General features: G+C 37.7%; 53 protein-coding genes (2 of these 53 only partly in view). 18 read left to right on the top strand and 35 right to left on the bottom strand.

Going from position 1 to position 57,671, the window contains the following annotated elements:
* The 10 genes from RI196_RS09125 to RI196_RS09080 form a co-directional block, all read right to left on the bottom strand.
* Positions 1-1,315, bottom strand: the 5' portion of a protein-coding gene (locus RI196_RS09125; protein ID WP_311067294.1) for a Vga family ABC-F type ribosomal protection protein. 260 nt of this gene lie to the left of the window's left edge; the window shows 1,315 of its 1,575 coding nt (coding positions 1-1,315); it begins with the start codon at positions 1,313-1,315; its stop codon lies off the left edge, out of view.
* Between the two features lie 676 nt (positions 1,316-1,991).
* Positions 1,992-2,951, bottom strand: a complete 960-nt coding sequence (locus tag RI196_RS09120) for a bile acid:sodium symporter family protein (RefSeq protein WP_144598436.1) — start codon at positions 2,949-2,951, stop codon at positions 1,992-1,994.
* Between the two features lie 693 nt (positions 2,952-3,644).
* Entirely contained in the window at positions 3,645-4,298 is a 654-nt protein-coding gene (locus RI196_RS09115) for a TetR/AcrR family transcriptional regulator (protein ID WP_311067293.1), read from the bottom strand.
* Positions 4,299-4,318: 20 nt separating this feature from the next.
* The gene (locus RI196_RS09110) at positions 4,319-5,116 is read right to left on the bottom strand and encodes a DUF2705 family protein (protein ID WP_066250675.1); all 798 of its coding nucleotides are present in this window, start codon (positions 5,114-5,116) and stop codon (positions 4,319-4,321) included.
* 13 nt (positions 5,117-5,129) lie between these two features.
* Positions 5,130-6,005: an ABC transporter ATP-binding protein gene (locus RI196_RS09105; RefSeq protein WP_311067292.1), complete on the bottom strand. Its 876-nt coding sequence runs from the start codon at positions 6,003-6,005 to the stop codon at positions 5,130-5,132.
* A gap of 321 nt (positions 6,006-6,326) precedes the next feature.
* Positions 6,327-7,070, bottom strand: coding sequence for an amidohydrolase family protein (locus tag RI196_RS09100; protein ID WP_144598021.1), 744 nt, complete (start codon positions 7,068-7,070; stop codon positions 6,327-6,329).
* 468 nt (positions 7,071-7,538) lie between these two features.
* Complete coding sequence (locus tag RI196_RS09095; protein ID WP_375338810.1) at positions 7,539-8,186, bottom strand: SdpI family protein; 648 nt, start codon at positions 8,184-8,186, stop codon at positions 7,539-7,541.
* A complete protein-coding gene (locus RI196_RS09090; RefSeq protein ID WP_144598020.1) occupies positions 8,186-8,461 on the bottom strand; it encodes an autorepressor SdpR family transcription factor in 276 nt (91 codons plus the stop codon). Before RI196_RS09090 ends, RI196_RS09095 begins: the two co-directional genes overlap by 1 nt.
* 324 nt (positions 8,462-8,785) lie before the next feature.
* Positions 8,786-10,831 (bottom strand): methyl-accepting chemotaxis protein, encoded by a 2,046-nt coding sequence (locus RI196_RS09085; protein ID WP_063389492.1) that lies wholly within the window; start codon positions 10,829-10,831, stop codon positions 8,786-8,788.
* 182 nt (positions 10,832-11,013) lie between these two features.
* Positions 11,014-12,234, bottom strand: coding sequence for an IS110 family RNA-guided transposase (locus tag RI196_RS09080; protein ID WP_063388609.1), 1,221 nt, complete (start codon positions 12,232-12,234; stop codon positions 11,014-11,016).
* A 616-nt stretch (positions 12,235-12,850) separates the two neighbouring features.
* On the opposite strand from RI196_RS09080, the gene RI196_RS09075 reads away from it, so the two are divergent.
* The 6 genes from RI196_RS09075 (at position 12,851) to RI196_RS09050 (ending at position 18,945) form a co-directional block, all read left to right on the top strand.
* Positions 12,851-14,224: an IS1380 family transposase gene (locus RI196_RS09075; RefSeq protein WP_311067340.1), complete on the top strand. Its 1,374-nt coding sequence runs from the start codon at positions 12,851-12,853 to the stop codon at positions 14,222-14,224.
* Positions 14,225-14,976: 752 nt separating this feature from the next.
* Positions 14,977-16,158 (top strand): IS701 family transposase, encoded by a 1,182-nt coding sequence (locus RI196_RS09070; protein ID WP_063388773.1) that lies wholly within the window; start codon positions 14,977-14,979, stop codon positions 16,156-16,158.
* A 178-nt stretch (positions 16,159-16,336) separates the two neighbouring features.
* Positions 16,337-16,492, top strand: a complete 156-nt coding sequence (locus tag RI196_RS09065; protein WP_261308713.1) for a helix-turn-helix transcriptional regulator — start codon at positions 16,337-16,339, stop codon at positions 16,490-16,492.
* Positions 16,493-16,537: 45 nt separating this feature from the next.
* Positions 16,538-16,783, top strand: coding sequence for a hypothetical protein (locus tag RI196_RS09060; protein WP_237282932.1), 246 nt, complete (start codon positions 16,538-16,540; stop codon positions 16,781-16,783).
* Between the two features lie 409 nt (positions 16,784-17,192).
* Entirely contained in the window at positions 17,193-17,393 is a 201-nt protein-coding gene (locus tag RI196_RS09055) for a hypothetical protein (RefSeq protein ID WP_066247196.1), read from the top strand.
* 405 nt (positions 17,394-17,798) lie between these two features.
* Positions 17,799-18,945 (top strand): IS3 family transposase gene (locus tag RI196_RS09050; RefSeq protein WP_445206650.1). Its coding sequence is split into 2 segments (ribosomal slippage): positions 17,799-18,070 and positions 18,069-18,945, totalling 1,149 coding nucleotides; the frame shifts between segments, so codons are not numbered across the junction.
* A gap of 172 nt (positions 18,946-19,117) precedes the next feature.
* Here RI196_RS09050 and RI196_RS09045 read toward each other — a convergent pair.
* Complete coding sequence (locus RI196_RS09045; RefSeq protein WP_311067289.1) at positions 19,118-20,014, bottom strand: protein rep; 897 nt, start codon at positions 20,012-20,014, stop codon at positions 19,118-19,120.
* 952 nt (positions 20,015-20,966) lie between these two features.
* Positions 20,967-23,300 carry a transporter substrate-binding protein gene (locus RI196_RS09040; RefSeq protein ID WP_311067288.1) on the bottom strand — a complete coding sequence of 778 codons (2,334 nt, stop codon included), beginning with the start codon at positions 23,298-23,300 and terminating at the stop codon, positions 20,967-20,969.
* A 272-nt stretch (positions 23,301-23,572) separates the two neighbouring features.
* Between RI196_RS09040 and RI196_RS09035 the strand changes: the two genes are divergently transcribed.
* From RI196_RS09035 to RI196_RS09010, 6 genes are all read left to right on the top strand, one after another.
* Positions 23,573-24,619, top strand: coding sequence for an aliphatic amidase (locus RI196_RS09035; RefSeq protein ID WP_063389505.1), 1,047 nt, complete (start codon positions 23,573-23,575; stop codon positions 24,617-24,619).
* Between the two features lie 67 nt (positions 24,620-24,686).
* Positions 24,687-25,805 carry an AAA family ATPase gene (locus RI196_RS09030; RefSeq protein WP_311067287.1) on the top strand — a complete coding sequence of 373 codons (1,119 nt, stop codon included), beginning with the start codon at positions 24,687-24,689 and terminating at the stop codon, positions 25,803-25,805.
* Between the two features lie 28 nt (positions 25,806-25,833).
* Positions 25,834-26,109 carry an AmiS/UreI family transporter gene (locus tag RI196_RS09025; protein ID WP_311067286.1) on the top strand — a complete coding sequence of 92 codons (276 nt, stop codon included), beginning with the start codon at positions 25,834-25,836 and terminating at the stop codon, positions 26,107-26,109.
* A gap of 76 nt (positions 26,110-26,185) precedes the next feature.
* Positions 26,186-26,329 (top strand): AmiS/UreI family transporter, encoded by a 144-nt coding sequence (locus tag RI196_RS09020; protein WP_268753493.1) that lies wholly within the window; start codon positions 26,186-26,188, stop codon positions 26,327-26,329.
* A 610-nt stretch (positions 26,330-26,939) separates the two neighbouring features.
* Positions 26,940-27,293, top strand: coding sequence for a hypothetical protein (locus RI196_RS09015; protein WP_311067285.1), 354 nt, complete (start codon positions 26,940-26,942; stop codon positions 27,291-27,293).
* Positions 27,294-27,759: 466 nt separating this feature from the next.
* On the top strand, positions 27,760-28,569 hold the full coding sequence (locus RI196_RS09010) for a hypothetical protein (protein ID WP_311067284.1): 810 nt from the start codon (positions 27,760-27,762) through the stop codon (positions 28,567-28,569).
* Between the two features lie 313 nt (positions 28,570-28,882).
* Here RI196_RS09010 and RI196_RS09005 read toward each other — a convergent pair whose 3' ends face one another.
* The 10 genes from RI196_RS09005 to RI196_RS08960 form a co-directional block, all read right to left on the bottom strand.
* Positions 28,883-30,280, bottom strand: a complete 1,398-nt coding sequence (locus tag RI196_RS09005) for an acetaldehyde dehydrogenase (acetylating) (protein WP_311067283.1) — start codon at positions 30,278-30,280, stop codon at positions 28,883-28,885.
* A gap of 480 nt (positions 30,281-30,760) precedes the next feature.
* Positions 30,761-31,063 (bottom strand): ArsR/SmtB family transcription factor, encoded by a 303-nt coding sequence (locus RI196_RS09000; RefSeq protein WP_063389511.1) that lies wholly within the window; start codon positions 31,061-31,063, stop codon positions 30,761-30,763.
* A gap of 794 nt (positions 31,064-31,857) precedes the next feature.
* A complete protein-coding gene (locus tag RI196_RS08995; RefSeq protein ID WP_311067282.1) occupies positions 31,858-32,640 on the bottom strand; it encodes a sulfite exporter TauE/SafE family protein in 783 nt (260 codons plus the stop codon).
* A gap of 343 nt (positions 32,641-32,983) precedes the next feature.
* Positions 32,984-33,544, bottom strand: a complete 561-nt coding sequence (locus tag RI196_RS08990) for a sulfurtransferase TusA family protein (RefSeq protein WP_130156591.1) — start codon at positions 33,542-33,544, stop codon at positions 32,984-32,986.
* A 305-nt stretch (positions 33,545-33,849) separates the two neighbouring features.
* Positions 33,850-34,215: a rhodanese-like domain-containing protein gene (locus tag RI196_RS08985; protein WP_144598008.1), complete on the bottom strand. Its 366-nt coding sequence runs from the start codon at positions 34,213-34,215 to the stop codon at positions 33,850-33,852.
* Positions 34,216-34,225: 10 nt separating this feature from the next.
* On the bottom strand, positions 34,226-34,708 hold the full coding sequence (locus tag RI196_RS08980; RefSeq protein ID WP_066246720.1) for a DsrE/DsrF/DrsH-like family protein: 483 nt from the start codon (positions 34,706-34,708) through the stop codon (positions 34,226-34,228).
* A gap of 53 nt (positions 34,709-34,761) precedes the next feature.
* The gene (locus tag RI196_RS08975; protein ID WP_066246718.1) at positions 34,762-34,989 is read right to left on the bottom strand and encodes a sulfurtransferase TusA family protein; all 228 of its coding nucleotides are present in this window, start codon (positions 34,987-34,989) and stop codon (positions 34,762-34,764) included.
* 96 nt (positions 34,990-35,085) lie between these two features.
* Positions 35,086-35,346, bottom strand: coding sequence for a metal-sensitive transcriptional regulator (locus RI196_RS08970; RefSeq protein WP_063389517.1), 261 nt, complete (start codon positions 35,344-35,346; stop codon positions 35,086-35,088).
* Positions 35,313-35,708, bottom strand: a complete 396-nt coding sequence (locus RI196_RS08965) for a rhodanese-like domain-containing protein (RefSeq protein ID WP_311067281.1) — start codon at positions 35,706-35,708, stop codon at positions 35,313-35,315. The genes RI196_RS08970 and RI196_RS08965 overlap by 34 nt, the downstream gene beginning before the upstream one ends.
* Positions 35,709-35,932: 224 nt before the next feature.
* Entirely contained in the window at positions 35,933-37,063 is a 1,131-nt protein-coding gene (locus tag RI196_RS08960; protein WP_311067280.1) for an MBL fold metallo-hydrolase, read from the bottom strand.
* Positions 37,064-37,402: 339 nt separating this feature from the next.
* Here RI196_RS08960 and RI196_RS08955 point away from each other — a divergent pair, with 339 nt between their 5' ends.
* Entirely contained in the window at positions 37,403-37,684 is a 282-nt protein-coding gene (locus tag RI196_RS08955) for a hypothetical protein (RefSeq protein WP_311067279.1), read from the top strand.
* Between the two features lie 86 nt (positions 37,685-37,770).
* A complete protein-coding gene (locus RI196_RS08950) occupies positions 37,771-38,037 on the top strand; it encodes an MFS transporter (RefSeq protein WP_117016953.1) in 267 nt (88 codons plus the stop codon).
* A 382-nt stretch (positions 38,038-38,419) separates the two neighbouring features.
* On the opposite strand, the gene RI196_RS08945 is transcribed toward RI196_RS08950, so the two are convergent.
* From RI196_RS08945 to RI196_RS08925, 5 genes are all read right to left on the bottom strand, one after another.
* Positions 38,420-39,019, bottom strand: a complete 600-nt coding sequence (locus RI196_RS08945; protein WP_311067278.1) for a response regulator — start codon at positions 39,017-39,019, stop codon at positions 38,420-38,422.
* A complete protein-coding gene (locus RI196_RS08940; protein WP_063389522.1) occupies positions 39,016-40,158 on the bottom strand; it encodes a sensor histidine kinase in 1,143 nt (380 codons plus the stop codon). Before RI196_RS08940 ends, RI196_RS08945 begins: the two co-directional genes overlap by 4 nt.
* A gap of 91 nt (positions 40,159-40,249) precedes the next feature.
* Positions 40,250-41,281, bottom strand: a complete 1,032-nt coding sequence (gene desA, locus RI196_RS08935; protein ID WP_063389523.1) for a Delta(5) desaturase DesA — start codon at positions 41,279-41,281, stop codon at positions 40,250-40,252.
* A gap of 666 nt (positions 41,282-41,947) precedes the next feature.
* Positions 41,948-43,114: a KamA family radical SAM protein gene (locus RI196_RS08930; protein ID WP_063389524.1), complete on the bottom strand. Its 1,167-nt coding sequence runs from the start codon at positions 43,112-43,114 to the stop codon at positions 41,948-41,950.
* 423 nt (positions 43,115-43,537) lie between these two features.
* Positions 43,538-44,344: a Cof-type HAD-IIB family hydrolase gene (locus RI196_RS08925; RefSeq protein WP_066246706.1), complete on the bottom strand. Its 807-nt coding sequence runs from the start codon at positions 44,342-44,344 to the stop codon at positions 43,538-43,540.
* A 436-nt stretch (positions 44,345-44,780) separates the two neighbouring features.
* Between RI196_RS08925 and RI196_RS08920 the strand changes: the two genes are divergently transcribed.
* A complete protein-coding gene (locus RI196_RS08920) occupies positions 44,781-45,074 on the top strand; it encodes a hypothetical protein (protein WP_066246704.1) in 294 nt (97 codons plus the stop codon).
* Positions 45,075-45,177: 103 nt separating this feature from the next.
* Positions 45,178-45,744 (top strand): spore coat protein, encoded by a 567-nt coding sequence (locus tag RI196_RS08915; RefSeq protein WP_311067277.1) that lies wholly within the window; start codon positions 45,178-45,180, stop codon positions 45,742-45,744.
* Positions 45,745-45,808: 64 nt separating this feature from the next.
* Here the strand turns inward: RI196_RS08915 and RI196_RS08910 are convergent, their stop codons facing one another.
* Both RI196_RS08910 and RI196_RS08905 read right to left on the bottom strand, forming a co-directional pair.
* Positions 45,809-47,254: a DHA2 family efflux MFS transporter permease subunit gene (locus tag RI196_RS08910; protein WP_311067276.1), complete on the bottom strand. Its 1,446-nt coding sequence runs from the start codon at positions 47,252-47,254 to the stop codon at positions 45,809-45,811.
* Between the two features lie 442 nt (positions 47,255-47,696).
* Entirely contained in the window at positions 47,697-48,296 is a 600-nt protein-coding gene (locus RI196_RS08905; RefSeq protein WP_094245736.1) for a nitroreductase family protein, read from the bottom strand.
* A gap of 167 nt (positions 48,297-48,463) precedes the next feature.
* Between RI196_RS08905 and RI196_RS08900 the strand changes: the two genes are divergently transcribed.
* Entirely contained in the window at positions 48,464-49,354 is an 891-nt protein-coding gene (locus RI196_RS08900) for a hypothetical protein (protein WP_311067275.1), read from the top strand.
* 109 nt (positions 49,355-49,463) lie between these two features.
* On the opposite strand, the gene RI196_RS08895 is transcribed toward RI196_RS08900, so the two are convergent.
* The 4 genes from RI196_RS08895 to RI196_RS08880 form a co-directional block, all read right to left on the bottom strand.
* On the bottom strand, positions 49,464-49,874 hold the full coding sequence (locus RI196_RS08895) for an acyl-CoA thioesterase (protein ID WP_311067274.1): 411 nt from the start codon (positions 49,872-49,874) through the stop codon (positions 49,464-49,466).
* Between the two features lie 109 nt (positions 49,875-49,983).
* Complete coding sequence (locus tag RI196_RS08890; RefSeq protein WP_311067273.1) at positions 49,984-50,892, bottom strand: ketopantoate reductase family protein; 909 nt, start codon at positions 50,890-50,892, stop codon at positions 49,984-49,986.
* A 677-nt stretch (positions 50,893-51,569) separates the two neighbouring features.
* Positions 51,570-52,610, bottom strand: coding sequence for a zinc-dependent alcohol dehydrogenase family protein (locus RI196_RS08885; RefSeq protein WP_311067272.1), 1,041 nt, complete (start codon positions 52,608-52,610; stop codon positions 51,570-51,572).
* Positions 52,611-53,150: 540 nt separating this feature from the next.
* A complete protein-coding gene (locus RI196_RS08880; protein ID WP_311067271.1) occupies positions 53,151-54,209 on the bottom strand; it encodes a beta-carotene 15,15'-monooxygenase in 1,059 nt (352 codons plus the stop codon).
* A 350-nt stretch (positions 54,210-54,559) separates the two neighbouring features.
* Between RI196_RS08880 and RI196_RS08875 the strand changes: the two genes are divergently transcribed.
* A complete protein-coding gene (locus RI196_RS08875) occupies positions 54,560-56,653 on the top strand; it encodes a DNA topoisomerase III (RefSeq protein ID WP_311067270.1) in 2,094 nt (697 codons plus the stop codon).
* A gap of 459 nt (positions 56,654-57,112) precedes the next feature.
* Here the strand turns inward: RI196_RS08875 and cspD are convergent, their stop codons facing one another.
* Positions 57,113-57,313, bottom strand: coding sequence for a cold-shock protein CspD (gene cspD / locus RI196_RS08870; RefSeq protein WP_063389535.1), 201 nt, complete (start codon positions 57,311-57,313; stop codon positions 57,113-57,115).
* A gap of 268 nt (positions 57,314-57,581) precedes the next feature.
* Positions 57,582-57,671, bottom strand: partial view of a DMT family transporter gene (locus RI196_RS08865; RefSeq protein WP_063389536.1) — the 3' end only. Its footprint extends 351 nt past the window's final position; the window shows 90 of its 441 coding nt (coding positions 352-441); its start codon lies beyond the right edge, outside the window — the gene reads right to left on this strand; the stop codon is at positions 57,582-57,584.

The following is a 57,671-nucleotide window of genomic DNA, read 5'->3' as shown; positions in this document are numbered from 1 at the left end:
CGTGGGAGACGAAGATCACGCTTCCTTCATACTCTTTTAGAAGAGACTCTAATGCTTCAACAGATTCCGTATCAAGAAAATTCGTCGGTTCATCTAAAATTAACGTATTGATATCACTTAAAAATAGTTTTGCCAGCGCAACTTTTACCCGCTCACCGCCGCTCAAAACCTCTACTGGCTTATATACATCATCTCTGAAGAAATGCATTCTCGCAAGAACCGTCCGAATAAGTGTTTCATTCTGTTTAGAAGAAGACTGGACATTCTCAATAATAGATTTTTCCACATCTAATATATTTAAATTTTGGCTAAAGTACCCCATTTTCACAGCCGGGGAAAGTGTAATGCCAGGCTCTTCGTTGATGATCTTTTTTACAAGCGTCGTTTTTCCACTTCCATTTGGACCGATAATCGCTAATTTATCACCACCGCGTACATAGAAGCTTGCATTGCTCCAAAGTACACGTTCGCTAATCCTGCCTGTTACATCCTCTACACGTAAGATAATTCGATTTTTAAACGCTTCTGCATTCGGCAAGTTCATCTTAAGCGGCGGGAGTTCTTTCACTTTTTCTACCTTTTCAAGTTTTTCTAATCTCGTTTCAATGGCTTTCGCTGTTTTTTGCAGCTTCTTTTGCTTTTTGGCAAAGTACGGCTTCGCTCCAGTAATTTTCGCCTCTGATTTACTTACCTTTTTAGGAGTCTTTGTTGCTCTTTCCGCTTTTTTCTCTTTTAATTTTAATGCTTCTTCTAACTGCTTTCTCTTTTTCTCGTATTTTTCATACGCTAACTGTTCTTGACGTCTCTCTACTTCTTTTTGTTCTACATAATCGCTGTAATTGCCTGTATATTCCTTAATCTTTCCTTCATTGATTTCCCATATGGTCGTACAAAGAGCATCCAAAAATTCGCGATCATGTGAAACAATGATAAATGCCCCCTGCCACTCTTTCAGTTTCTTTTCTAACCATTCAATATGGTCTGTATCGAGATTTGTCGTTGGTTCGTCTGCAAGTAAAAGCTCTGGATCTTTCACAAAAGCTTTTTGAATATATTCTTGCGTCACTTCACCACCGCTTTTTGTTGTATCTGTTCGTTTAAACTGCGGCAAAAGTTCACATTGAGTATGTTGAATAACGCTCCCTTCCTCTGAAGAAATTTTTTTAGCTAAAATATGAAGTAACGTCGTTTTCCCGCTTCCATTTCGACCAACTAATCCAATTCGATCTTTTTGATGGATTTCCAATCGATCCACATCTAGTAATAAACGATCCTGTACATAGTGCTTTATATGATGAGCTTCTAATAAGAGCATATGAACATCTCCTTTGTACTAACTTAGGAGACAAAAAAATGCCTCCTATATACATTCAGAATAGGAGGCATAAATATTTAGGGGCACACCAAAAAGAAACTATTCTTTTAGATCCACCTATAGAAGACCAATCCTATTCTGAAAAAACGACAATTGAAGTCATTGCAAACACAGCAGAGATTGTCTGCTAAACATAGCCTTCAATTGTAACCTTTCATAAATAGGATTAGTACTTCATTAGGTCAGTTCACCCTTCCGATCTTAAGTTTAAATTTACTATAAACGATTTACTAAGAATTGTCAAATGTTAATTGTAAATAAAAAACATTTTTGTTAATGGAACAAATTTTTTACATTCCACTCATACATAAATAGCATTTGAGGAGTTTCGTCACGTTTACACATCGACAGCCTGACAAAATTAAATATTTCGAAACAATAATAAAGCGTATCAAGGTATTTTTGGGATTAGAAAACGTCCCAACTGCATTTGATGAACAACAAAAGATTTATAGTTCTGGCTCTGTCACGGTCATCAGAGTAAGACTTGTTGGCGAGCTGCCTAACGGAACAACAGCAACAGATTTAGCCCTTAAAGTAACTCAAGTACCACTTTTTACTACAAAAATAACAGCACAGACCTTGGTCATTGGTCTGTGCTGCTAATCTTTATAGATCATGTTGTAATCGTTGATTGATTGCTTTCCTTCTTTTCACTTTTTTTACGGAAATAGGTCGCCACAATCGGTCCAGAGATGTTATGCCAAACGCTAAAAATTGCGCTTGGAACAGCGGCAATAGGCGAAAAATGAGCAGTCGCCAGCGCAGCTCCAAGTCCGGAATTTTGCATGCCGACCTCAATAGAAATCGCTTTTTGTTTCGGCTCTGACATTTTAAGCAGCTTCGCAAACCAGTAGCCGATCAGCAATCCAAGCCCATTATGAGCAACGACGATAAGGAAAATAAGAAGCCCGCTTTTTGCGATAGCCTGCTGGTTTTGAGCGACGACAGCAGCCACGATAGCCACAATAGCGATAACGGAAACGAGCGGAAGAATTTGAACGGTTGCTTTTACTTGTTTTTTAAACAACATTTGTACAATCAGTCCGAGAATAATAGGAATAAGTACAACTTTCACGATTGACCAAAACAGAGCACCGGCTGAAACGGACAGCCATTTCCCTGCAAGCAGCAAAATTAAGGACGGTGTTAAAATGGGAGCAAGCAGGGTTGACACGGACGTAACAGCGACTGAAAGCGCCGTATCACCTTTTGCCAAATACGTCATGACATTGGAAGCCGTTCCGCCAGGACAGCAGCCAACAAGAATGATGCCGATCGCTACTTCAGGTGAAACAGGCAATAAGGTAGCGAGCAAAAAGGCCAAAATCGGCATAATAAAAAATTGGGCGATTACCCCAATCAGTACATCTATCGGACGTGCGAAGACTTCCTTAAAATCATTGGCTGACAAGGTCAATCCCATTCCAAACATGACGATACCTAGCAGCGGCACAATATATGGGGCGACCCATGTAAATGCTTTTGGCTCAAAAAAAGCTAATGCTGCGAATAGTAATACCCAAATTGCAAAAGTATTGCTGACAAAATTGCTTAGTTTTACAAGAGTCCCCATTATTTCTTCTCCTTCCAATTTATGAATACAACAGCTATTATACATTTAATATTCAAAAAGTTTCAACTATAAAAATAATAGGTTACTATGGTCTCTCCCGTTTTTTTTCCACACGACGATCAGCGTGCAAAATGAAAATACTATATTTCATTAAAGGCGATCCAACCAATTTGCGAATACGATAAATGCATTGATGTTTTCACCATCGAAAACACTCAGGAACAACCGACTGCATAGCTTCATGTCGATTGACCGATACTGATAGCAATTCATATTGGATAGATCGTCGTATATGGGGTACACTGGTCAACGTTTGTTTGCATCGTTTTCCTCTCCCAATATAATGAAAAAGGATGATGACTCTTATTAGCAACGATGAATTTGAAAAAGTTTACTTGATAACGGCTGATTTTATGGACCGTATCTATCACTGATTAGCTATATATTCATGACATTTTACGAGCATAGCGCTTTATGCTTTACAATTGGAGTGGTTAGCCTACGTGATTCCATCCGCTGGCAGACAGATCTTTTCTGTATATAACTGCCCTTAAATTTTTCTTAGTTTGCTTTTTTAGATCAATTTTTGTTAAAAAGTTTAATTAAATCTTCTTTGTTTTGGAGTAACTATTTCAACTGCTGCTAATATGCAAAAATCCCGCAGCTACTCGCCGCGGGAAAATGGAGCAACATTTATTCCGGTTTATAAATCCCATATTTCACAATTTTAAGATAATCATTCAGTTCCTTTATCGAAGAATCCAAAATATGAGCAATATCAATTTGTTTATTTTTGTATAGAGTCAAGTACTTATTTGAGAGCTGTTCACCGATAAACATCGTCATATTGATCACGGTATCAACGGAAATATCATCTCTCAGTTTTTCCGTTTGGATTAAGTCTTTAATATAAACATGCTCCAGCATAAAATCTTCCTGATACGTTTCGTAGTGTTCCTTAATAATTTCTTCCATTTCTTTAACTGCTACAGGGGGATTGGCGAAAGCATCCGCAATAAAATGAGCTTCTAGCAGATACTTCGCTGTCACTTTATGTTTTATCAGGACAATTTCTTTAATTCTTTCAAAGAAATCATCAGCTTTAGCTTGTTTTATGGCTTCCATAACTTCTTTCGTTAGAAGATCTTTCACATAATTGACTAAATAAAGGTATAAGTTTTTCTTGCTCTTAAAATAATGAAAAAGGATTCCTTTAGAAATTCCCGCCCGCTTCGTAATGACATCTGTAGAAGCTTTTTCATAACCGTTTTTTACAAATTCCTCAATGGCCACCTTGATAATCAAATCTTTCTTTTCCTGCGGCTGCTTTTCAAATGCTGAATACAATTTTTACACCTCAATTTTCATTAAACTGCAATATCCTTCTTTCTATATACCATATATGAAGTGATAACACTAATGAAAATGACAGCAGCCATAATAAACATATAAAGAGGCTCTAATTTATTATCATTAATAATTTGGGCGGCGTCCACATATTTAAACGGGCTGAAATATTTTAGAACTTCTAAGTCTTCCGAAATCCCTGCCATCACATTCATAAAATAGGCAGCTAAGACAATCCCAAGTGAGACAGACATGATGCTTCTTGTTTTTTTCAACATTGATGACAACATAAACGCAATGGCACCGAATGTCAAATGAAGCAAAATGGTTGCGACGGTTAGTAAGCTAAATGTGTCTGTCGGTACATCCGGGTCATCTGCAAATTGAAATCCAATGATACTTGTTATCGTTGAAACTCCGTTCAAGATCAATATATTTACGAAAACGCTCAAAAGTTTTTCTGTTACGATTCTGCTTCTTCCGACCGGTTTTGACAGCAAAAATTCAATCGTCTTTTCATTTTCCTCCTTCGCCAGTATATTGGATGCAAGAATGGCCGAGTAGATGCTTCCTAAAAGTGTAGTCATCATATATATTTCTACTCCGTAAAAACCCATTAGCTCTCCAAGATTTAATTCATTCATTCCAAACACTTTTTTTATCGGTTCCGGATAGGATTCAAGCAGTTTGTTCATTTCATTTTGCTGCTCAGCAAACTGCGGATAAATACTTAACGTCAATAAAATGAGACCGCTGAGTACGACGCTCCAAATAATCAAAGATTTTAAGTTCCGTTTCAACTCTCTTTTAAAAATCATATAGATCCCTCCCTTACTTCTCATAGTAATGGATAAATACTTCTTCGAGAGACGGCTCTTCAATTAATAGATCTTGAACCGGCATAGTATTCAATTGATTTAGAAGCGTCTTTATATCCCCGCTGTAAAGCAGCGTCATTTCACTGCCGTTTATTTCTTTTTTCACTATTCCTTCCAGATCGAAGTCAATTGCATTCGCTTGTTCAAACGTAATGGTAATATTTTTCAAATTGTTTTTCGTGAGATTTTCAATCGTTTCTACTTTAACAAGCTCCCCTTCCTTAATAATGGCAACCCGATCGCACATCTTTTGCACTTCAGAAAGAATATGAGAGGAGAAAATAATCGTTGTTCCCTTCTCTCTTTCCTCTGTAAGAATTTCAAAAAAAGTGTTTTGCATAAGCGGGTCGAGTCCGCCTGTCGGTTCATCCAAGATTAGAAGTTTTGGCTCATGCAAAAGCGCTTGGACAATCCCAACCTTTTTCCGATTGCCAAATGAGAGATCCTCAATTTTTTTATGGAGATCAAGATCAAGTTTTTCTGCCAGTTCTTTCATTCTTTTTTGGTTAAATTTTTTGTAAAAGCCTGCCGAGTATTTTAATAAGTCAATCACTTTCATATCATCGTAAAAATGAACTTCAGACGGCAAATAGCCCACGTTTTGTCTAATTTCTTTTGACTGTTTGACGATATCTTTCCCGAAAATCGTAGCGCTCCCGCTGGTCGGATAGAGGAAATTTAAAAGCGTTCGAATGGTTGTGCTCTTGCCTGCTCCATTCGGACCGATAAATCCAAAAATTTCCCCTTCTTCAACTGAAAACGTTAAGTTCACAATTCCCCTGTTCTTCTTATACGTTTTGGTCAAATTTTTAACATCGATAATTTTCATCCTTACGCCTCCTTTGGGTGGCTTTGTACGGATTGACTGAGCAGTCAACTCCATTATATTAAAATTGACTGGATAGTCAATTTGTTTTTTTTTAAAACTGCAGGTTGAAAACAGTTCCATGCGAAGAACATGACATAATCCATTTTCTCCAAAACAAAAAAAGAGGATGCCATCTAAATAGACATCCCATTTTGTCGTATATGCATTGTTTGAATAAAAATATAAATATGCAATAAAAAGGCGTTAAATGTTTCCTTTGCTTAATTTTTTTGAAAACTTTCGCTTTATATTTCCCTTTTTCGTACTTAATTCCACTTTACTTTATTTACAGTACCATTCCATTGCATTTTGATAAAGGATTTTTTTAACTGCTTTATCATCAAAATGCTCTTGGATTAATTCGATATCTGAAAACCGGAATGGTCTTTTTGCCCTTGTAGAAGGCAGGTCCGTTCCAAACATGAGGGCATCTGGATTCACCTTATAGATATCTTTCATCGCTTCAACCGGGTCAAAATCAATTCGTCCAAATCCTGTTGCTTTTACACGTACACCCATTTCAACTAATGCAAGCAAATGTGGAAATCCTTCCTTCGACAAGCCTAAATGGTCAATGGATACTGCTGGAAGTTGGGCGATAATTGGCTTGATAGCCGGCAGCTCTTTTGAATTAATATACAATTCTGTATGCCAATTAGCTAGCTCATAAACTCTTTTAGCAAAATAATCTAATCGACGAATGTCCTCAGAACCCCCGCGATTTACATTAAAACGCAGTCCTCGGACACCGTGTTTATTTAGCTCAATAATTTCTTCGTCGGACGTATCGTATGGAAGCTGTGTTATACCGACAAAATTCTTCCCTAGTTTTTGTAATGCATCCAACAAATATGTTTGGTCAAACTTTTGAAAAGAGCCTGAAACAATTGCTCCACCTACTAAATCAATTGTATATACATGTTGTAAATAATCCTCTGTTGTAAATGGCTCGGGCAAGAAGCCTTGATTTTCGTATAATGGAAACTTTGGATCAATAATATGTAAATGCGCATCAAATATTTTCATCAGATTACCCCATTCAATTGAATGTATATATTTTAAGATTCATCTTGGTTGAACCAACCAACATTTAATCTTAATTACAAATTTCAATATTATAATCATGCCTATAATTATTACTGTATTTTTTTAATTAATATCGGAATATTCTTGCTTTTATTATATCGGTTAAAAAAAGATGGCATAAATATGGCTCTTTATCATCTTCTATAATAGAGTTTCTACCAAACTTTATATCAAATCTGCAAAAAACGTCAGTATAAACTGACTTTAAAACTTTCTCTTTATTATGATTTTTTAAAAGTACATAAAAAATCAGCCTATCTCGTTCCAATATCGTATCGTTATTCCTATTCATGATAAACAGAAAGAAAAAGACGGGATCTTTTTTGTAAATATTATACAAAATTCATGCTTAAAAAATAGAAGACTGTTGTTCTTGAATCGAACATACTATTCTTTCATTTTGCTCACTTACCGCAAACCATTCCGTTGTTCTTCCTGGAAATATAGGTAGGATTTAACAAACAAATATACAACCCCGATCAATGTAACGGCTAAAAACAAGATAAAACCCCATATTCCTTCAATAAATACCGTCAACATTAATGCTAATCCCATGAACACAAACACTTTTCCGCCTATACGATGCGTCTTGTTCCAAACTGTTTCATTCGCTATCGTCCAAGGTGTACGAATCCCAACGAAGTAGTTATGTTTGAGTTTAGGCATGTAGTTTCCTAATACAATGAATAAAACTCCGATTCCGATTGGCACAAATAAATCCACATCTACAGGAAACCCTAGGTTATAGGCTAATGTCACGATATGAAGAGCAATAAAAAAGATCACTAATACGTTGATTATTATGTTATAGCTCCCTTTAAATTTTTCATAGTTTGCTTTTTTCGGATCCATTTTTGGTAAAAGTGTCATTAACAATACGATTGAAGTCATAATGAAAGGGAGACTAAACGCCCCAAACCATTTGCTACTGTACCCATCCGCTTCACCAGCCGTATTCCAATGAGTGGCCACTTCATCAGGTAGATATGGGATCGCAATCAAACTTAACAAATAACTAAAAACCGTCAACATGACCACGAAGCGATTTGTTCTCATCATTTATCCCCTTCCTTTTGTAAAAAATCATAAAACCAACTCATTAAATCTTGAAAGACGGTTGTGTTTAACGAATAATAAATATGCTGTCCGACGCGTTGATCTTGAATCAAATCCGCTTGCTTTAAAATTTTTAAATGATGCGACACGCTCGGTTTCTGCATATCAAAATGGGAAGCAATTTCACCAGCGGTTAAATCCCCACTTTTCAGCAAGGAAAGAATCTTTCTTCTAGTGGGATCAGCAATGGCTTTAAACGCTTCGTTAAATAACAAAGAACGCACCACCTTTTAAAAAAAATAAGTAATATTCTATTTAGATATTTAGAAAATCATCTAATTACGAAACAAAAAAAATTAGATATTTAGATATTTTTCTAATTATAGAATATTCTATTTGCAGATAATTGTCAATGAGTTCGTAAAACAGGTTAAGTAACGAAGCCGTTGAAAAATCGAACCGTCTGATTTTTTCCTACACTCTATACCATAATAAACCACACCATTCATATTTTCATTTCTCCAGTTCAATTTGTTTTTTCTTCTTCTGGGAAAAAAAAAGCCGCTGCGGCGGCTTTTCTATATAAGCAATTCATATTTTTAGCGGGTTGCAGCCGCTACTTCCTCTAATTTTTTGGTGGAATTTGTCATGTTATTCAACAAATCCCTCAATCTCTTCAACGCTCCCGTCACCTCTTCCACCATGGCCAGCAGCTGCTCGCTGTTTGCGGCATTGGATTGAATGTTGCCGTGCATATTCTCAAATACATCAATCACGCATTGGCCGTTTTGAAACATAGTTTCAACCGAATCTCCCAGCTGGGCAATCTTTCTTGACGACTCTTTCGTAGCATCAATCAAATGCTGAATAGAATCGTTCGCATGCTGAATTCCCTGTCTGCTGCTTATAATAACTGACAATTGATTGTCATTTCCTTCTTTCGTACTGGCAATTTCTCGCTGAATATCCAATAAGATTTGAGCAATCTTATCAGTTGCCCTTCTGCTTTCCTCCGCCAGTTTTCGGACTTCTTCGGCCACGACAGCGAATCCTTTCCCCTGTTCTCCAGCTCGAGCGGCTTCAATGGCTGCGTTCAACGCCAGCAAGTTTGTCTGTTCCGCAATACCTTTAATTAGTGAAATAATTCCTCCAATTTCCTCTGAACTTTTGGCTAGCTTTTCGATTCGGCTGCCGCTTTCTTCTACTCCTTTGTAGATATTTTCTATTACATTCGTAATATTTTCCAACCCCCGAATACTGCTTTCCGCTAGACCCTTGGCATTGTTTGAGAAGTCTTCGAGCTCGGATGTCATGCTGGAAACATTCGTCAAGGTACGGGACATATTTTCCACGATTTCCCCGGCTTCATTCAGCTGCTCAGCTTGCTGTTGATTGTTGTGTGCATTATCTGTCACAGCCTTGGTAACCTGTTCCAATGTCTCCAGCGTTGTATCCATCTCTGAACGATATTCCTTCTGGGTCTTTGTGACAGCAACTAAATTGCCTTGGATTGCCGACAGCATTTCCCGGTACTTTTGTACCACTTCTGTAATTGCTTCTTGAATCTCTTTTAACTCTTTCGCTTTTACTTGCTCCCATTTTACTTCCTGCCCGTCCCCTGCTTCCCGCAGGACTCTAGAGAAAAATTTCAACGGCTTTAACACCGAGCGGATCACACCAAAAAGGACAAAGAGGAACAACAGTGAAAAGATAAAAATCGCCAGCATGATTTTATATCCAACCCCATTAATCAACTGCTGAAACTCCTGCAATACTTGGTTAGTGGATTCGGCATGCTGGAAATACGGGGCAGCATCTAACAAGGTATATAATACATAACGCACATTTCCATCCGCTTTTACCGGAACATAAGCCTCCACATGATTGTCCTTCAGGAAAATCCGAGTTTTTCCGGAAGAAAAGACTGACTGAACATTTTCGTTTTTTGCAGCCTTTCCTTTTTCCCACAGCAATCGCTGTTCTTTCTTTAATGTTTCCATCAATACGACTTGTTTGGGATCAAACAAATAAATTGCTTTCACTTCTTCCTTCTCTTGGATGTGACGGGCGAGCGACGATTCAAAATTGCTTACATCTAACGCCGATTCGACAATTCCCTTTCCATCAGCGCGGGGAATGGCCATAAACTTGAAAATCTCTCCGGTCTCTGCTTTGATCGTCAAGGTTGAAGGCAGCATCTGCTCTTCACCCGTCAGCAATTTGCGATATCCGTCCCAAATATCAAATAAATTACTCCCTAGTGCCGCTTTCTCTGTAGATGCGACAAAAATTCCATCTCGATTTGTCAGATAAAAATCTGTCATCCCTGTTTGCTCTGCCAAACGCTTCAAATCTTCGTTATGTAACGTTCTCCCCCGATCCTGCTCCTGCAATAAATAGGCTGCATTCAGCATATTTTTCTCCATCGACTGCTCAAGTTCAACTAAATTTCTGGAAATTTGATTCGCAAACGCCTCCACTTCCACCTCTAATTTTGTTTCCGCTTCCTTCCATACTTCATCAGTTATTTCATTCCCTTTTTTCTCTAAAGTGTTTCTTTCCAACCATAATACTAGAAACGTGCTGGACAATAACAAAAAAACAAAACCTGCCATTAAAGCAAAAAGCTTAGCTTTCATAGTCATTCCGTCATATCCCCCTTTCTTACCTCTAGTCAAGTATTTTTTATTAAATAATTTGGTTAATATAGATTTTATTTTGGAAGGAAGGGGGACCCCTTCCTTCCAAAATAAATTTTCGCATGACAAATAGACCTCACGATTTCCATTTTTTTCGTCAGGTCTTTGTGATATAATCTTACTTACGATTACTGATGCATTGTTGCCTTTTCGTAATCGTATTTCAGATTATGTGTGATAAGGTGATAAGCCGATTTCAAGAACTTATTCACGCATGCTATGGACGCAACTTTATGAGGTTTCCTCTGGGGTTGCGTTTTTAATTTATCATAATAATCTACAATATGATTTTGTGTGTTTTTCCGTAGTTGGATCATGGTCTGGATCATGTAAAATAGAATCTTTCTAAGTTTGTTATTTCCTCTTTTATTAATCTTGTCTTTATAAAAGGTATTCCCAGATTGATATCTCATAATATCAATACCGACGTAAGCATTCAGTTGTTTATGGTTTTTGAATCGTCGAATATCTCCTAATTCTCCAATTAAACGAACTGCAGTCGTTTCTCCGATTCCTGGAAATGAAATTAAAATCTGATACTCTTGTTTATCTTTCGATAATTTAACCATCTTTTGGACAAGTTGATCTCTTTTCTCCTTCAAGTCTGCAATCCGTTTGGCATAATCCCGCACTTGTTCACAGCGAATATCATCTTTTGAAATTGCTGGATACGCTTCTTTTGCTGCTTCGATTAAAGCGATCCCTTTTTCTTCAGCACGTGCCAATGATAAGTTTTTTCTTGTGTTGGCTTTTAAACGATTACGAATCACTGTTTTTGAACAAACTAACACATGATCCGGATGAGGGTATAATTGAACGACATTCAAAAATAAAGCAGAACGTTTACTGAATAGCTTTTCTAACTCGGGAAAACTCAATTGTAGAATCGCATGTAAACGACTATATAAATGCGTCATTTCACTACTTAATTCATCATAATATCTCGTCATTGCACGCATTTGTTTATAATATTCCCCTTCTTGATAAGTTTGTTCACGTTCAACTCTAAAGTGAGTTTTCGCAAGTTCATGAGCGTCGCTTTTATCTGTTTTTTGTCTCCTCATTGAAGCCATTTGAATATTCGCTTCGAGTGGGTTAACTCGATAATACATATAACCTTGATCACCTAAGAATCGTTCTAGTGGTTTTGAATATACGCCTGTTGCTTCAAAGACAATATCAGGTGCCTGTGCATCTTTTTGTGTTAAAGATATAAGGGTTTCGTTTAATTTCTCGAAAGAGTAGCGGTTATGGGTTATTTCACCCTCATATTCGCATTGACGATAACGGTCATAAATGACCATTGTACTTTTCCCCATACTGACATCAAATGCCACTACGTGTTTCATATTTTCTGCCTCTCCTTTTTAGCCAAACATAGAAGTTCTTCACATTGCCTTATTGATTCCATTTTCTTATACACGGTCTCTTCGGACCCAACATACTAAACTGATTCAAATAAGGATGTGAAGTTGGTCTGTTTTTAATACGGACTCTATTTGGTCCCAGGGGATGTTCGACCTTCCTTCACTTCTACTATAAAAAAATAGTAGCACAAACCTTGGCCTAGGTCTGTACTACTAATGTTAGTATGTTTTAAATCGACAAATGTAAAAAAACGGCTGTAGGTTTGTTTTTTAGGAAAATTTAAATCTCATATCTAGTTTTTTATTTATTATCATCAGTGAAAAATAAATCCAACGGCTCATCTTGCCGTATCCAATTCCTTTTTCGATAATTCTGAATTTTCTCACTTTATATCAGTAAAGCGGTTACAATTTGACCGATTGCCTATCGTTCAACTGCACGATCTCCCCTCGCTTTCGTTTTTAATAAACGGACATTTATTTAGATTTTTTAAATAACTTTCCTGAATCCGTGACAAAACATCTTTACAATGGTCGCAAACCGTTGATACGATAAGGGAAAACGACGTTGACGATTCTTCATCAAGTAGGTGATGTGATGAAAGATTTCCCGATTCGGTTTGTATTGACAGATGAAGCGATTACCCCAAGTGCTGGGCTTGCTCTCGTTGGCTACTTACTCCATCGAACGAAACTGGATAAACGGGTAAACGCACTTCGGCTTCCAACGGTTCGTCGAGAAGTGCACATTTCCCATAGCGATGTCATTCGCTCGATGATTGGCTTGCTTGCCACAGGAAAAACGGATTTCGATCATATCGAAGCGTATCGTCAGGACGATATCTTTTCGGCATCGATGGGGATTCAGCACGTGCCTTCCTCTCCAACCTTGCGACAACGACTCGATCAGCTCGCTTGTCTTCCGATGACCGAAACGATTCTTTGGGAGGAGTCCATACGTCTGTTGATTCAACGACATGCCACTTTGTCCCCTTGTTGGACCAAAGGAAAGACGACATGGCTTCCCCTTGATATAGATGGTTCCCCATTTGACAACTCCGATACGAAAAAAGAAGGAGTCAGTCGAACGTATAAAGGATTTGACGGTTTTACACCGTTGTTTGCGTATGCAGGGAAGGAAGGGTATCTCGTTCATGCCGAGTTGCGTCCAAGGAAACAACATGTGCAAGACAACATGCCCTCGTTTTTAGTCACCGCTATCCGTCGAGCTCGTCAATTGACTTCATCTCGTCTGCTTGTTCGCATGGATGCAGGAAACGATGCAGAAGCGAATGTGCACGTATGCCTAAAGGAAGACGTGGACTTTGTCATCAAGCGAAACTTACGCCGAGAATCGACAGCGCTTTGGTTCCAGATCGCTTCGCAAAAGGGCAAACGTGTCGATGATGGACAAAGCGAAGGAGTACAAACCTATGAGCTATGCCTTCCACAGAAGGCAGCGATCGATGGAAACACGTATACGTACGTTCAAGTCACCCAAGTGACGGAACGGACGATGGAACGCAATGGACAGCTGATGCTCGTTCCTGATTATGAAGTGGAAAGCTATTGGGTGCGGCTCAAAGGATACGAGCATGTTCGAATGAGCGATGTGCTCGCGTTGTATCATGACCATGCGACATGCGAACAGTTTCATAGCGAACTGAAGAGCGACTTAGATTTAGAGCGGCTTCCATCTGGGAAGATGAAAACGAATGCGCTCGTGTTGGTCATGGGAGCCTTCGTTTACAATCTTCTTCGTCTGATTGGACAAGATCTATTAAGCGATCCGAGACATCCGTTGCACCACAAAGTGAAACGCCGCCGCATCAAGACGATTATTCAGACGGTGATCACGATGGCAGGGCGACTCGTCCGTCGATCACGACAGATCTGGATGAAACTGACGCGAAGGAGTGGCTATAGCGAGCCCCTACTGAACGTCTATCAGAAATGGAGAGAGGCAAGATAACGAACGAATGTTCGGGCACTGATGTCCAACGTCACTCCCTGTGCTTTTTTGTCTATTTTTTTGGTTCGTATACCTAAAAAAGAGATTTGTTCCATTTTCGGAAATAGAGATGACATAGGTCATAAGCATAAAAAGGGTTTTATGGATTATCAATCCATCAAAATTACAACAAAATCAAAGTCGATTTCAATTCATCACGGATTCAGGTAACTTTCAAATTAAGGTATTATTTTACATATGTTTCAAAAAATGTTTCAGGAAAATGATGGATACATTTTTATTAAAGCGAAATGAGGAGGAGAAATCAAGATGATAAATAGAAAATTCCGACAAAAAAACAGAAAAAGGTACAAATATTTTTTTGAAGTATGAGCAGCTCTCTTCTCTGACAAATAAACATAGGATTGGAAAAAAAGAGTTTTTTTGGAATTAAAATAACATATTATTCCAAACATTTTTTAAATTTCCATTTAAGACCATTCAAATGTTGATTTTAAAAGGTTTAATGTGATCTACGTTAAAATTTCTGGAGCATGTTACGATGAATATAAAAGAAAAGGCACATCTATGTCCAAAATGAGTGGAAATGATTTTGTAAGCAATAAGGGTTTTATTTATATCTTTATTTAGTAACTGTAGATGAGCAAATTCACTAACATAAATTTACATCCGAACAAAAAAGGAGACATGAACCCGATTCCTTGATTAGAATAGATGTGTCACCAAACCATTCTCAAGGAGGTTCATGTCTCATGAATAGACTACCACATCACCAAGGAATCGACAAGTTTTTCGCAATGTTGGGGCTGGCCCTTTATTTCTCTAAGCCGGTCATGAAGCATCTCGTTCATATTATCGATGCGCTGACAACGAAAGGATTTGTGGGAACCTTGACCGATCTGCATCATGAGAGCTTTCATCCCAACCATCGAACGACACTGAGCCATTTTTTCACGAAAAGCCCTTGGGATGAAGAAATCTTGCTTCGCAAACTCCAGCAGTGGATGCTTCGTCATGTGGAACGAACGGCCAAGCGAAAGAATCACCCCATTTTTGTTTCGATCGATGATACGATCTGCCGAAAAACGAAGCCTTCGTCACAGGCGAAACACGCTATTGAAGGGTGTAATTGGCATTATTCTCACGCGGACAAAAAGTCGATTTGGGGACACTCTCTCGTCTGGCTCATGGTTCATACGATGACGCAAGCCTTTCCCTTTGCGTTTCGCCTCTACGACAAGGCGGATGGGAAAAGCAAGGGTCAATGGGCCATCGAGATGCTTTCTTCTTTGGATGTGCACGGTTCTGTTTATGTGCTGATGGATTCTTGGTACCCATCGAAAACACTCGTGGAAGCCTGCCTGAAAAAAGGATTCCACGTCATTGCGATGCTCAAGACGAATCGGGTTCTTTATCCAAAAGGCATCGCCATCCAAGCCAAACAGTTTGCCCGCTATATCGAACCGAACGACACCCATCTCGTCACGGTGGGAGAAGAGCGTTATCGCGTGTATCGCTACGAGGGAGCGCTGAAAGGTCTCGATGATGCCGTTGTGTTGTTGGCTTGGAAAGCCGATCAGCCGATGACACCCGAACATCTTCACTGCGTCTTGAGCACCGACCGGGAGCTAAGCGATGAAGAGATCTTGCGCTACTATGCCCAGCGTTGGTCGATCGAATGCTTTTTTCGACAAGCGAAAGACCAGCTGAAGCTCGATGGGTACCGCGTTCGTCAACGTCGGGCGGTGAAACGGTATTGGATCTTGGTGCAACTCGCTTATGTGTACAGTATGGTCGAATCCAACAGCGATTTCTCTACCGGGCTTGACTTCCTTCGAAAGAAGAAAGGACATAGCCTCGTGGAGTTTATTTACGATGCAGCGAAACAAGATATTCCCATTGATGTCGTTAAAAAACAGCTTCATGTGGCATAAGGGGTACTCCGTTTGTCTCTTTTTACATGGTAATTATTGTAATGAAAATTGCTCAACTACAGTTAGTAATATATTTAAATCACCTTAATGCTACTTTACGGTTACATACTGCAACTATAAGATTCTTTAAAAATACTTAAAACATTTTTAAAATATTTTAACAAGGAGTGTAATAACAATGGATTTTCATAAAATACTAAAAAAGAAAAGAATAGAAGCCCATTTATCACAAGAAGAATTAGCAGAACAATTAAACATAAGCCGACAATCAATTTCGAAATGGGAAAATGAGAAAGGATATCCAAATATTGAAACGCTCCTAAAAATAAGTTAAATATTCAACGTCACAGTAGATGAGCTTTTAAAAGGAGATGATTACTTGAAAAATAAAATAATTCAAGACAGTAAAAAGTTAAAATACCCAAAATGGAAATCTTTCTTCGATATTTTAACTTTCATAGGTTTGATATTCATAATTGCAAAAATAATTGTATTTATAATTACTAAAGTAACTGGCAACGAAATTGGTTTCTTATCAGGATCCATAATTTATTCATTCCTACCGCTACTTTTAATGATTATTGGAGCTATTGGTACTGATATATTAAGCAAAAAATATAAATGATGCTTTATTCCAATTGCTTTATTGACGTTGAGCCTCGGAACCCTTAACAATCCCAAAACTTGTCGAATGGTCGGCTTAATAGCTCACGCTATGCCGACATTCGTCTACAAGTTTAGTTAAGGGTTCTTCTCAACATCAATAAATTTTCTCGGCATAAATGCGTTTATTTGCTTTGTCTACTCAGTAGACCTAGTAGACCCGACATAAATAAATTTCAACATCCAAGAGCGCACTTACATACCAAAAATGGTATCGTGCTAAAACCAAAATTTACGTGTGATAATCTAATAGCCTTATTTTACATTTTAAAAGGCTATTTAAAGCAAACTTTAAAGATATATAGTTTATTACCTATATAATTATATTTGTTTCTTAAAACGTAAATATGAGCCAAATAAGAGGTGTTTTTATGACGATAAACTTTGTATTCACTTTTTCTGTATTTGATAAAACATCAAACGAAATTGCTGAGCTATGTAATATCCCTAACGACCAAAGAATTCAAAAAACAATTAAAATCATGAAAGACCAAAACATATCAGATATCGATTTTGAATTTCTTAAAATTTATGATTCTTATTTTGCAGATAATCCAGATATCAATTTTTAAAAAATCCAGTATCATTTTTTAAGACACTGCCCAGTTACATGCAAATTAAAATTTTCATGATTTTTTATAGTTCCTAACAGGGTTAAAATTTGTATAACGAAAGTATATTGTTTATATAACGTTAGTATAATAAAGCATTTTAACATTATACTTTTGATAATCGTTTATCGTCGTCATCACAATAACTTTTAAAATACTCGTGCATAATTCAACAGCTGACCTCCCAATAACTACATGGTGTTATCGGGAGGTCAGCTGTTAGCACTTATATCTTGTTATTGTTCTTCCTCGATTTCGTCTATCATTTTGTGATTAATTTCTCTTTTTTCTTGTTCTGTTAAGTCATAATATAATGCTCCCATAAGGTGAGACACATGAGCGTGATAAATAAGTTATAATGATACCATGAAAAAAAGAAACCGATATACCGCAGAATTTAAAGCTAAGGTGGTTCTTGAGGTGTTGCGTGAAGAGCAAACCGTCAATGAAATAGCCGCCAAATATGAATTAAGCCCAGTCATGGTCAGTCGTTGGAAAGCAGAATTTCTAGAACGATCCTCGATGGTCTTTGAAAAAGGCTCAAGCGAAGTGGATAAAATCCGTAAAGAATATGAGGCCAAACAAGAAAATTTAGAGAAATTGGTAGGTCAGTTAACGGTTGAAGTTGACTGGCTGAAAAAAAAATCTGGGCTCAAATAAGTCTGTTGACGAACGAAAGGCTATGGTCGAATTCAATCACCCATCGATCAGCATCAAGCGTCAGGCACAGTTATTAGGTATTCATCGTACTAGCGTGTATCGCCAATCAAAGGGGCAAACAGAAAGCTCAGAAAACATCATGCTCATGCACGAAATGGATATGCTTTATACAGCTCATCCCTACTTTGGCTACAGGCGCATGACTGCGAAACTTCGTGAGAAAGGATTTGATGTGAATCATAAACGCGTACGCCGTCTCATGCGCCTTATGGGTATACAAGCTATTTACCCAAAACCCAACCTTAGTAAGAGGCTACATGCCAAGTACTGCCGGCCTTACCTGCTCCGTGGATGGGAGATCACCCGTCCGAACCATGTATGGGGAGTGGATATCACCTACCTTCGTATGGGACGGGGCTTTATGTACCTGTTTACCATCATCGACTGGTTCAGCCGCAAAGTGATCGATTACGAGTTATCTAGTACGCTGGAGAAAGGATTTGTCATCGACTGTCTGAAGCGGGCATTGCGTCATGGTAAGCCGGCCATCATCAATAGTGACCAGGGCAGCCATTTTACAAACGCTGACTATCTCGGGCTGTTGAAAGAGTATGGCATCCAGGTATCAATGGATGGCAAAGGACGAGCAACAGACAATAGTCGTACGGAACGCTTCTTTAGAGCTTTAAAGTATGAATGTATCTATCTCAATGAATTCGAGAATCCTAAAGAGTTGCGAAAAGGCATTCGACGCTATGTTACGTTCTATAATACAGACCGACCTCACCAATCCTTGGACTATTTGACGCCAGCAACAGTGTACAAGCAACCTAAGATGGCTCAAGCATCCTAACCATCGAACGTGATGAGAGGCTTTATATGGAGAGACGGGCATGATAGGCTGTTTTAGCCATGCGATGTTATCTGTCCATCGCTCCAGCGCAAAAAATCGTGCCCGTAGAGGCTCCATGTTAAGCTTTTTTGCACACGCACCACATTCATAGCGAAAGGAGAGAATGGATAACTTAAATATTATCAATTTGTGTCTTGACAAAGGGGTGCATTACATAAAGTTCACTAGCTAAATACTCTTTTTGTTTCCAAATATAAAAAATTTGATAGATATATTCGGTTGGATCAATTTCTTTTAAATAATCTAAATCCCCATTTTTTAATTTCTTTTTAGCCTCTTTAAATAATCCTGAATAAACTAATACCTGTTTACCTTTAAGTGATTTATAGAATGCATCAAATACTTTTTGATTTATTAAATAATCACTATCTTTACCAGAATACTTAGCCATTTCATATAACTCTTTATTGTTATTTTGTCTTATTTTTTGAACTTGAACTTGTGTGATTTCTGAAATGCCCGTTACATCACGCCATAAATCTAACCATTCTTGTTGGCTAATATAATATCTCTTATCTGTGAAATACGATTTATTTACTGCAATTAACACATGAAAATGAGGATTATAATCATCTCTTTTTTTATTATATGTAATCTCTAACTTACGAACATAACCTTTAATAATTGATTTAACTTTTTTACGTTCAACCATTTTTTTAAAAGATTTATTATAATGTTTTATCTCATCTTCCAACTGTTCATTTTGTACATTAGGTGTCGTAAGCGTTAAAAAAATAAATTCCTTTTTCTCTTTCTGCTTAATATATTGCATCATCAAAGATAAACCCAACGCGTCTTTTCTAGCTTTTCTCCAAGCACAGACAGGACAAAATCGATTTTTACAAGAATTAGCTTTATATAATTTCTGTTTTTCTAAAGTTTTATCAGCTACAAAAGACAGAAATGTATTACAATCTTCAACTAAATCCATTTGATTCTCTCCAATGTGACGTTTAATAAATTTCTGAAACACTTGATTTCTTTGTTTTTTCTCAGTATACTTTTCCATGTTATAACACATAAAAACAACTTAGTTTTCACAAACTATGACAATAAAAAAAGTTGCTTTTTCCCCTTTCTATGTATGTTTTTTACTAGTCATTTAAAACGATACATTAATAGGTACGAAAAAGCAACTTTTTTTAGGTTCGTCTGAGACTCAACAGTATTGTTGTAAAATTTTGTTGTCCAAATTTGATAAATTAATAGATCACATATAACGAGGGGAAAAATGGTGAGAATGAAATAAAGTACGATATATTTATATTTGATACTGAAGTACACGGAGCGCCCCCCTTTAAAGAATGTCAAATTTCTCTTTTTATGAATGTTTTTCATTTCCGTATTCATGGGAAGTGAATCGATATAGATTTTGAATCTTAAGATATCTTTTTCCCAGCCCGTTGCTTCGTATACCAGTGTTACTTTTAACTTTAAACATTTGGTCCATGAGCAATCAACAGGGAATATAAGAAATGTTGCTACATCCATCATATAAGATAGATTCAATAAGATATACAGTAAAAAAGCTATTAAACTTTCATTAAAAAAAGATAAGAACCACCATTAGAAAAAAATATATTTTCGTTTAATTTTACAATTGATATATCAAAATTCAATGAATTTTCGGTTTTAATTTATCGGTTGTCATATTCGAACCTTTATAAGATTACAACAAACAAGCTGCGTTACAGACTGCTTATTTACTAATAAATGATAGCACCCCACTCATATGTATACAATTTATTATCATAATACTTAAACCATTAAGTCCATTTTCAAATTGAGGCTTTTGATCGTCCTTTTGGTAATATTTTTGATGAAAAATGTAGAGATCGCTTGTTGTTAAAGAGGAATGTAAGGAGAATGCAAAAACTAAAATAGAGTTTTTACATTGAAATTGAAAGAGAGCCGTGTAAAATATTACAGGCTCTCTATTTTCTGACAACAGCTGACAAAAATCAATTACTACTGTTTTTAAAATGTTTTTTGCGGATGTTCCATTTATTCATTTTTCGGTATAATGTGCTACGAGTTACACCAAGTATTTTCGCAGCTTCCGTCATATTTTTTGTTTCTTGGAGAACTTGCTCGATCATTTGTTTTTCCAAAGACTTTAGATTGCCAACTACATGAGATTGTTTTATTGTACTGGAGCTTTGGAAGTCTTCAGGCAAGTGCATAGGACAGATTTTCGTCTCATGAATTGCTAAAAGAAATGCCCTTTCCATCACGTTTTTCAGTTCACGAATGTTTCCTGGCCAATAATAGGACTGAAGCATTTGCAATGCGGAATCGCATAACTCTAGTGGTCCTTTTCCATAATACTGATGAAACTGGTGCAAAAATTGTGCAGATAAATAAGGGATATCTTCTAATCGGTGTCTAAGCGGAGGAATCTGAATAGTAAATACATTTAATCGATAATACAGGTCGGAACGGAAAGAACCTTGGTAAGCAATCTCCTCTTTTAGATTGCGGTTTGTTGCAGCAATGACCCTTACATTAACTGGACGTTCTTTATAGTCACCTATGCGAACAACTTTTCGCTCCTCCAACACTCTAAGAAGGCTTACTTGCAATTCTAATGGCATCTCTCCAATTTCATCAAGAAACAATGTGCCCCCGTTGGCAGCTTCAAACTTCCCAACGCTTCCACCCTTTTTTGAACCAGTAAATGCTCCTTCCACATATCCAAATAACTCACTGGCAATCAGTTCTCTTGGAATAGCACCGGCATTCAAAGCAATAAACGGTCCATTTCGGCGAGGGCTTTGCTCATGAATCGTTCTTGCCAAAACTTCTTTACCAGTTCCTGTTTCCCCAAATATCAATACATTGGCGTCAAATTGTGAGGAGATCGAAGCAATGCGGAGCTCTTTTTGAAAGGCCGGATTGTAAGTTGCTATTTTTCCAAAATGGTATTTTTCATTTGACTGCTGAATAGCTTGTCCTGATCTTTTCTTTATAAAAATCAAAAAAGCGTTGTACGGCTTTCTCATTTTCCTTTTCATTACTTCATAACCAATATCCAATAGGTTCGCTTCATCGAAAAGATCACCGGATTTAGCTTTCGTTATTTCAAAAGCATGGGGATTTACGTATAGTATCTTATCATTTTGGTCAACGGCGATAATTCCATCAGATACCTCTTTCCCTATTTCTTCGACTAAACCTTTCCATATATCTTCTTCATCTACAGAATCAAAAAGCGTATTTGTTAAAAGCGGTCTAGCAAAAATTTGTTTTTCCGAGCTCCAAACTATCTCAAACTGTCCATTTTCCTTTGCTTTTCCAATCCTCATTTCTCTTGACAAATGATGATTAGATTCTATTTTAATTTTTCCACTCGGTGATGAAAACTCTTTCTCATATAAATATTTTGTGATTTTTTTTCTTTCTGTAGATTTTAAATGACATATCGCGTCTAATACTATTTGAACCCCTATGTAAGTACTGCACATAACCGAGGAAATAACAGTATCCAACCCATATTTTTCTTTCATGCCTTTTACAAGTAAATCGTTTTCAGGAATATCTAATGACTGGAAATAACTAAAACAACTGTAATGACCAGCTGCATATTTTGGCCCCATTGCTTGTATCTCCAGCTCTGTTGTAATTGGGCTGATAATAGGCATTTCCTCAGGATTGAATCCTAATTCATAATACATTTTATAAAAAGGTAATATACTTTCCCCGACAAGCGTAGACAATATTGCATTGGAAGAAGAATGTTTAATCTCTTCCAAATAAGTCGAGAACTCTTTATGCCCTAATGGAACATATTTTTCCCCAATCACTTTCCCGTCCAATTCATATAACATCTCTCTAATTTGTTGATTCGTATATCTAGGGTAAACATAATCTTTTCCAATTAGGTAAACTTTTTTGCCAAATTGTTCAATCGTAAATTTAAGCAGTGAAGTGATTTGTTGATTGGGAATTTCTCCAACATAGAAAACATTTGGATGAATCTCCTGTCCTTCATAAAGCGCCGGATATATTAAAAGGCAATCGTATTGTTCAAGAACAGGTAAAATAGCTTTCCGACATGCGGACGTATAGCATCCTACAAAAACTTTTATCCCTGAACGCGCCATATCTAATGCTTGTCTATAGCTTTCAATTGGATCGGAACGAATGTCTCTTGCTTCAAAGGTAAAGGTAATATTTGATTTACTGTTGTCTATTTGGAATTTTTCAAGAGCATACACAGCTGCTCGATATTGGCCAATTTCTGTCAAGGAAGTGATGCCCGTTAATGAAAATAAAAAGCCGATGCAAATATTCATATAAATCCCTCTTTTGTATCAATTTGCGACAATGTATAAAAATTAAACATGCCTATTTCACTTTAATCTTATTATAAAATTCATAACATTTCAAATATTTCATCAACAATAATGTCGCAAAAGTGAAATCCTCCCTTTCCCTCCTATTCTAAAAATAAAGCATTTATAAATTTGGCATATTACTTGCAGTAAATATAAGCGAGAAAGCTGGAAACAAAACAATAGGCTACGTTTCCAGCTTTACATTCAATTATAGAAAGGAGTAATGAAAAATGAGACATGGGGATATCTCAAGCAGCCATGACACAGTTGGTATAGCAGTGGTCAATTACAAAATGCCTCGTCTTCACACAAAGAATGAGGTATTAGATAACTGTCGCAAAATAGCAGACATGATTGTAGGAATCAAAAAGGGACTTCCTGGTATGGACTTAATCGTTTTTCCAGAGTACAGCACTCATGGAATTATGTATGATGAACAAGAAATGTACGATACTGCCTCTTCCATTCCTGGAGAAGAGACTGCAATATTTGCCCAAGCATGTCGTGCTGCTAACACTTGGGGGGTATTTTCTTTAACAGGTGAAAGACATGAAGATCATCCCAATAAAGCTCCTTATAACACCTTGATTTTAATGAACAATAAAGGAGAAATTGTACAAAAATATCGAAAAATTATTCCTTGGTGTCCAATTGAAGCGTGGTATCCAGGAGACACAACTTATGTAGTAGAAGGACCAAAAGGAATAAAAATAAGCTTAATTGTCTGCGACGATGGGAACTATCCGGAAATTTGGCGTGATTGCGCCATGAAAGGCGCTGAACTTATTGTGAGATGCCAAGGCTATATGTATCCTTCAAAAGAACAGCAAATCATTATGGCAAAGGCTATGGCATGGGCAAATAATACGTATGTAGCTGTTGCGAATGCATCTGGATTCGACGGCGTCTATTCTTACTTTGGCCATTCAGCTATTGTTGGTTTTGATGGCCGTACATTAGGGGAATGCGGAACAGAAGAAAACGGAATCCAATACGCGGAACTGTCGATTTCGCAAATCCGTGATTTCCGCAAAAATTCGCAATCACAAAACCACTTATTTAAACTGCTTCACCGTGGGTATACCGGTTTAATTCAATCGGGAGATGACAGCCGCGGTTTAGCAGAGTGTCCATTTGATTTTTACCGCACCTGGGTGCTTGATGCAGAGAAGGCTCGTGAAAATGTAGAAAAGATTACACGCTCTACAGTGGGAACTGTGGAATGTCCGATAGAAGGAATCCCTCATGAAGAAATTGAGAAAACAACTGGAAAATGATCTTGATAAGAAGAAGAGGTCAGGTTCTAGGACTTGACCTCCTGATCGCTAATCAGGAGATGATGCTATGACATTTATAACATCTAAATTAAAGGATTTAAATGAGAATCGCCAGCAAAATTCTATATCATCTGATAACCATTCAGAAACTTTTAATTCTTCTTCTCCCTTAGTGACCCGATTTCGTTTTGAAGTCAACGAAGTAATTCAACACATACGTTCAAAAATTTGGGGACAAGATGAAGTGTTAGAAGGTATAGAAGAAATGTTAAATATAATTTGGACGGATATTACAGAAGAAAACCGCCCTTTGTATGTAGCCTTATTTCTTGGGCCTACAGGGGTTGGAAAAACAGAAATCGTTCGCGTACTTAGTGAAGCTATTTACGGAAATGCGGAGGCTTTTTGCCGTATTGACATGAATACACTAACCCAGGAACACTATGCTGCGGCACTAACTGGTGCACCTCCAGGATATGTAGGAAGCAAAGAGGGGAACTCCTTATTTCAAAAGGAAAAAATTGAAGGATCCTACAGTAAACCTGGAATTGTTCTTTTTGACGAACTGGAGAAAGCAAATGACCAAGTGATTTATTCCCTGCTTAATGTAATGGATAACGGCATACTCGTTATGACATCTGGAGAAAAGGTTATTCATTTTCGTAATGCCATGATCTTTATGACAAGCAATATTGGGGCAAAAGAGATTATTAGTTATGCAAATAAAAGTTTAAAATATAGATTACGTAAACTGCTTTGGTTTTTAAGCCCTTCCAATTTTGGAAAAACAGAACAAGATTTTCTCCGCTCTATAGTTTTTTCCCAATTAGAAAAACGATTTAGTCCTGAGTTTATCAACAGATTCGATGATATTTTTGTCTTTCAGTGGCTAAAACAAGATGCGCTGGAACATATTCTTGATCTCAACATTCAAGCTATTAACCGAAGAATAAAAAAATACAACTGCACACTTCAGCTCGAAGGATCTGCTCGTAAATTTTTGATTAAAAAAGGATTTGATCAGCGATATGGCGCGAGATTTTTAAAACGCACTATTCGAAAAAATATAGAAGTTCCTTTAGCTGCAAAAATCAGCAAGAGATTACATCAAGATCACCCAACCAAATTTATTGCAAAAATTAAGGACGGCAATCTCATCCTCTTTGAAACAGCACAAGAAAAGTGATAATTATTTCACTGTTTAGGGTAAGAGCATGGATAAAGTCGGTCTACTGTTTGTTGGTGCAGCATTATTTATCAATGGTTTAATGCTATTGGGAAAAGTCGATGAAAAAAGTGCGAGAGTGTTTAACTTATTTATTGGATCGATGCAAGTTATGACACCATTTTATCTCATTTTTACATCTACAGGAGATTCATGGATGATCTTAAACGCATCCGGCATTTTTCTTTTTGGTTTAACTTATTTATATGTATATGTAGGAATTTCGAATCTAAAAAACTTTAACTCTTCAGTGGTACTCGGGTAGCAAATCTTGCTTTAGGATACAGCTATATAAACTTTATTAAACTGCAAGATATAAAATTCTGTATTATTTGGCTTCTGTGTGGACATTATTTTACTTGCTGCTTGCACAAAAAAAGAACATTGCTATCTTTACTGGGTGGGGCGCGTTTATTCAAGCATGGATTACAGCAACTATTCCCCCCTTTCTTCTTCTCAATAACCAATGGGAGTTCGTAGGATAAAAAACTGCTTTCGTAGTAACTATTTTAACAATTCTAGCTTTTATCGCTATCTATATTCACAAAACCTACTTCTGTCAAAATAGACAGCATTTCAACAAAATCTTAATTATAGAGCTCGGATCACCTATTGATTTTTTCTATACTTTAGCATTTGATTATTTTCTTTTGTATTAAAATAAGACTTGTAAAACAGCATGAAGACGAATATTTAATTGGCTTGAACAATTTGAACAATAAAAATCAACCAACACAAAGGGTTTATTTCGATGATAATGAAAAATTTAGATTCCTGATTTTGAAAAGCAATTTTATGCCTATTTAATCCTTCTGTATTGTTCACCATAAAAATACCTTAATTCTCAATTATCTTATTCTTTAATATTTCGAACACACAATGAATGATAAAGCGAAAGCATGATCTTCAACATATTCCACCGACTTGTTTGAGCATGAATCCCTTTATCGTCACATAGTCTTTCAGATGTAAATGTTTTATTAATGCTCGGGCATTTACTGCATTTAATCAATTCAAGGCACCCAATCCGTACTTGTCAGAACCATTTCATTCGAATAAAATTGAAAAAAGGAGATTTTTAAAAGGAGTCAAAAAATGGAACAAAAACTCGACTTAATTTTAGAAAAAGTGATGTCTATTGACAATGATCTTAAAAATGTGCATGATCGACTGGATTATATCGGGACGCGATTGGACCAGGTAGATGATCGATTAAATCGGGTCGAAAATCGGTTGGATCGAGTAGGAGAGCGATTAGATCAAGTAGAAACACGCTTAAATCATGTTGAAGAGCGATTGAATCGGGTCGAAAATCGGTTGGATCGAGTAGGAGAGCGATTAGATCAAGTAGAAACACGCTTAAATTATGTTGAAGAGCGATTGAATCGGATTGAACAGGAACAAAAATCAATTAAACAAGCTGTAATGGAAACAAACGAAGAAAAATGAAAAACCTCCAAGAAAGCTTCAAATCTGTTTACGAAATTATTGGCGAACATGACGTTTCCATCCGTACGTTACGAAAAAAAATTATGTAACCTACAACCACCTCAAAAAGTGATAACCTCACTTCTTTTTTTAACCCTGTGCTATTTCCTGGAAATACCATACACAAAGCAAAAATTTATTCCATTTTATTCAAAGAACCTGTATTTAAACTTTTATTCTGACCTTTGAAAATAAATAAAAAAACGTGCCCAATCATACAGTTCTCTATTTGGCATATTGTGCTAATGAATAACTTAGGATTGCTAAGGCTGGTGAGCACGAGCAATTCAAAGCCGCCTCATCTTGATGTCTTCTCCATTTTTTTTACTAAAAGGATGTAAAAAATATTGAATACAATAAACTACTAATCTAAACTGATAGTTGATGAGGCAGAAAGACTTCCCTATGTTTCACTGGAGTTGATTTGATGATTGCTACTATGTATAAACGGAGAATGAAAGCAGCATTTGCTCTATCTTCTATAGTTATGCTCATTGGTATTTCTGTTTTTTTCATCGATCGACCGGATTCTTTACAAAATTGGTTAAATCTTTCTTCAATAGGTATTGTAGGTCTTTTTTTGTTTTTTACCGGAGTTTCAAACCAGATTAAATATAACAAGGTGAAAGATATTCAAATTCATGAGTCAAAAGCTTCCCTCCTTGAGTTGGATCATCTAGTTTTAAAAAAAGATCTTGGTTTTTTTCCTCGTCTCCTACTGTTTGAAAAAAGCGGCCATTTTGTTGGAACGATTAAGCCAATCCGTATTCCTTTTATTTTTTATCCAATGAGCCTGCTGCTTCGTGATTCACTGATCATGGCGCTTCCGATTACTTATGGTGTTTTTTCGAATAAAGGAAATGTGCTGTTTACCTTTAAGAGAAAAGGAATGAAAAAGTCGATTGTAACAGTAAAGAATGTACATGGCCGAAAACTGGGAGAATATGTACAAGAGGATTGGAAAAGTCTAGTCAACATAAAAGGTGAGCTGAGTGATGCTGATGATAAGCTGATTCTCCCTGTTAATGTTAAGGCCTTTTCTGGTGATTTTACGTTAACAGATTCCGAAGGTCGGCAGTGGGCCCGTTTCTACAATGGATATTTCCCTCATGAATATACGAATATTTTTCGTGATGTGTACAATGATATCGTTGAGCTCTCTGACAACTTGTCGAAACATCATAAAATGCTTTTAATTGCAATGATTGGCTTTTTATTTTTGCAGCGCAACCAATAGTCTAGTGTTGTTTTGGGAGTTTTCCCGCTACCACTTTACGATTTCCAAATTAACAAAAAACTTTTTAAAATAGATCCAGTGAACTGCACGAGCTTACTAGTTGATGTGTGTAAATAATAAATCCATGCAGGAAAAGATGCTCCTGCATGGATTTTTGTACTGAATATCGTCCTTACAACTAAATTTTTTTAGGGGGGTAAACGCATTATCACTTCCGGAGTGTCGAATTTATTTTTTTAGCTGTATCAAAGAACATGTCAGATGTTTGATACAGTCTTTTAATCTATCAAAAGAGTTTTTATGGACAGTCAAGTTATTTCGTTAATGCAGGTTCATTTTGTGCACTTTCCTCTTTTTTTGGCATTTGGCGGACTCCAAATGCAACACGTTTAATGTTAAACAAGTGATTGACTGTGACATTGTCAGATGTAACGTTGTTGCCAATAGCACCGCAGCCAAGAGTCAAGGACGGTTTTACGTTCACTGTAGCGCCAATAGCGCCAAATGTTGTACCGGCATTTACAATGATACGTCCTGCTGGTTTATCGATTGTGTAAGCTTCGATTACTTTTTCATCCTCAGCGTGAATTCCGACTGTGTGACCAAGACCGCCTGCATCAAGAAGTTTTTGGGCAAGCTCGCTTGCTGCTTGCATATCTTTCACTGTATAAAATGCTAGAGTTGGAGATAGTTTTTCAATTGAGAATGGATATTCTTTCCCAACTCCTGTTTCTTCTGCAACGATCACTTTCGCCTCGGACGGAACTTCAATACCTGCCATTTCACCAATCACTTGAGGTGACTTTCCTACAATTTTTGCATTCAGTCCACCGTTTACGAGAATGATGGATTCTACTTTTCGTTTTTCTTCTTCATTCAAGAAATAAGCTCCTTGTTTTGTCATCTCTGCAACAACTTTCTCTTTAATCGACTCATCCACTAAAAGAGCTTGTTCAGAAGCACAAATTGTTCCATAGTCAAAAGTTTTGCTTTCAATAATAAGTTCAACAGCTTTTTCGATATTGGCACTTTCATGAATGTATACAGGTACGTTTCCAGGACCTACTCCGTATGCTGGTTTTCCGGAGCTGTAAGCAGCTCTTACCAATCCAGGACCGCCTGTGGCAAGGATGACATCAGTTAATTTATGTTTCATCAGCTCGTTTGTTGCTGCCAATGTTGGTTGGGTAATGCAAAAAATCAAACCTTTTGGTGCTCCGGCACGCTCTGCTGCTTCTTGCATAATTCTTGCCGCTTCCGTTGTACATTTTGCAGCAGCTGGGTGAGGGCTGAAAATAATCGCATTTCCTGCTTTAACTGCGATCAATGATTTAAAAATGACTGTTGAGGTAGGATTTGTAGATGGAACAATTCCTGCAACGATCCCTACAGGTTGAGCAACTTCCCATACGCGGTTTTCTTCATCGCGACGAATAATCCCGACTGTTTTCACATCCTTGATAGAATTGTAAACATCATTCGCTGCGAACAGATTTTTTACTGTTTTATCAGGAACATTCCCGAAGCCAGTCTCTTCTACTGCCATAGCAGCCAATCGCTCAGCTTCTTCCCTTGCCGCTTTAACCATGCTTTCAACAATATGATCAATCTCGCTCTGAGTCATCTTTGCCATTATTTTTTGAGCTGTTTTCGCTTCCTCAAGGTAATTTCTTACTTCTTGGATAGATTGTAAATCAATATCTCGCAACATCTTTGCTTCGCTCCCTTTCATAGTTTTCATTTAACTAGCAGATTCATATTGTCATGATCTCAAATGACACTATTTCAATTTTGTTCGCTTGAACAAGCATCATTTTTTGTGTTTCTGCCCTCACCTCCTCAAATGCTAGCAGTTTGACATCACTGATCCTTGTCATGAAATTCTCATACCACTTTATCGAACGACGATCTAATCTGATGTCGTCACCAATATGCAAAACTCCTTCTTCCAATACTTTCGCTTTTTGACAAAGAAGAAGCATTTCAACCGCTCAAAAATTGATAACGATTACAAAAAAGCGGTTTCATAAAACCCGAAAATTTGTTGAAGTATATTTTTTATTTATTTAAATATCTAGAATCATCGATATAAATAATTATAAATCGATAATTCTCGATATCTGAATCTATAAATATAATAAAACAAAATAAAAAGGGATTCAAGCCAAAAGCAACAATTAAAAAATTAGGCCTATAAATCCCTTGATAATAATTCATTCAATTTTTTGATGTTCTCTTCATCCCTTTTATAATAAGTCCATTGCCCAACACGTTTTGCCTTTATTAATCCGGCATTTTGCAGCATCGATAAATAATGGGATACAGTAGATTGTGACAGTCCAACTTTTTTATGGATATCGCTCACACATACTCCATCTTCGTGTATATCACCGTGCTGCGGTTTGGGAAAGTGAGCTTCCGGATTCTTGAGCCATTGTACGATTTGCAGCCTCGTTTCATTTGACAAGGCTTTAAACACTTCTAAAAGTTCCATTGCTACCTCCAATTGACAATACTTATATTTCAAAACAACAGCGGAATAAAATTTGCATTAACAGACAATAAAAACACAAACAACGACAATCCTAAAACGGAGGTTGATCACTCTTGCATGGATAGATTAGCATATAACCAACAAATCTACAATACCTTGACGACTAGCTCTGATTGTTGACAGCGTGGCAGTGATCATTAGCCCCTAAAACGTAATAATTTTATTATTAATTCAATAATACACGAAGCCCAACCATAAAAGCAAAATCCAAGTCTTTTAGCAATAAACTGCTTTATTTTCTGTAAAGCCCTGATAATAAAATTACATACAATTATAATCAACTTGATTCTTGAACAGTCAATCAGCCTCCTCAGCGCTTCATGTTCAAACACTACCTTATAAACATGTTTTCAGAGCAGCCAATCAAAGATGAACTGTTGAATCTTTGATCCGGATGATCGTAAAAACAAATTCATTGTTCCTTCTATAAGCGAAAGACAGCTATATTGAATGCGGGCAAAATCCTTTTCAGACACACTTGCAGAGCGAAATTGTTTCAGATTGTGGTGAAAGCGCGCTGAACACAATTGCATGATCAGGCGAATCATTGCATATAGTTCATGTTTGTTTTCATCATACACTTGATCACTATAGCATCCTTATCATCCAAGTAAGAACTCCAAATATTCTCTCTTTGTTTTCCTAACTTTAAAACCAATAAATGATACGCCATAATTATTATACATCTTGATTCGTTTTTTCGAATCACACATGAAAGTTTTTTCACTGACGGCTTAAAAAATATCGATCCAAATTTTCGCTGCCGTCGCTAAAATTAAGACAGCTAAAATTACGCGGAGTACTTTTGTGCTCATTTTTTGTCCTGCTTTTGCACCTAAAGGAGATGCAATCAAACTTGCAATGACCATAATTATTGCAGGAATGAATTCAACTTGGCCCGTTGTGATTTTTGCAAATGTCGATCCGATTGAGGAAATAAACGTGATCGCTAATGAGGAGGCAATCGTCATTTTCATTGGAATTTTTAGAACAGAAAGCATAATCGGCACTAATAGAAAAGCTCCTGCCGCTCCGACGATTCCTGATCCAATTCCGATCAAAAATGAAAGCGAAGCTGCCAGCCATTTATTGAAGCTCACCATGCCCAATGGAATATCATCAATCCCTTTATTTGGTACGAACATCATCAAAACAGCAAATGCTGCTAAAATGCCGTATACAAGATTAATGCTTCCTTCACTCATCATCCTAGAAACGTATCCGCCAATGAAACTTCCAATTAAAATACTGCTCCCCATATAAAAAATTAACGACTTATTTAAGTATCCACCTTTTCGATAGACTAAAACACCGCCAATCGTCGTAAAAAATACTTGGACGGCACTAATTCCCGATACTTCATGGGCGCTGAACTCGGCAAGCCCAAAAAGCGGGGGCAGGTAAAGAAGCATCGGATATTTAATAATGGAACCGCCAATCCCAACCATACCGGAAAGGAAGGAACCGATAAAGCCAATAAGAAACATTACGATAATAAAATTGAACGTTATTTCCATTGATATACTACTCCTTTGATGTTGTTGTTAAAATCGGGGTGCGTATATGCACCCCGCTAGTAAGTGAATTATCCTTTTTAATTCGAAAATGATCGATCATGTTCTTTTTTTTCATCATCGTATGCCTATTGCTTGATGCCCAAGGCGATAAATGAATTTTCGTCCCACAATGTAATCAACCATCGATTAATTCACAATAAGGAACAATTCAATATTGAGAAATTTCGCCTTTCATTTTCCAATTGCAAAATAGTTCGCATGTATACTATAAAAATGTTTTTTGTTGTTTAAAGATTTTTTGTACCTTTATCATATATTTGTATATTGATAACCAACTGTTCAATCATTGTTCAAGCGATCCATTCCATTCTGACATACCGGGGACAATATTCCATACGTTTGAAAACCCTTTTTCTGCTAATTTCTGGGCTGCCAAACTACTGCGCGTTCCCGTGCGGCAGACGACATAAATGGTCTTATCTTGCGGGAGTTCCTTGATTCGTTCCTCCAATTCTCCAAGAGGAATTGACAAGGCACCAGGAATATGCCCAAATGCAAACTCTGCCGGTTCACGGACATCTAAAATGATAATTGACGGATCATTTATTTTGTCTGCTAATTCTTCATTGCGAATAACATGGGGGAATTTCGCTTCATTCTTTGCCTCGCTCTCACTTGCTCTACGAATATAGTGCTTTAATATCCCTTCTTCTTCAATTGTACCGAGATAGTGATGTCCAGTGCTTTCTGCCCATGCTTTCATATCCGCTTTCGATCCTTTGTCTGTTGCTTGTACCTCCAGTACTTGTCCAGGCTGCAACTTATGAATCGCTTTTTTCGCTTTGACAATCGGCATCGGACAAGACAACCCTTTAGCGTCTATTGTCATATCTACTTGAATCATGACTTTCTCCTCCTTAAATGGGAACTATTCTACAGGATCTTCTTATTTATGCATTAATTTCCGCAACTTTCCGATAGTTTTCGGCTCGTCTGCTTTTTCCTTCAGACAGCAGGCGAGAGTATTTTCTTTTTCTGTATCTAGTTCATTCTTAGAAACTTAAACAGTCAGGGCGTAATATTTATGGAACTAGAAATTTTCCTAAATCGACTTCTTCTAGTTCATGAACATCAATAACATTGAATGTTTTCCTTTTATGGAACAACGCCTCAAATTTCTTTAGCAGAATAGTTGTTTCATAGCAACCTTTATGACCAAGAGTTCATGCCGCCTTTTACATTGGTTACACGCTGAAATCCTAATTTCTTTAATAATTTGCTTGCTTTGGCGCTTCTCATTCCACTTTGACAAATCACAATAACTTCTTTATCTTTTGATAGTTCATGAACTCGTTTTGGAAGCTCGTGAAGCGGAATATTTTTAAAACCAGGAATATGATTCGTATGAAACTCAATAGGTGTGCGTACGTCAATGTAATGAACATCTTTTTTTCGTAATTCCTTCTTTAATTGCACTACAGATATGATTCGCACTCCTTTTATGGGCAGAAACCGATTGACAACGAACCATATCACCAATAGAACTAGACCAATATTAATAATGGTTTGAACCATAGACCCCACCTTAAATAAACAAATTGACATTTCCTTCAGAAGCATCTGCTAAATACGCAGCAACCCCTGCAAATTCGATGCCGTCTATTAATTCATCCTGTTGGAGTCCTAAAAGATCGACTGTCATTTGGCAAGCAACCAGCTTTATTCCTTGTTCCTTTGCCATATCGATTAATTGCGGCAGCGGCACAGCATTATGTTTTTTTATCACCCGCTTAATTAACTTCGCTCCTATTCCGCCAAAGTTCATCCGCGACAGTCCCATGCGGTCAGCACCACGCGGCATCATTTTCGCAAACATTTTTTCTAATAATCCTTTTTTCACCGGAACTGTCGAATCTTTACGCAATGCGTTAAGCCCCCAGAACGTATGAAAAATTGTAACCTCATGGTCATAGGCAGCAGCGCCGTTCGCGATAATATACGCTGCCATCGCCTTATCATAGTCACCGCTAAACAAGATGATCGTTGTTTTTTTCTTTTGCTCCGACACTTTGTTTCCACCTTCTTCTCAAAATACTCATAGGGGTATAAAGATAGCAAAAATTATCCCTTTTTGATCCAAAACGTAAAAACGCCATTTTCTTCTTTCATATTAACAACCGTATGTCCACTTGCCTTTGCCCAAGCGGTCAAATCGTTTTTGGAACCTTTATCCGTTGTATGCACCTCTAAAACTTGACCAGCTTCTAACTCATCAATTGCTTTTTTTGCTCTTACGACTGGCATTGGGCATGCAAAACCCTTCGCATCTAATACTTTATCTGCATTCATTGTCAATGACCTCCTTTAATATTACCATTACCCCTATATGTATATTAATAGGGATAAAAAAATCTGTCAACTTTTCAAAGAAAAGTTGACAAATTTTTAACGACTTTTTACCAACAGCTCTACAGCTTCTTTTACTAGGTGTTCCGTTTTTTCCCCATTTTCTAAGCTTTCACGGATACATTGCTCTAAATTGGAACTTACAATAACGGCAATAGTGCGATCAATAGCGTTTCGTGCAGCAGAAAGTTGAGAAATCACGCTTTTGCAGTCCTTTTCTTGTTCCATCATACCAATAATCCCTTTTACTTGTCCTTCAATTCGTTTTAGGCGGTTTTTGATCTCTTTGCTGTATTCCATTTGGCATTTCTCCTTTCTTTGCAAGGACAATCGGCCATTGAATAGCTCTTCACTTTAAAACCGCGGCTGCGCAAAAAGCGAATGCCTAAATTTTTTCCTACTTCATCACTTGCAATCACATGGATTGGTTTATCAGGAATTTCATAAACATGCCGTTTTAAATAAGCAAACGGTATGTGAAAGGAATTCGCAATGGGATAATGATTTGTTTTTTCGTTGTAATCACGAAGATCTAGAATCGTTAAAGAATTTATACTTTCATCGCGGTAGTCAACACACGGAACTCCTCTTACTGGATAATACCGCCGATAGACAGATATTGATAACAAAATAAATAAAGCCAAAAGCAGTATTCCTTCCAATTCTTCTTTCCACCTCATTCATTGTTTTTATTTATGAACAATTATATACATGTATAAGTATATAATCAACCGATTTATTTTTCTAAACAAATTTTTGGAACAGAGGCATTGTCTTTACTTGTTAGTTATCAATATAGCTTTCCCTTTACTTAATTTAAAAAATATTTGCGGAGGGAGAAAAAGGAGACTCGGCATGAATGACTCAAGTCTCCCTTTTTTAATCATTACCGGACTGCGCAACGGTTTGGACCGATTTCCATCTCGCGTTGCTGCTCTTCATCTGGATGAAGCTTTCCCATATTTGTTTGCCGAATTTCCTGATAAGCATTCGGCTGCGGAGGCAAGTTTTCCGTCACCGTTTTTCGAAACTCTTCTTCGCTCGCGATATTGAGACCATGATTTTTTGCGTACAACATACCTAATGTAGTACCAACACTACCATCGTCATTCATTTCACCCGGTACCATAAAATGTGCAGGCAAAACCAACAGGTCATCTGCTAATTGTTTATAGCGCTCATATAATGTCTTGCGCAAATCCCCCACCCAATCCTGCGCTTTTCCAGCCAAATCCGGACGACCGATCGAATCGATAAATAAAACATCTCCCGTTAGTAAATATTGGTCATCTATAATAAACGAAGTGCTGCCAATTGTATGTCCCGGTGAGTAAACAGCTTCGATCACTGCATGACCGACCTGAATGCGATCCTCATCTTGAATCGGTGCATAGGAAAAGGTCACTTCTGTCGCATCTTTTGGAGGCAAATAGTACGTCGCTCCCAATTGTTCAGCCAACTTGCGGCCGCCGGAAATATGGTCTGCGTGCAAATGGGTATCAATGACATATTTAATAGAAATCTCGCGTTCCTTCGCAAACTCAACGTATACATCCGTCATGCGATTTGTATCAATAAGCGCACCTTCTCCGTTTGATTCGATCAAATAGGACAGGCAGCCTTTCCCGAGACGGACAAATTGATAAATCGCACCGCCGTTTTTCAGCTCAGCGATTTTGACCGGTTGTAAATGCTCGCTCCACGCTTTCATACCGCCTTCAATGGAATAGACATGTGAAAAACCTGCTTGTTCAAGCTGTTCGGCAACAAATAGCGATGATCCTCCTTTGGCACATACCACATAAATTTCGTTTTCTTTCTCTTTAGGCAATTGCTCAAGAAATGGATCCACACCGTCAAGAACTTCAAAATAAGGAATATTTACAACTTGTACGTTCTTTCCTTCAATTCTCCAATCAGCATACTCCTCTTGATTGCGTACATCGACTATAAACAAGTCTTCCCCGCGAATGATTTTGTTTGCAATTTCTTTTACCGTGATGGTTTTTACCGTCATATTCCCTTCTTCCTCCTATCGAATGTTGTAAATTTGGTTTAAACTAATCATTTTACACATACATGTATGGGTATTTATGGTCTTAATATTACAAATTATTGCTCTAAAAGTCAACGCTTTTTATTTTTAGATGCAATTACTTCCTTCAGTTCGCCGTATTGTTCTATAAACGATAATGGAGGGATTGAAGATGTTTGCTTAAAATAAACGTATGATTCGAACGAGATTGGGAAGGTCGATAAATTGAAACGATCAATGAAGAAGACACTGGATTTTACATATTCGTAATAGAATTCAAGCTTATCCCTTTTTATAAATAGGAGAATTAGGTTTGTCGCTATGATAGGGATTATCTCGTTTCCACCGCCATCGATGCAGCATCGTTTTGCCATAATGGCGAACGGACGAGTTGCTGCAATCATCAACGCAACTTTTTTAACAAGCATTTCCAGCTTAGGACTCTATACTTATATTTCAACCATTTTGGATAACTTAAAAGCACCCTCACGCTTGCATCTTATTGGTGGGCATGGGGCATTGGGGGCGTTATCGGGAGCTTTTCTGTTGGATATTTCATTGACCGGACGGCACGACCGAAAATGCTTATGGCCGGAATTATAGCCATAATGGCTTTAGCTATGATCTGCATACCATTTGCACTCTCTTTCCCGATGCGATCCTTTTTACCTTTTGTTCTATGGGGGGCGATGGGCTGGGCTTCGCAAGCCCCGCAACGGCATGAACGGCTTCGTTACCAGCCTGAGCATGACGCTGCTGTTGTAGCTTTAAACAGTTCCGCCAATTATTTAGGAAGTGCAGTAGGTTCTTCTCTTGGAGGGATTGTATTGCTTGAAGGATTGGCGCCTTCCTCCCTTCCGTTTGCTGCCAGTTGTCTAGTTTTGGCGGCTTTACTAGTACAATGTTTGATTATGTTCAGTAAAAAAAGTAAGCGCATATCAGAACTTAAGAAATAAACTTATCTATGAAAAACAATTCTTTCTATAATTCGTATACCGAGAAGCATGACGCACTCAGGCTCTCACAAAGCGATTGTTTGGCTCGCGATGCTTGAAAACTCATAAATGGTATAACAAGAATCATATAATAATTATTTTCTCTAGAAAAATATAAATTCAAACAAACAGGGTGCCGTTATCGGCTTAACCAGAATAAATATGATACGTGAATTTATTGGCAGGCGGAACCTGAATCTCATCGTTCCACGAAATATATTGAGGAACTTATCGTGTTTTTGGGAAAGGTATTAATAACTGTTCATTTTGTTCGCCTGCAAGATTTCGGTTCTGTCTCTTATGATGTTTTGATTTAGTTGCGAAAAAACAATTTTTCTTATGTCTATTTAAACCATCCCCTTTCTTTAGATTGTTTAATCGCTTCGATCCGGTTCGTTACCTCAAGCTTATCCAAAATCGTTGAAATATAGTTTCGGACCGTTCCGGTTTTTAGTTTCAGTTCGTCCGCGATTTTTTTTGTGTTTTTTCCATCGGCAACGAGTTCTAATATTTCCTTCTCCCTTTCCGTGAGAGGATTTTCTTCACTGTAAACATCATCCATCAGCTCGGGTGCATAGATTCGCCGGCCTGCCATGATGCTGCGGATCGAGCTTGCCAGCTCCTCGCTGGGGCTGTCTTTCAATAAATAGCCGCTGACACGAGCTTTTAAAGCCCGTTGGAAATAACCAGTACGGGCAAACGTTGTTAAAATGATCACTTTACATTCCAGGTCTTTCAGCTCTTCAGCTGCCTCGAGGCCACTTTTTTTGGGCATTTCGATATCCATGATGCAAACATCAGGCTGAAATTGCTTCACAAGTGAAACAGCTTCTTCTCCGTTGCTCGCCTTCCCCACCACTTCCATATCCTCTTCCAAATTAAGCAAAGTCCCTAAAGCGCCCAGCATCATACGCTGGTCTTCAGCTATGACGATTCGAATCATGATTTGAGTCCCTCCTTAACGGTCTGTTTTACTACATTAGGTATTTTCATGATTAATGTAGTCCCTTTTTCCGAGCAAATTTCCAGACTGCCGTTCACAAACTCCAGACGTTCTTTAATTCCGATCAGTCCGTTTCCTTTTGCAAGATCCCGTTCCTCCTCCATGCCGATTCCGTCGTCTTGCACCGTAATACATATTTCGTTCCAAGATTGCTGAATGGCAATCCGACAAGTAAACGCCTTACTATGTTTTACGACATTTGTTACTGCTTCCTTCAAACACATACTTAAAATGTTCTCAATAAACGGGGATACGTTTGATAGTGTGAATTCTTCTTCATTACTTACCAACTTGATTTCAGCAGCTTGGAGTAGTTGTTTTATATGTATGATTTCCTCTTTCAATCGAACCCCGCGCATTTGTGAAACTATTTTCCTTACTTCATTCAATGCAGTTCTGGCCGTTTGCTGAACGTCTTTTAATTCGCTGCGGGCTTGTTCAGGGTCTTTGTAAATTAATTTTCTAGCCAAATCGCTTTTTAGACCGATAAGGGACAGCTTCTGGCCTAACGCATCATGAAGATCGCGGGCAATTCGCTGGCGCTCCTCCTGTTTCACGAGCTCGGAAATTCTTTTGTTGGCATCTTGGAGCTGTTCTTCGAGCTGCCCTTGCTTTTTTCGATTATAAATGTTGAATGGAAGAAGGATGACGCTAATCCAAATGATGATGACAAATGGCAATTGCTTTAAGAATAACTTTTCCTGTAGAACCACGTTATAGTTGATCGAGATGGTCGTTGCAGCTAAGTGAATGATGTACAATATTAAAAAAGCAATGCGGTTTTTGATATGACCGTTATAGTAAGCAATATAAAAAGCAAAATAGATAAATTGGAAAAGGATCGTCATCGTGATAGAAATCCCAATTAAAATTGATGTCCACAAGTAGACAGGCCACTTTTTTGAAATAAAAGCTAAACGATATACAAAGAAAAATATAAGTGTCAACACGATCCCTGCAATGATTTCCTTAGTGGAGGAAGATTGAAAAATAAAATAAAACGGCAATATGCTAAAAACGCTCCATATATAAGGAGTAATTCCCGAGAATTTCTCTAAGATCATATACTTTTTTTGCATGGTCAAATCCTCTAAAAATTTGTTTTACATGTTATCTTATCATAAAAAGGTACACTGCGTCTTGAAAACTTTGCCCAATTTTCTAAAAATTTTACAATTCAGATTCAATATGGACTTTCGACTTTTTTTCCTTCTTTTTCGATAAGTCTTTAAACCCGACAAACTTTTTCGCTTGCTCATCCCATAAGCGGAATTGGAGAGATTTTAAGCTTGTCGCTAGAGTGATGGTTGGTACATTCTGTAAAAGATACGTTTGATTGTGTGCCTCTTCCAGCTTATAATTAGGTATCCTTGGGCTCAAATGATGGACGTGGTGAAAACCGATATTTCCAGTAAGCCATTGCAGCGGTTTTGGAAGCTTATAGTATGAACTCCCTTCAACAGCTGCTTTCACATACTCCCAGTTTTCATCTTCTTCAAAATAAGAATCTTCAAATGTGTGCTGTACGTAAAAAAGCCAAATGCCTAAAGAGCCTGAAATGAAAAAGATTGTGCCTTGAATGATAAGAAATGGCTCCCATCCGATCGTCCAACCAAGCAGTCCAACTAAGGCAACGATTGATATGTTTGTTATATATGTGTTGATGCGTTCCTTTAACCTCGCATTTTTTCTGTTAAACCGATTTTTAATAAGGAAAACGTAAATCGGTCCTAGCCCAAACATCACGAACGGATTTCGATACATCCTGTAGGCGAATTTAGTTAATGGCGGTGCTGACAAATATTCATCAACTGTCAAAACCCATATATCCCCTGTTCCGCGCTTATCTAAATTTGAGCTGGTTGCGTGGTGGACTGAATGGTTGTGCTGCCATTTGCTGTACGGAAACAACGTTAAAATACCAGCTATTGTTCCAAAAATTTTATTGGCAAGGCGGTTTTTAAAAAAGGAATAGTGACAGCAATCATGGAAAATGATGAAAAGTCGAACTAAAAATCCAGCTGCGATCATGCAAATAGCGAAAGTAAGAACATAAGAAATGGATAAGCTTTGATAAGCTAAAAACCATAACAGAAAAAACGGCACAGTCGTATTGACCAACTGCCAAACACTATTCATCGTGTTAGGTTTTTCATAAGGAGCCATTTGCTTTCTTAATTTTTTTTGCATTTGTTTCATCATGTTTCGATTCCCTTCTTTATTTGATATTTCTAATCATAAATGAGGGAAATCGATCTGTGTAGTCATATATGTCATATTCAAAATATGATAAATGTCATATATCGTTTTCTATCATATTCGCTTTTGCTGACGGACATGCACACTTGGGAATGAATATTTCTTAACAAAATGCATATTTTCTCAAAGCTTAATGCAGTGAGGGAGACAACGTGCAAAAGATGAAAAGAAAAAGATAACGGCATTTGCGGAATTTTGTGGATCATCAAAAAATATTTTCTGGGGAGATTTTTTCATTTAGTATTGAATTTGGATGAAGGCGTGGAGTTTTCTTGTATTTTTTCGATATTACTCTGTTAGCTTACTGGCGATTTTTTCGTAGCTCTAACCACCAAACTCATCCATTCATTTCTTTGCAGTTTTAGTGTCTTTTTCCCTTTTATTAAGAAAGAGAACTTTTTCAAATCGCAAAAAACTGAAACTTGAGCTTGGCCTCTTTGTTAGACTTCTCCATACGCAAACGGCACAATCAACCTGTATGATGATATTCGAACAAAATTCTCATCTGCTTCCCTGTTTCTTTTCGTCTATTTAACCCCTGTATAATTTTGCTTCGTTTATAACGATTTTTTTTAAAGGCTGTCACAAACGACAGCCTTGTCCATTTTTTTATTTTGCTATTTTTTGAGGATGATCTGGCAATTCATTGACTGAAACAACTTGGTCTGTTTTCTTTTTCGGTTTTTTCCAATACTTTTCGTTGCCAGGCAGATCATCAAACCATGTTGCATCATCAGGGCAATCAAGCACCATAAATTGTCCATAATTGCCATCTCTAGATTGGTGATATTTCAAATACGCTTTTCCGTTTTCGATAGCTAAAATCTCGATTTTCCCAGAGGTATGGCTCATTGACAGGCGGACGCGCTTGCCTAGTCCTGATGTTCTTGCTTTTGCTTGTTCAACGATATCGTAAACTTCTTTCAATGTTAATACAAAGTCACTGTTGCCAGCAACAGGTCGATTCACAAAGAAATAATAAGGTGTTACTCCCGCCCATGATAACTTATCTAATAATTCGCCTAAAACAACAGGATCGTCATTAATTCCTTTTAATACTGGAGTTTGGTTGACCACTATTGCTCCGGCGTCATGGAGCGCTTCAAAAGCTTTTTTTGCTTCTTTCGTAATTTCTCTCGGATGGTTGACGTGAGCCATAATGTAGATTCTTTTTTCAGGAGAGGAAAACTCTCTAATGAGTTGGAGTAAAGATTCATCTTCATAAATTCTCATAGGGTTAAAGACAGGCATTTTGGAGCCGATGCGGATAATTTTTACATGCTCGATTTCTCGTAAGCTTTCAATGATCATGCGCAATTTTTTCGTAGCAAGGATTAAAGGATCCCCTCCAGTTAGAAGAACATTGTTGATTTCAGGAGTTTTGCGAATATAGTCAATACCAGGCTGTACGTCTGCCATCGCTTCTTTTACATCACTTCTAAATAATCTTTTTCGAAAGCAATAGCGGCAATATGCTCCGCAAACCTCAGAAACTAGCAGCAATGCTGTTGTTTTGTACTTATGCTGGCAGCCAGGAACGACATAGTTTGTATCTTCATCTGATGCGTCCCACCTCCCATACTCTCGCATTTCTCCTTCATTTGGAATAACTAATTTTCTGATAGGGTCGTTTGGATCATTCCAGTCGATCAGGCTTAAATAATAATCATTGACCCGAAACACATATTTTTCTGTGATCGGCTTCAGCTTTTCCCGTTCCTCTTTTGGGATTTGTTCAATTTTGTCGATGTTTGTTATATATTTTGGCATCGCCACATGTATCACTCCCCCATCATTAGTTAACAGTTCTATGATAACATATAGTAACAAATTATTTAGCAATATGTCCAAAACGTTCATTATTTTTTTGCAAATTTCGATAATATTTTTCAAAAAAATTTGCCTTCCAGCAAGGAAAACTATTAAGCTAGTTTTCCAATGCGGACTTTTCTCTAATACAAGTCAAAATAGAAGGCAGATTCCACTACATTTGCTAAAACAAGGAATAAATATCTGACATATCTTGATAAGCTTTCACTAAATTTAGAATCCTTTTTTGCGAGTCTTTATCCCCGCTCAAACAATATATTGACTTAAGCCAAAAATGGAAAAAAAATCGTTTTCTATATTTTATATAAATAAGTAAAATAAGCGGCTTCCTGCTTTACATGAATTCTTTCGGGCAGCATGAAGCATTGCTTAAACTGATACAGCCTTCAACAGTTCTTTTACCGCATAGGCAAAGCCGTTCTCATCGTTCGTTTTCGTGACAAAATCGGCTTTTTCTTTCACTTCCTTTGGAGCATTTCCCATTGCAACCGATGTGGTCGCGATCTCGAATTGGGAAATGTCGTTGCCTCCGTCGCCAAACGCATAAATTTCTTCAAATGTCAGCTGCTTCATTTTTTGATAGCGTAAAATCGCTTTTCCTTTATGTGCTTCGCTGGAGGTAATTTCAATATTATTCGGAAATGATGAGGCAATGGAGAGGTCGCTTCTTTCGCTTAAAGCTTCCTTCACTCGATCGATTTTTTCCGTTTCATCATGATTCACTAATCCAATCAGCTTATAGATTTTTACATTTTCCAGCTTGAAAATAGAGTCATAATCAAATTGGCGAAACATCTCTTCGATCTCTTTCCAGCTCAGCTTATGCAAAGGCGGTAAAGTGGATGGAAAGCCACCCTGATTGGTGTAAACGAGAATTCCGACATCCAGAGCATTTACTGCTGCAAAAATTTCTTTAAACGTTTTTTCATCTATTGTTGCTTCATACATCAGCTCTCTTTTATCGGAATATAATACAGCCCCATTAACACAAAAAATCGGCACTTGGAGCTCTTCAACCGCTTTAATCTTGATGACGTCCGGAAATGCACGTCCCGTATTTAAAATGACTTCATGTCCTTGCTTTTTCAATTCATGTAAAACTGATAAATTTTCATGTGAAATTTCATGCTGCGAATTTAATAGTGTGCCATCTAAATCAATTGAAAAACATTTCATATCCTCATCCCAATTCCTTTCTTTTTTTAAAATAATAAAGAAACTTCTTATTTTTCTCTTACCTATTTTATCAAAATCGTCCTGATCGCTGTAAAGATTTCCTGTTTACAAGAAAATCACTGCATTATCGGTCAAAGAGCTTGATTTGCCAGAAAGTCACTTTCCGCTCGGTTGATGGCAGCCCAAAAGATTGAAGAGGTTTAGAAAATTAAAAAGAAAGCTTCAGTACAAAATGGACAGTGACATCTATGCAAAAATAGCTGGATTCGAAGCATCGGCTGGGCATACAACAAATGACAAGAAGATGGCAAATAGATACACGCACAACTAGGCTATAGATGCAAATTGTCTGGCTTTTTTACCTTCAACTGGAAAAATTTTTTCATAGTGATTCACTCTTCAATGTTATAAGTTTTTATTAGGGAGTGAATATCAAATGATCTATCGAAGTGTCAAACAACTGGAAAAAGAATATAAACTAAAAGAAGCCCTTCGTTCTGTCAGAGATTTATGGTATCAACTAACGGAAGGGTATGTAACGATCCCTGAATCGACTGAAAAGCTTCAATCTTTCATTGAATATTTTGAAGGAGAATTGCCTGCAGGATGGATCCTCACAATGGATGAACAAGGAACGATACAAGCACGTACAAATTATTCTAATAGATTTAGTCAGATGTTAGTATGTAAAAGCTTTTCTGGAAAAGAGCGTGTAAAAATAATTTCTTAAAAGTTTTCCCTCAGTATCGCAGACTGAGGGGTTTTTTGTATAAAATGAAAAATTTCAAACATAATACTAACTGTTAAAAAATTACTTAGGAGGGATTGAAGGTATGAATCAATTAGGTGCTCATGAATTAATGGAAGTACATGAAGTTTTAACAAACACAATTGATGGAATTAACCAATTTCAACTTTATCAGCCCCATTGCAAAGATCCAGAGCTGCAAAACATTTTGCAAAATCAAATCATTTTTATGACAAATGAATACAATTCAATCGTTCAAATAGTAAGAAACAAGAGCAGTCAGCAAAATTTCAGCACTTACCGCCCATTGAAAAATGCAAGCCCTTCCTTTGGCACCTCAGGCGGAACACCGGAAGCTCCCAACAGCTCAATAAACGAGATGAACGACCATGATGTTGCGTCAGGAATGTTAGGATGTTTAAAAGCGTCAGCAGCATTAAGGATGCATGCTGCATTGGAATGCTCAGATCCGGAATTAAGAAATGTCGTGCTCCAAGGGGCGAAAAATTGCGCAGAGCAAGCTTATGAAGTTTGGCAATATATGAACCAAAAAGGTTATTATCAAGTGCCGGTCTTTCAGCAAAATACTGCTCAAGCGATCATCAATCATTATCAACCGGCTGGCAATCAATTGAACAATCAGCAGACATAAAACGATAAAGCAGCAGGGCTTACCCTGCTTCTGCTTTATTTTTTAGCTATTGCCAAGAAAAAAATTAGCTTTCGCTCACAATTTGCTTGTTTTCTTTTTCCTTTAGACTTTCGTCTTTTGCCGCTTGCGAATTTTTCATAAAAAACGATAAGATGAGAGCGATCGCAGAGAATATACCTGCCACTACAAAAGATATATTTACTCCATGTATCATTCCTTCAATACCTTTTTCAGGCAACGCTGTATTTGTCATGACTGTCACAAGCAAAGCTGTTCCAACTGCACCAGCTACTTGCCGCATTGTGTTGTTCATCGCAGTTCCGTGTGAAATTAAATATGTAGGCAGTTGATTTAAACCAGCGGTTGTCACCGGCATCATGACCATCGCAACACCGACCATCCTGAAAGCATTTACTGCCGCTAAATATGTAAACGTTGTATGTAAGGTGAGGTGTGACAGCATAAACGTCGTGATCGTTAAGGTAAAAAATCCAATAATCGCCAGCCATTTGGCACCGAATTTATCAAATAATCTGCCTGTTATCGGGTTGGCCACACCTTGGACAAGTGCGCCTGGCAAGAGCACCAGTCCGGACTCAAATGCTGAAAATCCCAGCATATTTTGCATAAACATCGGCAAAATAACTGCTCCGCCAATCATAGACATAAACACAATCATGCCTAAAACAGTTGTGATCGAAAATGTCTTGCTTTTAAATACTTTGAATTCCAGGATCGGCTCATCCAATTGCAGCTGTCTAATTATAAACCAAGTAAGAGTGATCAAACCGATGAAGAGCGATAAAATAACTTGACCGCTCCCCCAGCCGCTGCTCCCAGCTGCACTGAATCCATACAATAAACCGCCGAACCCTAACGTTGAAAGGATGATGGATAAAATATCGATTTTGGGGTAAGTTTGCCGCGTAACGTTTTTTAGGATGAAAAAAGCTAAGAAAAGATCAATGACTACAATAGGTAAGAGCACATAAAACAAGCTTCTCCATGCAAAATGCTCTACAAGGTAACCGGATAAAGTCGGACCAATTGCCGGCGCAAATGCAATAACGAGTCCAAACATCCCCATTGCCGTTCCTCTTTTTTCAACGGGAAAAATTAAAAACAAGATTGTCTGCATCAGCGGCATGATAATTCCGGCACCAGCAGCCTGCGCCACTCTCCCTGCCATTAAAACAGAAAAATTGGGAGCAATTGCACAAATTGCAGTTCCAACAGCAAAAATTCCGATGGCTGTAAGAAACAGTCCTCTTGTCGTAAAACGACCAATCAAAAACGCGGTGATCGGTATCATAATCCCATTAACAAGCATAAAAATCGATTGCAGCCATTGAACTGTATTGGCATCAACTTTGAAATCCATCATTAAATGCGGCAAAGCAGTTCCAAGCAACGTTTGGTTTAAAATGGCAACAAAAGCACCGGACATTAACACAATCATGAGCGGCACTTTATTGAAGGTTTCCTGTGCCAGGTCTCGTTCTTCTCCCATATAAATCCTTCTTTCTAACAATTTTTCTATATTATTTAGCGATACAAATAGACTGCTTAATACATGTTATTGTAATATTTTTTCTTTGTAAATAGGAAGAATATACACTTGATGAGGATGAAACTTGAAGAGTGTTTTCCATAAATAAATGAAGCAATTGTTGTCTTTATAAATATATTAGCGTACATTACCATAGTGAAGGAAGATGAAGAAAAAAGCAATTGTTTCGCTCACCTTTATTTTCTTTTTTGATAATTAAGAAGGAAACGTTTGAAAAAATTTTTACATCATGAGTGTCAAAGAAAAAAATATCACTCCTTCCAATATAAAAAAAAGAACAGCCGTTTTTTCTCTTTCGGTTTGAATTGTTTCAAATGCAAAACCCCTTTTCAGCTTTATTTTTTTGAAAAGGGGGTGACAACAATTTGAAAACATAAGCATCTTATTTAAATATTTTCAATCGCTCTTCTATTGGTTTTATTTCTTTATCACCGGGCTCAGCTGTCGGTTTTCCGAACGGCATTTGAGCAATTAGTTTCCATTCATTTGGTATATTCCATTCTTTCTTCACTTCATCATCGATGAGCGGATTATAGTGCTGCAGCGAGGCGCCCAATCCTTCAATTTCCAACGAAGTCCAAATCACAAATTGCAGCATTCCAGAAGACTGTTGTGACCAAATCGGGAAATTGTCCGCATATAATGGGAATTGTTCCTGCAACCCTTGAACAACGCGGTCATCTTCAAAGAACAATACAGTACCGTATCCATTTCGGAATGAATTTATTTTTTCATCTGTTGAAGCAAATTGATCCGCTGGAACAATTTTTCGCAACGTTTCTTTCGTTATATCCCACAATTTGTTATGATGCTCGCCAAGCAAAAGAACGACTCGGGCGCTTTGGGAATTAAAAGCGGATGGTGTATATAGAACTGCGTGGCTGATCACTTCTTGAATACGCTCATCAGAAACAGTTGATTCTTTACTGATTCCGTAATAAGTGCGTCGATGTTTGACTGCTGAATAAAAGTCATTTGACACGTTCATCTCTCCTTTCTGAATTTCAATCTTTTTATATCATTCCTTTTAAACGCTTCGCCTATTACACTTCTTAGTAACGTTTTGAATAAAATTTTTTCTTGTAAGAGCCGTATTTTGAGGGATATAATTTACATGAAATCAATAATATTAGAAAAGGCGGTAAAAACTTGAAACAGCGGAACTTATTTTTCTACATTTTGATTTTTGCCATGATGTTTCTGTTCGGATGTACATCAAAAGAATATAAATTCAACATGGAATCTGGTATTGAAGCGCTAAAAAAAGAACAATACAGCGACGCCATCTCGTTTTTTAACAAAGCTCTTCATGAAAAAAACACTGAAGAAGCTCAATTGGCGCTGGATTTGTCAAAACAAATTAAAAACAGCGTTGCTGCCCTTGAAAAAGGAGAATTTGAAACCGCCATATCATTGGCAGAAAAAATCAAAAATTCAAATGAAACCTCCAAGATTCTTGATATTCTCAAACCGAAAGCTGAAAAAATAATCGAAGAAGCGGAAAAAACGAGCGCTGCTTTAAAAGAAATGGAATCTGAACTTGAGTCAGGGAAAGCATTGTTGGAAGAAAACAAGTATGACGAAGCATTCGCCATATTTAAGAAAATTGCGGAAACAACATCAAATAACGAGAAGGTCGTCAGCGTTACCAAAAATGCAGAACAATTCATGAATCAAGCAGCTGCGGCGAAAAATCAATACTTGCAGGAGCAGGAGAAAAAACTTCAAGAAGAGCGGCAAAAAGCTGAAGAAGAAGAAGCAAAAAAGAGAGAGGAAGAGCAAAAAAAGGCTGAGGAATCAAAGAAAAGCCGTCCTATAAGCCATACTGAAGCTGAACAGTTAGTCCGGGAGTATTTAAAAATTGAAAATACTTCTAACGTTTACGTTGAATATGATCATGATAATGAAAAAGGCGAATATATTATTCACGTTTATGAAATCGTGATCAGTGATCCGGAGACAAAAGAGGGACATACTTCTACATGGGGCTGGTATGCAGTCGACCCGGTCAAAAAAGTTGTGCGTGATGCGTTTGAATAACAAATTTTAAGGATTTTCCGGTGGATACATTCGGAAAATCCTTTTTCTTTAGTTATTTAATCAGAATGATATTAATCAACTGATAAGGCTTACAAAATTGCCTTGCTCATTAAACAGCTACTAAGTATTGTTCAAGGATCGAACGCATTTCAGGAGTTAAAGGCTCAGAACGCTGCAACTTAAAATTGTAATGAACGATAACTCCTTCCCCTTTTGCGATCAATTTCCCCGTTTCTGCATTTTTTATTTCATGCTCCATCGAAAAGCTTTTCGTTCCAATCCGCGTAATTTTTGAAGTTACCGTTAATGTATCATGGGCATACGCTTGAGCAAGGTAATCGCATTTTGTGGATGCTAAAATAAATTTCCAGTCTTGGTTCCCTACTTGTTTTGACATGTGTTGTAAAAATTTAGTCCGAGCTTCCTCCATATACAAATAATAGCTTGTATTGTTAACATGGCCTGACGCATCCGTTTCGCAATATCTTACATAAATTTCTATATCCGGAATGGTTTTCATGCTAAATCGTCCTTTCTTTTATGTCTTATTTTTCTGTTTTTATCAATCGATCGATATTTATGTATGAATGGAATTGAATCCTTCATGTGTATAGGAATTGTCCATCGGATCATCGATGTGTTTCAAGAAAAAGCAAATTGCTGTACAACGTTTGAAGAACAGGCGTTTCAACACCAATCTGCCGCCCCTTTTTCACGATAAACCCGCACAATGATTCGATTTCCATCCTTTTTCCTTTCAATCGATCTTGCAGCATGGACGGCTTATGCTTCAGAGCTGCTCCTGAATTGGCAAAAGTGCGATGAAACATTTCTTCATCTAATGGAATCCCGATTTTATTGGCTACTCGCATCACTTCTCGGCAAGCATTTTCAGCTGTTTTCCTCAATTCTTTATGCTCCATAATTTCACCGACAGTCGCTTTGGATAAAGCAGCAAGCGGATTGAAGGTTGCATTCCACAACAGCTTTTTCCACTTATCCAGCATGATATCATCTGTTGTTTTTACAAAAATTTCAGCTTGACGAAAAAGATCTGCCACTTTATCGCGGAACGAAATGAGTGATTCATCCAGAGCACCGATCACTAGTTTTGCTCTTCCGCTATGCTTTATGACCCCAGGCTCTTCCACATGTGACGACAGATAGGTTGCAGCTGACAAGAGCCTTTTTCCACCTAAAATTTGAGCGAGCTTTTCTTCATTGTCGACTCCATTTTGCAGCGTCAAAACAACTGCGCGATCATTCCGCAAAGAGGCAATCTGTTCTGCTGTACTTTCCGTGTCGGTTGATTTCACACAAAACAGTATCAGCTCACAATCAGCAAAACCCTCTATTTTATCTGTAAAAACACCGTCTATTGTGAGGAGTTGATCATTCGTTTTAACCACTAAACCTGATTTTTTCATTGCCTCTAAATGCTTGCCCCTTGCAAGGAAAACAACATCATGTCCGGCTTTCTTTAATAAAGCTCCAAAATAGCCGCCGACCGCGCCAGCTCCAGCAACAGCGATTTTCATAACATTCCCCCTTCAATTGAATCAAAAAGCTTATGAATGACAGAATAAACAGAAAATAATGAAATGCAAGTTTTGCACCTCAATTATTAACCTAATCTTTTCATTAATCAAGTGAAAGCATTCGGGACTGAAAAGTCTTGAGTGTTTAAAACCAATAGTAAAAACGAGCCTCCCAAACAGATGATAATCTTGAAACCAATATCAGACTCTAGACTATTATGATTTATTCTATGTTCCATGAGGATTCGCAAAGCGCGCAGATCACTAACACTCATAACTTAAAATGACGGCAATGCTATAAAAAAAGAAGCAGAAGTTGAAAAAAGCCTGTCCAAAATGAACGAACTCCGTGAAATAGCATCTCTCCCCCGCCGAATCGTTGACTTAGCTTTCGAATAAAATACGCTGAATTTATAAGTCTTGTAAACATACAGCTGCTAGCACGTTTTTGCTTTCTTACATTTTACAGTTTTATATGAAAAACGAACAGATAGGTTAATCTTTTTCCGCTCCATAATGATGTTTCTCGCAATCAAATAATGAAGCTTTTTCTTTTTTCTAATAAATTTAAGCATCCATCCAACACACATAACCCCGTTCTAAGTTTAGGACGGGGTTACAATAAAATGGTTTACTTTTTAAGAACAATGCTTCACTTACATCAAGTTTTTTAAAGGTTAATCATTGGATAAAATGACTTTCATCGCTTTTTCTTTAGCCGCATTGCGAAATACTTCGTATGCCTGCAAAATCTGGTCCAGCGAAAAACGATGAGTGACTAACTGTTCCGGTTTAATTTTTCCTGACTGCACCGTCTTTAGCAGCATCGGTGTCGTACTCGTGCTAACTAGTCCAGTTGTGATTTTGACATTGCGAATCCACAATTGTTCTAAGTGCAATTCGACAGGCTTACCATGAACACCAACGTTGGCCAACCGTCCGCCCGGCTTTAGGATTTGCTGGCAGATGTCGAAGGTCACCGGGAATCCGACCGCTTCAATCGCTACGTCAACACCTTTTCCGTCCGTTAGTTCAAGCACTTGCTCAACCGCATTTGTCTTTGAGCTGTTCATTGTCTTAGTGGCACCGAACTTTTTGGACAGCTCCAGACGATTATCGTCAAGGTCGATCATGATGATTTCCGCTGGTGAATAAAGCTGTGCTGTCAACAGTGCTGCCATTCCGACCGGTCCGGCCCCGACAATTGCGATTACATCCCCTGGTTGAACTTCGCCGTTGATTACCCCGATTTCGAGACTTGTCGGAAAAATGTCACTCAACATAACAAGCGCTTCTTCATCGACTCCCTCAGGGATATGATACATGCTTGTATCCGCATATGGAATCCGAACGTACTCTGCTTGGGTACCGTCGATCAAATGCCCTAAAATCCAACCGCCTTTTTCACAGTGTGCGTACATCGCTTTTTTACAATAATCGCAGCTTCCACAGGAAGTCACACAAGAAATCAGCACTCTGTCTCCAGGTTTGAAATTGTTGACACTTGAGCCGACTTCTTCTACTATACCAACACCTTCGTGTCCCAATGTCCGTCCGTCAGTTACAGCCGGTACATCTCCACCCAAAATATGTAAATCTGTTCCACAGATTGTCGTTTTGGTGATTCTTACGATGGCATCTGTTGGTTCCTGAATCGTAGGCTTGTCCTTCTCTCCCCACTCAAGCTTGCCTGGTCCACGGAATATTAGTGCTTTCATCATCATACCTCCTAAATATATTTGTTCGTAAGCTGTCTTCGGTTTCAAATAAAGGCCATGGCGGGTCTAACTAAATTAGATGTTACTAGCGGTTTGTTATCCCAAAGGTATTTTTCCCCTTGCGATCAAGAAATTATTCTGCTCAATAGGTATGTATGATATATATCCCCCCTCTCAAGTTAACATAAAGTATCTTGCCGGAAGTTCCCTATCACAGATTGCGTGGGCAACAGGGTCAGGAAAAAGTGTTAGTGAGCGGCGGAAATAAATAATTTTGCCGTTAACTATGTGGCATTTTTTTTAATCCGTCACAATTGGCTCCCCTGAACAACTTCAACTTGTTGCAATTGATGATCCATTGTTGGCCAATCAGCGTTTGTAGCACTTTAACAACGAACGGCTGCAACAAAAAATAGCGATTTATGCCATAAAAAACACTATTCTTACGACAGACAACTTAGCTAGAGCACCACAGCTGCTCACGTTCGTTATTATTATTTTGAAAATTAATACTATTCTCTTAATTAATTTGGCCTTTTGTTATTTTGCCTGAGAAGCTTTTTCTTTCAGCATCTTATAAAACGTATCAGGATGATCCAAACGTAAAGCCACTTTCGAATATGTTTTTTGAAATCCTAAGAAAAGTGTGGCACGGCAAGGATTCTTTAATTCTAAAATCATATTCGGATGTACCGTTTCGAAATCTCTAGCAATAAATTCAATAGTTGTTTTCTTATCTATTTTTTTCTCTAATTGTTTTTGATCAATGGTAATTGACTCTATGTCATCTAACGACAATACCATTTTTTTTGCTAATCCAAGAGATAAGTACAAGTAATTATCTGTCATTTTCAATGGATTTAAGCGTACTGCCTGTAAGTCGCCGAGAAAAAAGATAATTGAATAAATATTCAAAATAAGCAGCAAAATGGACAACAGCTTGGACTGATCATGCAGCCACCAATGAATTCCGATCGTTTCAATAATAATTGCGTGAATGATCATAATTTGAAATGCCACTATGCTGGAATTTTTATGCAATGTAAAGTATTTTTCACCTTTCGGCGGTCGTTTCTTCCACGACATAAAGGCATAGTAAAACATAAGGAATTCTGACGCTACGATGTGTACAATAGGATGTTTGCGAACTTTTTCTTCAACAGCAGTCGGAAAAGAAAACAACAAGCTGTCATCACTCATGCGGACCTGTCGAATAATTGCAGGCAAATAGCGCAAAAACATGAATAGCAAAGCTAATTCTGACAATACTAACAATCCTTCAATGGCAATACCTATATAAGATATTGCTGCAAATGGCTCAAAGTATTTTGCTGGAATGATAAACCTAGCTAAAATTAATCCTCCTGCCATCCAAATAATAAAACGTTTAACTGAAAAATTCTTTTTATATATTACTGCCATTAAAAGCGGAACAACGATTGCCAAGTCCATTAAAGTGCCAAGGATGACCCATCCCATCTCCTCAGGCAATACCATAATCGACAAAGGCGACCTATATATTAGAAAATTGGAACAAAGCACCAGCACTAATAAGGACAACCATATATACCTTTTTTTATCAAATTGCCAAGCTTCCACAAATCCACCCCTTTTTACCTATATTGTAACAGATTTTAAAATATTTCGTTTTTTATTTTTGTTAATTTTCAAAATTGCCAGCTTTCTCCTTGTCTCTGCTGATTTTAAGAAACGAACATGTTCCTAAATTGAGTGTGATTGATTTCTTGAGGTAATACGAAAGAACTAAATTTGAACATGCATCCTCTGTATGTGAACAGTCAATCATCCCATAGTACAACCTTTACAAGAATTCATTGCCTTAAGAGATATAAAACTGAAACATATTATGCTTTTTCATTCAACTAATGCAAACCTCCCTCCTTTCCGTTATACTTAAAACGTTGTTGATTGAAAGAAAGGAGCATTATATGAAATCTCTCGTTTTAGCTGAAAAGCCGAGCGTTGCACGTGAGATAGCCCGTGTGCTTGGCTGCAAAAAAGAGCATAAATTTCACTTTGAAGGAAGCAAGTATATCGTAACGTGGGCGCTCGGTCATTTAATTGAATTGAAGATGCCGGAACATTACGATCCAAAATATAAAACATGGCGGCTGGAAGATTTGCCAATTATCCCAGAAAAAATGGGGTTAAAAGTAATTAGACAAACGAGCCGGCATTATAAAGGCATAGAACTGTTGGCGAAACGAACGGACATTAAAGATTGCATTATCGCAACAGACGCCGGACGTGAAGGCGAACTTGTTGCAAGATGGATTTTAAAAAAGCTGAACTGGAAAAAGCCGATTTTGCGCCTATGGATTTCATCTCAGACCGATAAAGCCATTCGTGACGGTTTCAAGCATTTAAAACCTGGGAAACAATTTGAAGCATTATATCAGTCTGCTGTTTGCCGTGCTGAGGCAGATTGGCTCATCGGCTTAAATGTGACAAGAGCTTTGACGACGAAATATAATGACCCGCTTTCGGCAGGGCGCGTGCAGACCCCAACCCTTGCCATGATCATGAAAAGGGAAACAGAAATTCAAAAATTTGTACCGAAGCCGTATTGGACGATTCATGCAAAAATCGGTTCCATTCATACCATCTGGGAGCGAAACGGCGAAAAAAGAATTTTTTCCAAAGAAACGGCTGAACATCTATTGGCAAACCTGAATGGTAAAAAAGGTACAGTCATCAAAGTGGAGCGCAAGCAAAAGAAAGAACATCAGCCGCTACCATACGACCTAACCGAGCTGCAGCGGGATGCCAACAAGCGTTTCGGCTTTTCCGCAAAGAAAACGTTAACGATACTGCAAAAGCTTTATGAGCATTATAAGCTTGTCACATACCCGCGGACAGACTCCCGTTATTTAACTGCGGATATGGTATCGACAATGTTTGACAGGCTTCAGGCAATGGCTTCCGGCTATAAAGACGAAATCCGCCCTCTCCTTTCCAACAAAGGAAAAATTTTATTAAAACGGGTGTTCAATAATGAAAAAGTGACCGATCATCATGCCATTATCCCGACGGAGGAACCGCTAAATATGAGCCAGCTTTCCAATGATGAAAGGAAGCTGTATGATTTGATTGCCCGCCGGTTTTTGGCGCTGTTTTATCCTGCTTACGAATATGAAACCGTCCATGCGGTTTTTGATGTGAACGGAGAAACACTCACTGCAAAAGAGACAATTGTATTGAATAATGGATTTAAAGCCGTTTTAGGGAAGCAGCAGGATGAGCCGGAAAACAGAAACATCCCTGCTTTAGTTAAAGGACAATCTTTTGCTGTTCATCAAGTAGAAATAGAAGAAAAATTGGAAGAACCTCCTCTTCGCTATTCAGAGGCGGACATTCTTACGCAGATGGAAAAGTTCGGACTCGGCACTCCTGCAACTAGGGCGGATATTATTGAAAGACTTATCGAAACAGAAGCGGTTGAGCGAAAAAACGGAAGGTTCTACCCAACGAAAAAAGGTAAACAACTGATTGAACTTGTCAATGATGAACTAAAATCACCTGAACTGACAGCGCGCTGGGAAAAAGAGCTTGAAGCGATTGCACGGGGAAAAGGAAATCCTGAATTTTTCCTAAACAACATTCGCAAGCAAACGAAACGGCTCGTTAATGAAATAAAAAATAGCGATAGAAGCTACAAAGCACACAATTTAACCGGCTCCATGTGCCCGGAATGCGGCTCCTTTTTAAAAATACGTTCTACAAAAGAAGGACGTTTATTAGCATGTTCGAACATGGAATGCCGCTATAGCAAACGAAAAGATCCGAAGCTGTCCAACCGGCGCTGTCCACAATGCAAAAAACGAATGGAAATCCATAACGGCAAAGCCGGTGTTTACTTCCAATGCCGCCGCTGCAATGTGGTTGAAAAAGCGGAAGAAAAGAAAACGGCAGTCAATAACCGCAAAGATCGGGCTTTAATTCAAAAATACAGCCCGAAAAGCGATTCTTTTGGCACAAGTTTAGGTGATTTGTTAAAACAGGTGTTGGAAGAACAGCAATAAATAAAAAAGCTTCCGGATGCTGCGTTTACGACAAAAAGTTAGCTTGTTTCTATTTAAAAACAGTGTCACGACGAAGCTGGAATGGTATGCAGTTTGTTTCAAATTTTTAAAAGGGATTTGTCAAATAAGTCATTTTTTCGGCTTATAGACAAACCCCTTTAATATTTAGAAACGTTCATATCGATGCTTATGATTATAATGGACTCCACTTTCTGGACAGCTCCTTACCATTCATTAACTACACGCGAATTAAAACGTTATGTACTATTTGTTCCCCCTGCATTTCTAAAAAGCTCAAAACAGTCAACCACATACATTCGAAAATGGTCTCCCCTCTTTCGACCTCTCCAAAATATTTACACATGCTGCAGGGTCTTTATCGAACAGTAATCCTCAAGTCGAGATGTTTATAAATTTCTAAAAAAAGCGGCACCTAAATAAGGCGCCACTTTGAAAGGATTAGTTTTTTTGTACGTTTGCCGCTTGAGGTCCGCGTTGGCCTTCGACAATTTCAAATTTAACAGTTTGCCCTTCTTCTAACGTTTTAAAACCATCGCCTTGAATCGCCGAAAAATGAACAAACACATCATCTCCACCATCGACTTCAATAAATCCAAACCCTTTTTCACTGTTAAACCATTTTACCTTACCTGTGTTCATGCTTTTTCCTCCAAAAAAAAGATTTTACCATTCATTGTTTGTTTTTCATAAGAAAAAAAAGCCGCACACTCATGAGAAATGCAGACCATATAAGATCGCCTGCATTTCAATATGAGGTACGACTTATAATGGATCCATGATAAAACGAACTAAATGGCTAATTCATTATAACCAATCAAACATAAAGAGTCAAGAAAATGTAAGAATGTTCTTGACTCTTTAAGGGTGATACTTTATGTTATACGCTGCTTTCCCCTAAAAACAAATCTCATTCACTGCCGCGGTAAAGAAAGAACAGAGCTGTCAGCATTAGCCCGATCCCAATCAGGCGGTTTATGTCTATTCGATTTTTCGGCAT

The sequence above is a fragment of the Aeribacillus composti genome (assembly GCF_031760945.1).
Lineage (GTDB): Bacteria > Bacillota > Bacilli > Bacillales > Aeribacillaceae > Aeribacillus > Aeribacillus composti.
This window is presented reverse-complemented; position numbering and strand designations above follow the sequence as displayed.

What these genes read in the sequence shown, in the direction of transcription:
- RI196_RS09120 (WP_144598436.1), bottom strand. Translation starts at nt 2,951, where the DNA reads ATGGGGACTCTTGTAAAACTAAGCAATTTTGTCAGCAATACTTTTGCA.
- RI196_RS09110 (WP_066250675.1), bottom strand. Translation starts at nt 5,116, where the DNA reads ATGATTTTTAAAAGAGAGTTGAAACGGAACTTAAAATCTTTGATTATT.
- RI196_RS09105 (WP_311067292.1), bottom strand. Translation starts at nt 6,005, where the DNA reads ATGAAAATTATCGATGTTAAAAATTTGACCAAAACGTATAAGAAGAAC.
- RI196_RS09100 (WP_144598021.1), bottom strand. Translation starts at nt 7,070, where the DNA reads ATGAAAATATTTGATGCGCATTTACATATTATTGATCCAAAGTTTCCA.
- RI196_RS09095 (WP_375338810.1), bottom strand. Translation starts at nt 8,186, where the DNA reads ATGAGAACAAATCGCTTCGTGGTCATGTTGACGGTTTTTAGTTATTTG.
- RI196_RS09085 (WP_063389492.1), bottom strand. Translation starts at nt 10,831, where the DNA reads ATGACTATGAAAGCTAAGCTTTTTGCTTTAATGGCAGGTTTTGTTTTT.
- RI196_RS09080 (WP_063388609.1), bottom strand. Translation starts at nt 12,234, where the DNA reads ATGAAACACGTAGTGGCATTTGATGTCAGTATGGGGAAAAGTACAATG.
- RI196_RS09075 (WP_311067340.1), top strand. Translation starts at nt 12,851, where the DNA reads ATGAAAGATTTCCCGATTCGGTTTGTATTGACAGATGAAGCGATTACC.
- RI196_RS09070 (WP_063388773.1), top strand. Translation starts at nt 14,977, where the DNA reads ATGAATAGACTACCACATCACCAAGGAATCGACAAGTTTTTCGCAATG.
- RI196_RS09065 (WP_261308713.1), top strand. Translation starts at nt 16,337, where the DNA reads ATGGATTTTCATAAAATACTAAAAAAGAAAAGAATAGAAGCCCATTTA.
- RI196_RS09055 (WP_066247196.1), top strand. Translation starts at nt 17,193, where the DNA reads ATGACGATAAACTTTGTATTCACTTTTTCTGTATTTGATAAAACATCA.
- RI196_RS09045 (WP_311067289.1), bottom strand. Translation starts at nt 20,014, where the DNA reads ATGGAAAAGTATACTGAGAAAAAACAAAGAAATCAAGTGTTTCAGAAA.
- RI196_RS09040 (WP_311067288.1), bottom strand. Translation starts at nt 23,300, where the DNA reads ATGAATATTTGCATCGGCTTTTTATTTTCATTAACGGGCATCACTTCC.
- RI196_RS09035 (WP_063389505.1), top strand. Translation starts at nt 23,573, where the DNA reads ATGAGACATGGGGATATCTCAAGCAGCCATGACACAGTTGGTATAGCA.
- RI196_RS09030 (WP_311067287.1), top strand. Translation starts at nt 24,687, where the DNA reads ATGACATTTATAACATCTAAATTAAAGGATTTAAATGAGAATCGCCAG.
- RI196_RS09025 (WP_311067286.1), top strand. Translation starts at nt 25,834, where the DNA reads ATGGATAAAGTCGGTCTACTGTTTGTTGGTGCAGCATTATTTATCAAT.
- RI196_RS09015 (WP_311067285.1), top strand. Translation starts at nt 26,940, where the DNA reads ATGGAACAAAAACTCGACTTAATTTTAGAAAAAGTGATGTCTATTGAC.
- RI196_RS09010 (WP_311067284.1), top strand. Translation starts at nt 27,760, where the DNA reads ATGATTGCTACTATGTATAAACGGAGAATGAAAGCAGCATTTGCTCTA.
- RI196_RS09005 (WP_311067283.1), bottom strand. Translation starts at nt 30,280, where the DNA reads ATGTTGCGAGATATTGATTTACAATCTATCCAAGAAGTAAGAAATTAC.
- RI196_RS09000 (WP_063389511.1), bottom strand. Translation starts at nt 31,063, where the DNA reads ATGGAACTTTTAGAAGTGTTTAAAGCCTTGTCAAATGAAACGAGGCTG.
- RI196_RS08995 (WP_311067282.1), bottom strand. Translation starts at nt 32,640, where the DNA reads ATGGAAATAACGTTCAATTTTATTATCGTAATGTTTCTTATTGGCTTT.
- RI196_RS08990 (WP_130156591.1), bottom strand. Translation starts at nt 33,544, where the DNA reads ATGATTCAAGTAGATATGACAATAGACGCTAAAGGGTTGTCTTGTCCG.
- RI196_RS08985 (WP_144598008.1), bottom strand. Translation starts at nt 34,215, where the DNA reads ATGGTTCAAACCATTATTAATATTGGTCTAGTTCTATTGGTGATATGG.
- RI196_RS08975 (WP_066246718.1), bottom strand. Translation starts at nt 34,989, where the DNA reads ATGAATGCAGATAAAGTATTAGATGCGAAGGGTTTTGCATGCCCAATG.
- RI196_RS08970 (WP_063389517.1), bottom strand. Translation starts at nt 35,346, where the DNA reads ATGGAATACAGCAAAGAGATCAAAAACCGCCTAAAACGAATTGAAGGA.
- RI196_RS08960 (WP_311067280.1), bottom strand. Translation starts at nt 37,063, where the DNA reads ATGACGGTAAAAACCATCACGGTAAAAGAAATTGCAAACAAAATCATT.
- RI196_RS08955 (WP_311067279.1), top strand. Translation starts at nt 37,403, where the DNA reads ATGATAGGGATTATCTCGTTTCCACCGCCATCGATGCAGCATCGTTTT.
- RI196_RS08950 (WP_117016953.1), top strand. Translation starts at nt 37,771, where the DNA reads ATGGGCTGGGCTTCGCAAGCCCCGCAACGGCATGAACGGCTTCGTTAC.
- RI196_RS08945 (WP_311067278.1), bottom strand. Translation starts at nt 39,019, where the DNA reads ATGATTCGAATCGTCATAGCTGAAGACCAGCGTATGATGCTGGGCGCT.
- RI196_RS08940 (WP_063389522.1), bottom strand. Translation starts at nt 40,158, where the DNA reads ATGCAAAAAAAGTATATGATCTTAGAGAAATTCTCGGGAATTACTCCT.
- desA (WP_063389523.1), bottom strand. Translation starts at nt 41,281, where the DNA reads ATGATGAAACAAATGCAAAAAAAATTAAGAAAGCAAATGGCTCCTTAT.
- RI196_RS08925 (WP_066246706.1), bottom strand. Translation starts at nt 44,344, where the DNA reads ATGAAATGTTTTTCAATTGATTTAGATGGCACACTATTAAATTCGCAG.
- RI196_RS08920 (WP_066246704.1), top strand. Translation starts at nt 44,781, where the DNA reads ATGATCTATCGAAGTGTCAAACAACTGGAAAAAGAATATAAACTAAAA.
- RI196_RS08915 (WP_311067277.1), top strand. Translation starts at nt 45,178, where the DNA reads ATGAATCAATTAGGTGCTCATGAATTAATGGAAGTACATGAAGTTTTA.
- RI196_RS08910 (WP_311067276.1), bottom strand. Translation starts at nt 47,254, where the DNA reads ATGGGAGAAGAACGAGACCTGGCACAGGAAACCTTCAATAAAGTGCCG.
- RI196_RS08895 (WP_311067274.1), bottom strand. Translation starts at nt 49,874, where the DNA reads ATGAAAACCATTCCGGATATAGAAATTTATGTAAGATATTGCGAAACG.
- RI196_RS08890 (WP_311067273.1), bottom strand. Translation starts at nt 50,892, where the DNA reads ATGAAAATCGCTGTTGCTGGAGCTGGCGCGGTCGGCGGCTATTTTGGA.
- RI196_RS08885 (WP_311067272.1), bottom strand. Translation starts at nt 52,610, where the DNA reads ATGAAAGCACTAATATTCCGTGGACCAGGCAAGCTTGAGTGGGGAGAG.
- RI196_RS08875 (WP_311067270.1), top strand. Translation starts at nt 54,560, where the DNA reads ATGAAATCTCTCGTTTTAGCTGAAAAGCCGAGCGTTGCACGTGAGATA.
- cspD (WP_063389535.1), bottom strand. Translation starts at nt 57,313, where the DNA reads ATGAACACAGGTAAGGTAAAATGGTTTAACAGTGAAAAAGGGTTTGGA.